Below are 55639 nucleotides of genomic sequence, written 5' to 3'. Positions count from 1 at the left end.
GCCGAAGAGCCGGCGCGTGCTGATTTTCGTGCACGGTTTCAACAATCGTTATGAGGATGCGGTCTATCGCTTCGCGCAGATCGTGCATGATTCCAAGACGGACGCCGCACCGGTGATCTTCACCTGGCCGTCGCGCGCCAGCATCTTCGATTATTCCTACGACAAGGAAAGCACGAACTATTCGCGCGATGCGCTGGAGGAATTGCTGCGGGCCGCCGTCAATTCGCCCAAGGTCGGCGAAATCACCATCATGGCCCATTCCATGGGGACGTGGCTTGCCGTCGAGACGCTGCGCCAGATGGCGATCCGCGATGGGCATGTGCCGAAGAAGATCCAGCAGGTCATCCTGGCCTCGCCGGATCTCGATGTCGACGTCTTCGGCCAGCAGCTCCGTGCACTTGGCAAGGACAAGCCGAAGTTTACCCTGTTCGTCTCGCGCGACGACCGGGCGCTGACGCTCTCGCGCCGCATCTCCGGCAATGTCGATCGGCTCGGCCAGATCAATCCGGCTGAAGAGCCCTATCGTTCGATGCTGGAAAAGCAGGGCATTACCGTGCTCGACCTGACGGCGCTGAAATCCGGCGACCGTCTCAACCATGGAAAATTTGCCGAAAGTCCCGATGTCGTGCGCCTGATCGGCAATCGCCTGATCGATGGGCAGGCGGTCTCGGACTCACAAATTGGTTTGGGCGAGCGGCTCGGTGCTGTCGCCCTCGGGACGGCCCAGACGGTGGGGAGTGCGGCGAGCATCGTGGTGTCCACGCCGATCGCGGTCTTCGATCCGGTGACGCGCAAGAACTATGATGATCAATGGCGGCGCTTCGGCAACGCGGTCGAAGATACGACGACGACCGCCGTCGGGCAGTAAAAAGGCGGCCCCTTCGGGCCGCCCTTCCGCTCAATCGTGTCAGGCGATTACCGGACCCAGATCACCTCGCGGGTGTTGCGGTCGACGAGAACCGGTCGGTCATCGACATAGATGTAGCCGTAGCTGGGGCTCTCCGGCACTTCGACGATCTGCACGGTTTCCGGGATCAGCGCACCGGCTTCGACCGGGCCTTCCAGCATGACCGGCTCAAGCCGGTTGCGTTCGACATAGGTGATGGTGGTTTCCGGGATGTCGGCAGAAATGCTCGCCGTCGTCTCGATTTCCGGCGCGTAGATCACCTGGCGGCTGTCGGTCCGCACGATGACCGGGCGGTTGTCGACATAGACATAGGCGAGGTCCGGGTGATCCGGGATCGGCGTCAGCGTGACGGTGTCGTCGAAGCGCGTGTCGGCCGTTACCTGACCCTGCAGAACGACCGGCGGCGTCGGGTTTTCCAGCACATAGACGCGGGCGTCATCCGGCACGGCTGCTTCCGCACCGATGGCGAAACCGGCTACGCCGCCGACGATCGCGCCGACCGGGCCGCCGACGACGGCGCCTACGGTCGCACCGGCTGCCCCGCCGGCAGCGCCGCCGAGAACTTCCTTATCGGCGTCGTCCGCATGGGCAACAGTCGCGCCGATGAGTGCGAGGGCCGCACCAGCCATGAGAATCTTGCGCATGTCTTTCTCCTTCGAAAGTTGGGTTTCCCACCCCTTCGGCGGAGACAACGTGACATGCTTTGCTCTGTTCCCCCGGACTAGCGGCGCGGCCTGTCACGTTGTGTAACGCGCGTTAACCGGCGCTCTCAGGCGATTTCCGCTTCGCGCCTTGCGATTTCATAATCCTCATGGTGCACCTGCAACCCTTCCTCCGTCACAACGACGATGCCATAGGCAGCCGGTTCGTCGACCGAAAGCGAGGCGTTCGGCATGTCGAAGGGCATCGGCTGCTGGTGCACCGGGCTCTTGAAGATCGAGAAGGGAATGCCGCGATGCGAGCCGCCGATCGTGCGGTGCACATGGCCGGCGAAGATGTGGCGAACATTGCCGTGTTTCAGCACGAGATCGTAGAAGGCGTCTTCGTTGCCGAGCCGGATCGCATCCATGCCGGTAAAACCCGTCTTGTGCGGCGGGTGGTGCATGAAGAGGAGGACCGGCAGGCCATTTGCGCCCGCAAGCGTGCGGTCGAGCCAGGCGAGGCGCTTTTCGCAGAGATAGCCGGCATGGCTCATCGGGTAGTCGTAGGGCGGCGCAAACAGCGTATCGAGCAGCACGACGCGGCAATCGTCAAAGTCGATCGCCTGCTGCACGAAGCTGTCCTCGTCCGGCGCCACATGCGAGAAGGTCTCGAGAAAACGGTCGCGATAGTCGTGGTTGCCGATGGTGATCGCCGCCGGTGGCACGAGCACGGAGAGCAGGTCGCGCAGGCGCTCGTAAGACTGGGTGTCGGCGCGATGCGTCAGGTCGCCGGTAAAGATCACCCGGTCGGCATCCGCATGATAGCGGTTGACGTGTTCGATGCCGGTGAGCAGCCTTTGATAGGGATCGAGGCCGATGATGGTCGAGCCCTCGGGCACCATGTGCAGATCGGTAAAGACAATGAGTTTGGTCATGGAAAGGTCTCTTGGCGGGATGATGCTCCGCGCCCCAAGGTACATTTGGGCCGGAAGCCAGTCGTAGCGCGCAATCCTGTTGCATGAAAAGCAGTTGGAACGCATGACAATCTGATATATCAGAGAGACGAAGCCAATCGATCCCCGGCACGGGCCGTGCGGGACAGAAATAGCCGGCGCGCCGGCGAAGACGGAGCACGACGACATGAGATGGAAGCGCACGATCCAGCTGCTGGACGTTCATTGCGAAGGCGAGATCGGCAAGGTGGCGATCGGCGGCGTGCCGAAGATTCCCGGCAACACGATCGCCGAGCAACTCAACCACATCAACACGGTCGATGACAGCCTGCGCCGCTTCCTCTGCCTGGAACCGCGTGCGGCGGCGACCGGTTCGGTCAACTTGCTGGTGCCGGCCAAGCGCCCGGAGGCCGATGCCGGCTTCATCATCCTCCAGGCCGACCAGGCGCATGCCTCTTCGGGCTCCAACTCGATCTGCGTCACCACGGCGCTGCTCGAATCCGGCATCGTCGAGATGAAGGAGCCGGAAACCATCGTCGTGCTCGACACGGCAGCCGGTCTCGTCAAGGCGACGGCGACCTGCCGCGACGGGCGCTGCGAAAAGGTCAAGCTCACCATGGTCCCGTCCTTCGTCGAGGCGCTCGATGTCGAAATCGACACGCCGCACTGGGGCCGCGTGCGCTTCGATATCTCCTATGGCGGCATCTTCTATGCGCTCGTAGACGTCGACCAGATCGGCACGAAGATCGAGAAGGCCAATGCGCGCGCATTGGTCGATGCCGGCATGGCGCTGAAGGACCTGATCAACAAGTCGATGAAGGTCGTGCACCCGGAAATCCCGGAAATCAACGGCGTTGCCTATGTCATGTTCCGCGATCGCGATCCGGACGGCATGGTGCGCACGGCCACAACGATGTGGCCCGGCCGCGTCGACCGTTCGCCCTGCGGCACCGGTAACTCCGCCAACCTCGCGACGCTGCATGCCCGCGGCCTTGCCAAGGTGGGCGATACGTTCCGCTCGCGCTCGATCATCGGCTCGGAATTTGAGGTCGGGCTGCAAGCCGAAACCGAGGTTGCCGGCCGCAAGGCCATCATCCCCACCATCGCCGGCCGAGGCTGGACGTTCGGCCTGCACCAGATAGCGCTCGACCCGACGGACCCGCTGGCAAACGGTTTTGCGATGACGGATACCTGGGGTCCGCAGGCCGGCGAGATCAGCTAAGGCACAAAGTTCGGCCCGGAGTGGATCACCGCTCCGGGCCTGCGATAGACTTATTTTGCGGCGTAGTGCTTCTCGATGGCGCCAAGCGTGATCGGATCGATCTCCGCATTGCCAGCCTCGTCGATCAGGTCGCGCTTGGCCAGAACCTGCTTGATGGCGAGGCGCGCATCGGCGCTCAGCTGCTCCGGCTGGTCGCGCAGGATGACTTCGAGATCGACGTCGCGCATCTCGAAGGCAGCGACGAGGCTGTTGACCGCCTGCTCGATGTTCTTGACGATGCCGGTGCCGCTCTGCTGCATCAGGCCGAATTTCAGCTTTCCGTAGCTGTCGCCCTGATCGGCGGCCTGCTTGAAGTAGCCGGCTGCGGCTGCGAGATCCTGCTCGATGCCTTCGCCGGATTCCAGCATGAGGCCAAGGTTGATCATCGCGTCGACGCTGCCGCCTTTCGCCGCAAGCGTGTAGAAGGCCACGGCCCGCGCGTTGTCCTCGCCCACGAGGCTACCGTCGTCGAGCAGTACGCCGAGATTGAAGGCCGCTGTTTCGTCGCCGGCCGCAGCCGCCTTGTCGAACCAGCGGGCCGCTTCCGCGCCGTTGATCGCCGTGCCGATGCCGTCGCGATAGGCGACGCCGAGATTGTAGGCGCCCAGCACGTCGCCCATTTCCGCAGCCTTCTTGTAGTGGCTGAATTCGGCGGCAGGGTCGCCGCGCTTGCCGAGCATCGCGCCGTAATTGACCATGGCCACGGTGTGGCCCAGCGCCGCTGCCTCCGCATAGAGCTTCATGGCGTCGAGATTCTGGCCGGCACGCTCTAGTGCCCGGGCAAGCTGGAAGGCCATGCGCGCGCCGCCGCCGGCATTGTAGGCCTCGCGGCAGGCCGAAAGGGCCGCACCGATCTGGATGTCTTCCAGCGCGACCGGCGCGAAGGCCTTGTTGCGCGTGCTGTCATACCGGCTGCCGGCACTCTGGTCGCAGCGGGCTTCGATGGAAAGCGTGTTTGCCTCAGCGCCGCTTGCGGCACCGACAAGAAGGGCCGCGAAGAAAAGGGCGCGGCCAGCCGTCTTCATACCTGTGGATCGTGTGATCATGATCCGTCTCCCTTCGTTGGATGACCGCACCTTAGACGACTGGTGGGCGGCGGCTGTTTCCACGGGAACAGAGGGAACGGGAAGAGCGGCGCATAACGGATGCAGCACAGGCGGCTTGTGCGATTGACGGGCCGGCCCTATCAGTTCAATTCCATCCGACGGCTTGTCCCGTCCGAAAGGTGTGTCATGCGAACGCTCAAGGCTTTTGAACCGATCACCCTCAGCCGCAGGCTCTTCATTGCCGGCGGCGCCCTGGCGTTGACGGGTATCGGCGTGCGCGCAACGCAAGCCAACGCGATCATCGGCAAGGCGGTGGAAATCACCGGCGACGTCACCCGCAAGCAGGAAAACCTCCTGGAGGGTCTGAAGGCCGGCGCCAGCCTGATGGACCACGATTTCGTCAAGACCGGTGCCAAGAGTTTTGCCTCGCTCGAACTCGGCGATGACACCAGCCTGCTGCTCGGCAGCGACACGGAGCTGCTGATCGATACCTTCATCGCGGGGCAGGGCGGCACAATCGAGCTCGGCACCGGGCAGATGGTCTTCGACCGGCCGGAGGGCCTTGCCAAGATCGACCTCACCATGCGCACCGCCTTCGGCATGATCGGCGTGCGCGGCACGAAATTCTTCGCCGGCCCCAGCCGCGGCGTCTTCGGCGTCTTCGTGGAGCACGGCCTCGTCGAGGTCACCGGCGGCGGCGTGACACGCCAGGTCGGCCGCGGCCAGGGCGTCGATATCGCGACGCCGGGTGCTGTTCCGAGCGACGTTGCACAATGGGGTGATGCCCGCATCCGCGAGGCCTATGCCAGCGTCGGTATCCGCTAATCGAACGTGAACAACTCTATCTGGCCGAAGCCACGGATTTCGTGGCTGCCGATGGGGCGTAGTGGCCGGGTCGTTTCGCTTGCCGCCTGGGGCCCGACGCAGATGTGGGTGCCGAGGAACTTGTTGGCATCCTGCAGGCGCGCCGCGAGGTTCATCGAATTGCCGTGCGCCGTGTAGTCGAGCTTGCCGCCGACGCCCACTTCCCCCAGCACCACCATGCCCGTTTCGATACCGATGCGCGTGCGGCCGAATTCCTGTTCGAGGAAGCCGGGGCGGCGGCGCATCTCTTCGGTCAGCGTGCGGATGTCATCGGCGCAGGCGAGTGCCTTGTCGACATGATGGTCGAGATCGTCAGGCGCGTTGAAGAGCGCGTGCACTGCGTCACCCACCACCTTGTCCACCATGCCGCCATGGCGGGCCACGAGCGCGTTCACCTCGGTGTAGTAGATGTCCAGCAGCTTGACCAAATCATGCGGGCCGAGCTTCTTGGAGAGCGAGGAAAAGCCCTCGATATCGGTAAACACCGCCGTCACCTGTCGCTCCTCGCCGGCGACGCGTCCGAGATCCGGATTGTCGATATAGCGCGAGACGACGGATTGCGGCAGGTACTGGGCAAAACGCTGGCGGGCGGTGGCTTCCGCCCGGCGCACATGGGCGAACTGCAGCAGGCCGGTGACAAGCGCCGCCGTCCCCACGATCAGCGAAACGCCGACCGCATCGGACAGAAGCGCTGTCTGCATATAGACGAGGGCTGATGCGCCGAACACGAGGCCGACAAGCCCGAGACCGGCCAATGCCGCCCAGAGTGGGCGAAGCCGCGCCGCCGCCAGCGCCGCCGCCGCACCGGCAACGAAGGCCAAGGCCGCCTCGATCGGCAAGAGGCCGATATCGCGCATCGGGATGTGATCGGTCAGGATGGAGTTTGCGACGTCCGTATGGATTTGCACGGAGGGTTCGAGCGTCATGGAGGCGCTGGTCCTGAGGCCGCCGAGATTGGGCAGGCTGCTGCCGATCAGCACGACCTTGCCGGCAATCCTTTCGGCCGGCACCAGGCCTGCCACGACATCCGCCGCGGAGAAGGTGCGTGCGCCCACCGTGTCGGCTCGGCTTGCCACAAAGCGCAGGCTGCCGTCCTCGTCGAGCCGCAGGATGCGCGAATCCTGCCGCACCCAGGCGGGGTTGCCGCCGAGCACCGGCGTGCCCGCTCCGGCCGCCAGCCGCGCCGCTTCCACGCCGAGCGACGGATAGGCCGCATTGCCGAGGATCGCATAGGCCTGCACGCGGCGTACCACCGCGTCCTCGTCGCCAACCAGGAAGGCCGCCGCCGCCGCCGCCGCCTTGTCCTGCAGGAAGGCGCAGGAGCTTTCCGTGCCGTCGATGAACCAGAGGTCCGGGATGGTGACCGGCCGTTGCAGGGCAAGCGCGGGGATCGGGTGCGGCGCGCCGTCCGTCGCCTCGCCGATGAGGAAGCCGAGAATGGTCGGCGTCTGGCCGATGGCGTTTGCCAGCGCGGCATTGGCGGGCTCTTCCGCCGCGCAATCGGTGGAGAAGATGAAGTCGAAGGCGATCGCCGCCGGCTTTGCAGCGGCAAGCCGTTCGATCAGCCCTGCCGTCTGCGTGCGCGTCCACTCCTTGTCCGGCACACTCTGGAAGGCCTTGCGGTCGATGTCGACCACGACGATCCGGTCGCTCTGGCGAGCCGGCACCGCCTGGGTCAGCGCGTCGAAATAGTATTCACGCTGCTGCTCCAGCGCCGTTTCGCCAAGCGAAAACAGCGCCAGCGCACCGGCAAGGCTGGCCACAAGGCCGGCGACGAGCGGTCTATATCTCTTGGCGAACATGATCGGCCGCTTCCGTTGAAGTGTAAGCCGCAGTCGGCCTAGTCGTCATCCGGCTCGGCAATGCCGTAGAGCCGGCCGATATGACAGTGGATGATACCATCATTGCGCCGGATGGCACCGGCCTCTTCCAGCGCGAGGATCGAGCGGTTGATCTTGGGCCGGCTGGCGCCGACGATGCTGGCGATCTCGGTCTGGCTGAGCGAGAGCTGGAGGTTTGCGCTGTCCGGCAGTTCCTCGCCGTGGATGTTGCGCAACGTCGCGAGGAAGAAGCGGGCGACGCGGGCATCGAGATCGTAGAGCGCGATGGTTTCGAGCTGTTCCGTCGTTTCGCGCAGCTTGGTGCAGAGATAGTGGATGATCGCCTGCGCCGCCGTGGGATTCCGCGTCAGGATATCGATGAAATCGCGCTTGGAAATCACGTAGCCTTCGGTCGCCGTCACGGCGGTGGCGTCCGCCGAGCGTGGCTGGCCGTCGAGCAGCGCCATTTCGCCGAGGATCGAGCCGGCTTCGAGTTGGCGCAGCGACAGTTCCTTGCCCTGCGGCGTGATCAGCGAAAGCTTGATGCGGCCGGAGACGAGCACGATGAGATAGGTGCCTTCGTCGCCGCGCTGGAAGATCACCGTGCCGGGCGACCATTTGCGCCACGTCGCGATTCCCGCGATCTCGATCAGCGTTTCCTTGTTGAATCCCTCGAAAATCGGGAAAGAGCGCCAGAACGCGGCACTCTTGTTGATCTCGTTCATATCCGGTTTCCCCCGACCGCCGCTGACGAAAACAAAACACGCGCCGCTCGCCGAAACTTTCGCCCACCCGTCGTGCGCTTGCAACAGAAAAGAACGGAGAGCTTTGGGCCGGTCTCTTCGTTACTGGCAGATCCGCACGCGCTTGTTGACCGCCTTGCCGTGCTGATCCTGCGTCTGGACGCGCTTGGTGATGCAGGTCTGCTGATAGTGGCCGTAGGTGCCGTCCACATAGGATGGGCCGGCATGGCCGTTGGCGGTGAAGGTGAGGGAGGCGGCGGCGAGCGCAAGGGCGAGAAGATAGTGGCGCATGATGGGGTCCGGGAGGGAAAGAGGAGGGCGGCGGGCTGCAATGCCCCTCTTGTCGCATGGCCTGAACTGCCCCTCTGTTCCGCGGGGAACAGGTCGTCGTTCACAAAAAGCGAACGATCTGTATTCCGATTGCCCGTCTAGTTTGACGACGGAAAGCTGATATCTCTTTGCCAACTCAAACAGCCAAGCCTCAGGAGCTTATCATGCAACAGAACGCCGTCGTCCTTCTCGGACGCATCCTTCTCGCCCTCATGTTCATCACTGCCGGTTACCCGAAGCTCATCGATCCGTCGGGCACGGCCGGCATGATCGCCGGTGCCGGCCTTCCGGCCGCGACCGCGCTTGCCTATCTTGCCGGTCTCTTCGAAGTCGTTGCCGGCCTCTTCATCCTCGTCGGCTTCCAGACGAAGATCGCTGCCTACCTTCTCGCTGCCTTCAGCGTCTTTACCGCTCTTGTTTTCCATAGCGGCGCGATCAACGTTCCGGACTTTCCGGAAGGCGCAAACGGCCTGCTGACTCTCTTCAACGGCCTGATGATGTGGAAGAACATCACGATTGCTGGTGGCTTCCTCGTGCTCGCCGCCTTCGGCCCGGGCGCCTACTCGCTCGATGCCCGCTCCGCTGCCGGCAAGGCCGTCGCCGCCTAAGCGACCCGTACTCTGATCCTCCAGAAACCCTTCCCGGCCTCCGGGAGGGTTTTTCGTTTCCGGCCTGCTGGAAAGCCGCCTCTCTTGCTGCTATGCGCACGGGTAAGACAGTGACGTGGAGAGATGCCGATGTTTTCCAATTCCTTTCCGGACCGAGACGTGATGGCGGAGCTGATGGCCCGCATGCTGTGGGAGATCAAGGCGGTGCATTTCCGCCCGGAAGAACCCTACAAGCTCGCGTCGGGCATGGCCTCTCCGGTCTATATGGATTGCCGCAAGCTGCTCTCCTATCCGCGCATCCGCTCGGCGATCATGGATTTCGCCGCCGCGACCCTCACCCGTGAGGCCGGCTTCGAGCGCTTCGACGTGATTGCCGGCGGCGAGACGGCCGGCATTCCCTTCGCCGCCCTGCTGGCTGATCGTCTTGGCCTGCCGATGATCTACGTGCGCAAGAAGCCGAAGGGCCATGGCCGCAATTCGCAGATCGAAGGCGTGATGCAGGAAGGCGCCCGGGTGCTCGTCATCGAGGACCTCGTGACGGTCGGCGGTTCCATGTTCACCTTCATCGATGCGATCCGCGCGGCCGGCGGCGTGGTCGATCACGGCATGTCGCTGTTCTACTACGGCATCTTCAAGGAAGCCGAGGCGCGCTATGCCAACGGCGGCGTGAAGCTGCACCACATCGCCACCTGGCGGAATGTTCTGGCAGTTGCGAAGGCAGAAAAACTCTTCGATGATGCGACACTCGCCTCGGTCGAATCCTTCTTCGACGCACCCCTCGTCTGGTCGGCTGCCCATGGCGGCGTTGCGGAGCTGCCGACGTCGTAAAAGGCTCTGGCGCTTTCTCGTGTGATCGTTTAAATCGATTGAAAGTCCGCTTGGGAGGAAATGCTGATGATCCTGTGTTGTGGTGAAGCCCTGATCGACATGCTGCCGCGCACGTCGACGCTTGGCGAGGATGCCTACGCCCCCTATGCCGGCGGAGCGATCTTCAACACGGCGATCGCACTCGGCCGTCTCGGCGTGCCGACCGGCTTCTTCACCGGCCTTTCCGACGATATGATGGGCGACATCCTGCGCAAGACGCTCGGCGAAAGCGGCGTTGATTACAGCTACTGCGCAACCCTCTCGCGCCCGACCACCGTTGCCTTCGTCAAGCTCGTGCACGGCCATGCGACCTATGCCTTCTATGACGAGGGCACCGCCGGTCGCATGATCACAGAAGCAGAGCTTCCGGCTTTGGGCGATGATTGCGAGGCACTGCATTTCGGCGCGATCAGCCTCATCCCCGAACCTTGCGGCTCGACCTACGAGGCGCTGCTGAAGCGCGAGCACGAAAAACGCGTCATCTCGCTCGACCCGAACATCCGCCCCGGCTTCATCAAGGACAAGGACGCCCATATGGGCCGCATCCGCCGCATGGCGGCGATGGCGGATATCGTGAAGTTCTCCGATGAGGACCTCGCCTGGTTCGGCCTTGAAGGCGACGAGGACGCGCTTGCCCGCCACTGGCTGCACCACGGCGCAAAACTTGTCGTCGTGACGCGCGGCGCGGAAGGTGCCGTCGGCTACACCGCTGACCACAAGGTCGTGGTGCCGAGCGAGCGCGTGACCGTGGTCGATACGGTCGGCGCCGGCGATACGTTCGATGCCGGCGTTCTCGCCTCGCTGAAGATGCAGAACCTGCTGACGAAGCAGCAGGTGGCGAAGCTCGACGAGGACCAGATCGCCAAGGTACTGGCACTCGGCGCCAAGGCCGCCGCCGTCACCGTCTCGCGCGCCGGCGCGAACCCACCCTGGGCGAAGGAAATCGGGCTCGCCTGAGGCCGTAGCGCTGGTATCGGGGTGTGGGGGGAGGAGACCGCAACCTCTCCTTCGTCATCCTCGGGCTTGACCCGAGGATTCACACCATTCACGCCGTCGTTGCCGCCTGGATCCTCGGGGCAAGCCCGAGGATGACGGGGAGGGTAGGAAAGCACTTTCCAAAGCGGCTGTGAAAACCGCCTTCATTCGGCTGTCATCGCCGCATGGTCAAAGGGGCCATGCTCGACCACACCGCCCCAGATTCGCTCCCCGCCGCCCGTTCCGATGGACGGGCTCCCACCATTCTTGTCGTCACGGATGCCTGGCGCCCGCAGTTGAACGGCGTCGTGCATACGCTCGAAGAGCTGGCCCGCTCGATGGCGGAGGAGGGCGTCGACGTCGTCTTCCTGACGCCGCAAGAATTTACGACGGTGCCGCTGCCGTCCTACCCGGAAATCCGTCTCGCCATCACCTCGAAGCGCCGTGTGCTGGCCGAAATCGAGAAGATCGCCCCGGATTACATCCACATCGCTACCGAGGGCCCGCTCGGCATGGCCGCACGCAGCGCCTGCCTGGAGCGCCGGTTGCCCTTTACCACGGCCTATCACACACGTTTTCCCGAATTCATCAGCGCCCGCCTGCCCATTCCGGAAAGTGTCAGCTACTGGTGGCTGCGCCGCTTCCACAATTCCGGCAACGGCATGATGGTGGCGACCAAGTCGCTTGGCGCGGAAATGGCGGCACGCGGTTTCGTTCGCATCAAGCGCTGGTCGCGCGGTGTCGATACGAAGCTGTTCGATCCGGCCAAGCGCCGCGATCTCGGCCTGCCGCGCCCGATTTTCCTGAATGTCGGCCGCGTTGCGGTGGAGAAGAACCTGCCCGCCTTCCTCGGCCTTGACCTACCGGGCAGCAAGGTCGTCGTCGGCGACGGGCCGGACCTCGCTATGCTGCGCCAACGCTACCCGGATGTGCATTTCCTGGGTCGCAAGCTCGGCGAGGAACTCGCTGCCGTCTACGCCTCGGCGGACGTCTTCGTCTTCCCGAGCCGCACGGATACGTTTGGCAATGTCATGCTGGAGGCGCTCGCCAGCGGCGTTCCGGTTGCCGCCTTTCCGGTGACTGCACCGCGGGACGTGCTCGGCGATGCCGGTGCGCTATCGGAAAACCTGCGGGACGCGGCGCTCGCCGCGCTTGATATCCCGAAGGACGTCGCGCGCGAGCGTGCCATGACCTATAGCTGGCGCGCCTGCGCGCGCGAATTCCTCGGAAACCTCACCCGCGTGCCGCGTGATGCATTCGCGGCACGTCGTCTCAGCCTGCGCTGAGCCTATTCGGCAGCCTTCAGCAGGGCGGCAACGAGACCGGCGGTCGATGAATCGTGGCCGTCGGCACTTTCCTTGCCTTCGACGACCGGCAGCAGGCCCGTCGCCAGCTCCTTGCCGAGCTCCACGCCCCACTGGTCGAACGAGTTGATGTTGAAGAGCACGCCTTCGACGAAGACGCGATGCTCGTAGAGCGCAACCAGCCGGCCAAACGAAAACGGCGTCAGGCTGTCATAGACCATGGTGATCGACGGACGATTGCCTGAGAATACGCGGTGCGGCGCGATCTTGTCGGCCTTTGCCTCGTCCATGCCCTTCGCCGTCAGCTGCGCCTTGGCTTCCGCCAGCGTGCGGCCCTTCATCAAGGCTTCCGACTGCGCTAGGCAATTGGCGATCAGCAGCTGATGCTGGTGGCGCAGCTCTTTCTCGTGGCCGTTCGCCGCGATCATGAACTCGGCTGGGATGATCGTCGTGCCCTGGTGGATGAGCTGGTAGAAGGCGTGCTGGCCGTTGGTGCCCGGCTCGCCCCAGACGACGGGGCCGGTCTGGCCTTCGACCGGCGTCGAATCCATGGTGACGGACTTGCCGTTCGATTCCATGTCGAGCTGCTGGAGATAGGCCGGGAAACGCGACAGGCGCTGGTCATAGGGCAGGATGGCGCGCGACGGGTAGCCGAGCACGTTGCGGTGATAATAGCCGATGAGCCCGAGCAGCACCGGGATGTTCTCGCGGACCGGCGCCTTGCGGAAGTGGTTGTCGATGGCGTGGCCACCGGCCAGGAATTCGGCAAAATTCTCCTTGCCGATGGCGATCATCAGCGGCAGGCCGATGGCCGACCAGATCGAATAGCGCCCGCCGACCCAATCCCAGAACCCGAAGACGCGATCAGCCCCAATGCCGAAGGCCGAGACCTTGTCGAGCGCTGTGGAGACCGCGCAGAAATGGCTGCCGACCGCCGCATCGCCCAGCGCGTCGGCGATGAATTTGCGCGCTGTCGCGGCGTTCGTCATCGTCTCGATCGTCGTAAAAGTCTTCGAGGCGACGATGAACAGCGTGGTTTCGGCGTCGAGCAGTTTCAGTGTGTCGGCAATGTGCGCGCCGTCGATGTTGGAGACGAAATGCAGCCGCGGGCCGTCATGGAACGGTGCGAGCGCCAGCGTTGCCATGACCGGGCCGAGATCCGAACCGCCGATGCCGATATTGACGACGTCGGTGATTTTCTTCCCGGTCGCGCCCTTCAAGGTGCCGGAACGGATACCGTCGGCAAACACGCCCATGGCGTCGAGCACGCCGTTGACATCAGGCATGACATCCTTGCCGTCGACCAGCACGGGCGTGTTGGCGCGGTTGCGCAGTGCCGTGTGCAGCACGGCGCGCTCTTCGGTAATGTTGATGATCGCGCCTGCGAACATCGCATCGCGTTTCGTCTCGACGCCGGCGTCCTTTGCGAGTGCTTCCAGCCCCTCGAGCACGGTGTCGTTCACCGCACATTTCGAATAGTCGAACAGGAAATCGTCGAGTTTGGCGTTGTAGCGGGAAAACCGCTTGGGGTCGGCCGCGAAGGCGGCTCTGATGTCTGTGGCGTTGGTATCGCGGGCGATGGATTTCAGCTTTTCGACAAGCGCGTTCATCGGCGTCTTCCTTGGCTTTGGACGATGCCGGCTAGCTAGTCGCTTTGGCATGTGCAAATCAAGACCGCAAACGCGACTTGTCCGAAAAAATTAAATCGGTTTAACCGGTGCAGGTGTCAGCCCCGAAGGTCCTTTCGGAGAATCTTGCCGACATTCGATTTCGGCAGTTCGGTGCGGAATTCGATGAATTTCGGCCGCTTGTAGTTGGTGAGGTTCGCCGCGCAATGCGCCTTCACATCCGCTTCGGTGAGCGCCGGATCCTTCTTCACCACGAACAGTTTTACCGCCTCGCCGGAATGTTCGTCCGGCACGCCGATTGCCGCGCATTCGAGAATGCCGGGATGCGACATCGCCACTTCCTCGATCTCGTTGGGGAAGACGTTGAAGCCGGAGACGAGGATCATGTCCTTCTTGCGGTCGACGATCTTGGTAAAGCCTTCCGACGACATGAAGCCGATATCGCCGGAGCGGAAGAAGCCGTCGGGGGTCATTACCTTGGCGGTCTCGTCCGGCCGCTGCCAGTAGCCGGCCATGACCTGCGGGCCGCGGATGCAGATCTCGCCTACTTCGCCGAGCCCCAGCGTCCTGCCGTCGTCGTCGCGGATTTCGATGTCCGTCGAGGGCAAGGGCAAGCCGATCGTGCCGGTGAATTCCGCACGGTCGAAACGGTTGGCGGTCGCGACCGGCGAGGTTTCCGACAGGCCATAGCCCTCAATGACGGCGCAACCGGTCATCTTCTGCCAGCGTTCGGCGACCGGCCGCTGCACCGCCATACCGCCGCCAAGCGTCAGCAGCAGGTCGGACAGGTCGAGCTTGGCAAAGTCCGGATTGTTCATCAGCGCGTTGAACAGCGTGTTGAGGCCCGGGAAGATGTGGACGCGGTACTTCCCGAGTTCCTTGACGAAGGCGGGGATATCGCGCGGATTGGCGATCAGCACATTGTGGCCGCCGAGCGCGATGCCCATCAGTCCATTCACGGTCAGGGCGAAGATGTGATAGAGCGGCAGCGCGCAAATGAAGACGAGTTGGTCCGGCCGCTTCTTCAGATGGAAGATCGGCTCGATCCACAGCTTGATCTGCTCCATGTTGGAGAGCAGGTTGGCATGGGTCAGCGTCGCGCCCTTCGAGACGCCCGTCGTGCCGCCGGTATATTGCAGGAAGGCGGTATCATCCGGCGCAATGCTGACGGGCTTCAACGTGCCGTGCGCGCCTTCCGCCATCACCTGCTTGAAGGGAATATGGCCCGGCAGCGACCAGGCGGGCACCAGCTTCTTCACCTTGCGTACGACGAGATTGACGATCAGGCCCTTGAGGCCGAGCATGTCGCCCATCGTGGTGACGACCACATGCTTGACGGCCGTGCGCGAGACGACCTGCGCGACGGTGCTGGCAAAATTCTCCAGAACGAACAGCGCCTTGGCGCCGGCATCCTTCAACTGGTGTTCGAGTTCGCGCGGCGTATAGAGCGGGTTGACGTTCACCACGACGAGACCGGCACGCAGGATGCCGAAGATGATCACCGGGTTCTGCAAAATGTTCGGCATCATCACCGCGACGCGGTCGCCCTTTTCAAGGCCGCGCGCCTGGAGCCAGGCGGCGATGCTGCGCGATGCGGCCTCGAAGTCCCGGAAGGTCAGCGTCTTGCCCATGCTGGTGAAGGCGGGGCGATCGGCAAACTGGGCGCAGCAGCTTTCAACCAGCGCGCCGATGGACGGATAACCGAGCGGCGCGATATCACCGGCCATGCCCTCGGGATACGAGGCAAGCCAGAAGCGGCCGGACGGCTGCGTGGAAGGGTCCTGAACTGTGGCCGACATGCGTGCTCCTCCTCGTTGGGCGCGGGCATCGTCCGTCCCGCCGGCACCGAAGGTCCTCCAACCGTTCGATGCGGACAAGATGATGCTTTTAGCGGGCGCCATCAAGAGTCATCGCTATATTACATTGACGTAAACGTCAACAATTCACCGGCTTGTCCAACATAGCTTTTCTGTAAGTCGCGGCAATCGCTGGCCCTGCGGCGTCTCATCGCGCTTTGGCCTAAAATATCACGTATATGTTTAACAATCTTGGGGTACAGCTTATCTAGGCAGTCTGGCCTGGACGACGCCGCATTGGAGTGAACGCGCTTGCTGCATTCGGAACATCGCAGAAATGAGCCCCGGTTTCTCGGCGCTGCCCGCCCGAGCAGCGTCGCGCTCATATCGCCCATCTCGGCGGCGCGCTGGCTCCTTGTCCTTGTCGCCTTCGCCGGCATCTATTTCTTCCATGGCTTCGTCGTGCCGGTGCTTGCGGCCCTCGTCATCGCATTTGCCAGTTGGCCGCTCTATGCGCGCCTGCTGGCGCAGGTGAACGGCAACCGCACACTCGCGGCCTCCATCGCCATTCTCCTCATCCTGGCCTTCATCATCGGCCCGATCATGATTGCCTCGACCTATGCCTTTCACGAAATCCGTGAGTGGATCGGTTGGGCGGTGGAGACCAATCGCACCGGGGCCGTGACGCCGGACTGGATTCGTGCGCTGCCGATCATCGGCGGTTGGCTCGACATGCAGTGGACACGCTTCATCGATCATCCGGGCGCCATCGGCGAACTGACGCAGATCGTCAGCGGCGCCAATATCGGCAATATCTATCGTGTCGCACTCGCAGCCGGCGGCAAGGCCTTCGGCCTGCTGCTCGCTATGCTCTTCATGCTGATCGCGCTGTTCTTCATCTACCGCGACGGTCAGTCCTTCGCCGGCCAGGTCGATCGCCTCGGCGAACGCATCCTGCCGATGCGTTGGGAGCGCATTTCCCGCATCGTGCCGGCAACGATCAGTTCCACCGTCACGGGCATGACGCTGATCGCCATCGGCGAAGGCATCGTGCTCGGCGTTGCCTACTGGGTTGCCGGCGTGCCGTCTGCCGTCACGCTCGGCGTGCTGACCGGCATCATGGCGCTCTTCCCCGGCGGCGCGCCGCTGTCCTTCTCGCTCGTCTCGATCTATCTCGTTTCCAGCGGCTCGCCGGTCGCCGGCCTCGCGCTCTTCATCTGGGGCTCGGTCGAACTCTTCATCGTCGACAAGACGCTGCGCCCGCGCCTCGTCGGCGGCCCGATCAAGCTGCCGTTCCTGCCCACCTTCTTCGGCCTCATCGGCGGCGTGAAGACCATGGGTTTCCTCGGTCTCTTCATCGGCCCTGTGCTGATGGCGCTCCTCGTTGCCATCTGGCGTGAATGGATCCGCGAAGTCGACACGGCGGAATCGCCCTCGCCGGTCATTCTCGATCCCCATTCGGCACCGCCAAGCCAGGCCGACCAGGAGCGCAACGTCGGCTGAGCCGGCGCCCCTCGACTCGGGGCTTTGGATGAGCGATTGTCTCAGATAAGGGGACAGTCAATGCGCATTTTCGGCGTTATCGCGGCAATATCCACGCTCGCCATGGCCACGCAGGTCGAGGCGCAGGAGTTCGATGCCAGCGGGCCGACCGGGCCACGCGTCAGCCAGAATGAGGCGCAGGCTGAAATCGACCGCCTCAAGGCCGTTATCCGCGAACTGGAACGCGAGATTTCCCGGCTTCGCGAAAATGCATCCCCGGTGGAGAACGAGCCTCAGAAGGGTAGCCTCATTGGCACTTGGCTCGGCGGAGTTTCCTGCGGCCGCCGGCAGTTCTCGGTCACCTTGTCGGTCGGCGAGCAGTTCGGCAGGGTGGCCAAAGGCTCGTTTGCCTTCAGCGGTGCGGGAACGGGAACCGACGAGGCGCAGATAAGCCCCATGCCGACGGAGGATGCGCCCGATTCCTACATCATCGTCACCGCGAAGGCGGATACGTACGATTATGTCGTTAAAATCGACGCGAACAGGATGTCGGGCAAATCCACCAGCAGAAACTGCACGATCCAGCTGGAGCGCGATTAGCCGCGTTCACCGGCGGCTCATGCCCACGGCCAGAAGTAAAACCGTCCGAGAACGCCGCCAGAGAACGCCGCCAGAGTTGGCCGCGCGGGATTGCCGCCGCTACTTGCTAAAATTAGTATGCGTGCCATAGGTTGCCCCGCGCATTTGCGCACTTTTTGGGGGACTAAACATGACGACGACTATGCGGACGGGGCTTGCTGCCCTCGTTCTTGCCACCGCTTTCACCGCATCCACCACTTCGGCGCTGGCCTGGGGCTGCATCGCAGTCTCCGAGGAGGGCAGCTACGGCTACAGCTACAGCTATGACGACGAGGGCGATGCACGCGAAAAGGCGCTGACCGAATGCGCAAACCGCACCACGGAAGAATCCGTGTGCGAGATCACCGAGTGCGACGAAAACGACTAAGAAAATTTGCGCCTGGAAAGCCTGCCGAACCAGCGGGCTTTACCACCGCTGAGCCCAGCGGCGTGGGTTAGAACCGACCCCGAACACCAAACTGCAAGGACATCGTCTTGAAGGATGCGCCGGCAGCATTCCTGTAGAGCGTCGCGGCGCCGGTCGATGTGTCCGTCGAGTTCAGGTCGCCCTTTCTGTGGAAGACATTCTCGAAGTTGCCGGCGAGATAGATCGATGCCGTCTCTGTCAGTTGATAGTCGACGGCTGCATTGAGCATAAGGACAGGGGCCGCGTTCATGTCACCGAAAGACCGGGTGGCGGTGAGCCAGTGGTCGTCGGTATCATCGATTCCGACAGTCATGCCGCCCTTGACGCCGCCGGACAGGGTCAGGCGGTCGAAGCTGGTCGACCCATCGAAGCCGACGAAGAGCGTGGGTATGTTCTGCTGGTAGGTGATGCCGCGCAGACCATCCGGGATCTCGCCAATGTCGTTGCGGATGCCCCCCTCGCTGTAGATGTACGAACCGCCGAAGGCGTCCCAGCGCACCTGGGTATATTTCACCCCGCCGCCAACGCTGACAGTGCTGCGTTCGTCAGCGAAGACGTTTTTGCCGATCTCAAACGTGCTGCTGAAATAGTAGTCGAGGCGCGTATCGGGATGGATGGAGCGATCGCTCCAGCCGTCCATGCTCTGGTCGATGGCAAAACCCGGCACCCAGTCATAATCGACCATGTGGCCATCGCCGCCAAAGCCGAAGTCGAACTTGCCTTTGACGTGCCAGTCGCTGCCGAGGTCAGCGCCTGCCGCTACTGTGTAGAGGGTGACCCCGTCGGTGTCCCAGTCGAGCTGGCTCGCTTTGTCGTTGCCCAGATAGACATATTCGTGGGCTTCGATGTTCATGAGGCCGACGCCGCCGGACAACCATAAACTGCCGTCAGCAGATCGCGCAGTCATATCGCCTGCATGCGCCATGGGCGTACCAAGCGCCAATGCCGCCAGTGCAGATCGAAGCATTAGAGATCTCATATATGACAATCCCGGAGCAAGAACAGGCCTGTTTTCCGGCATGTTCGGAGTGACGCGTAACCGTGCGACCTATCTCGACTTGATAATACAGAGGGTCGTAGCAAATCTGCACTAGTGGTGCTGCGCACGCCGAGGACAAAAAAGGGTTGAACTCCGTCGTCCACCCTTTTCTCTGAAACCGGCAGCCGCAATTCCGACCAAAAAACCTGTTCGATCCCGACCGCATGTCGGGGACCGGTGCCGAGATTGCGACGCTGAAGGGCGTGCCGGTTTCCGACGACTGCAAACTTGACTATGAGACGCACCATCCACTGATCACCGGCTCCACCCTCGTCGGCGGCATTTGGCGAACGCGATCAGCCAACCAACCATGCTTTCGGCACGGAGCTGCTGCAGGACGACATGACAAAAACAATAGAACGACGCGTTGTGGTGCATTTTCCAGGGTTCGAGCCAATGACTGCTTCGGCGCACCACGGCCGCTTCAAGCGCTCCGCCCAATTCTCATCCAAGGTCTGGGACTACTCCGCAATCGTATCTCCGCTCGCCGACGAGGACGTCGGCCCGAATTTCACGGTCTCGAGCGACGTCGCGGGCTGGAATACATCCACGACCGTACACCTGTGCGATCACAACGGATTGCTCGAAAAGCTGACTGAAAAGCAGATCCTGCACCGTATTGTGGCGGGCTTTTTCAGCGCCGCGCAGGTCGTGTATTATGGTGCGGCGGCCGGCTACTTCCGGCACGCATGGCGGTTCGGGCTGTTTTTCGTCTTTCCATACCTGTTGATGAGCTTGGTGCTCGGGGCCTGCCTTTTTGTGGCTGCGACCCCTTTCTGGCTGGATTTGCGCCCTTGGCACTATATCTGGAGTGTTCCGCTCGCCTGGTTTGGCTTTCAATACGTGCTTTTTCCGCTTACCGAGCGTTTTCTCACCCTCCATCTTTTTGCCGACTGGCAACTGGCGGTGTCAGCCGCCCGCCTCGACGATCCGAACCTGATCAAATGGTTGGAGCAATGCGCCGCGCGGCTCGCCAAAGCGCTCGATGAGCCCGCCGACGAATATGTCATCAGCTCCCACAGCATGGGCTCGACGCTTGCAGCCCATGTCCTCGGAATGGTGCTGGAAAACAATCCTGCGGCACTGGTTGGAAAAAAGGTCGTCTTCCTCACCCTCGGAGGGGCGATTCTGCAATGCGCTCTTCTCCGGCCGGCCGCCAAGTTGCGCGACAGAGTGGGGGCGATAGCGCGCGTGCCCGAAGTGTCCTTCGTCGAGGTACACTGCCTGACCGACGTGATCCATTTCTACAAATGCCCCGTCGTCTCGCTGTGCGGGCACCCGGACGCCCCCCAGGCGGAGCAAATGTACATCCGCGTGAAGAAACTGCTCGAACCCGAGCGCTACAAGCGAATCAAACGCGATTTTCTCCGCGTCCATCGCCAATACGTGCTTCACGGCGACAAGCGCGGCACCTTCGACTTTAGCCTTCTAACCGTCAGCCCCTTTCCGGCGCATCGAACGGACGACGTTTCGAAGAGGGACTTTAAGGCGCTTGATGAGGGCTGATGGCGCTCGTGCTCGATGCGCGAGTCATCAATACACGGCTTGTCGGCTGCATCGGTTTCTATGAAGGCGCAAGCAAGCCGCAAAACAGCTCGCGTTCTCATCACTTCAAATTTTCAGGAGAAATGGTGCCGCTTAGCAGACTCGAACTGCTGACCCCGTCATTACGAATGACGTGCTCTACCAACTGAGCTAAAGCGGCCTTCAAACGATCCCGAAGCGTGTCGGGACCGGAATTGGTGCGCTGATAACCGCAATGGGGAGAGATTTCAAGCGGGGAGTTTCAACTTCCGCATATTTCTCTGTGCGATTTTCCAGCGCGCCGCGGTCAGGCGGCGCAAATGCGGTGCTTTGCGGCGATGTATTCGCGCTCCAGCCGGGCGACGAGATTTTCGACGGGGGCGATTTCCTTGATGGCGCCGATGCCCTGGCCGCAGCCCCAGATGTCTTTCCAGGCTTTGGCGCCGGTCGTTGCCGCTTCGAAGTCCATCTTCGTCGGGTCGGCTTCCGGCAGATGGTCCGGATCAATGCCAGCGGCAGCGATTGAGGGTTTCAGGTAGTTGCCGTGGATGCCCGTGAAGTAGTTGGAGTAGACGATGTCTGCGGCGGCGCTATCGACGATCATCTGCTTGTAGGCGTCGCTTGCGCGCGCCTCCGTCGTGGCGATGAAGGGCGAGCCGATATAGGCCATGTCGGCACCCATCGCCTGGGCGGCGAGGATTGCGCCGCCCGTCGCGATCGCGCCGGAGAGGAGGAGGGGGCCGTCGAACCATTCGCGGATCTCCTGGATCAGCGCGAAGGGCGAGAGCGGGCCGGCATGGCCGCCGGCGCCGGCCGCAACGGCGATCAAGCCGTCCGCGCCCTTGCGGATCGCCGAATTGGCATGTCGGTTGTTGATCACGTCGTGCAGCACGATGCCGCCATAGGAGTGGATCGCGGCATTCACCTCCGGCACGGCGCCGAGCGACGAGATCACCACGGGCACCTTGTATTTCACGCACCTCATCAGATCGTGCTCCAGCCGCTTGTTGGAGCGGTGGACGATCTGGTTGACGGCGAAGGGGGCAGAGGGGCGGTCGGGATTTTGCGCGTCGTGCGCGGCAAGGCCTTCGGTGATTTCCGCCAGCCACTCGTCGAGTTGCGATTCCGGGCGCGCATTCAGTGCCGGGAAGGCGCCGATGACGCCGGCCTTGCACTGTGCGAGGGTCAATGCGGGATGCGAGACGATAAAGAGCGGCGCGCCAACGACGGGCAGGCGCAGCTTGTCCTTGAGGATCGCGGGCAGGGCCATGGTGGAAGTCCAGTCCAGTTTTGACGTTTACGAAAACGTCAAAACCATAGCAGCGGGATTTCTTTCTGAAAAGGGGTGGTGCGGTGAAGGCAGGAGCATGTGGTCGTGGGCCGGGAGATTGCGATCAAGGCTGGAGGTTATGGCGTAAGGGGACGGAACTGGGCTGTGTGAGACGAAAGATCCCGGTGCTAAACGCAGGCCTGGAAACGCCGGATGGGTCGATGCGGCGGCGCGTTTTGATGCCATGTTGCGGAAAAAACCTGCTGACGCCTCGAAATCCGGCCGGACGCTTTCCCGATGGAGCACGGGATCAGTCGCCCTTCCGCAACGCTTATCCCCGGCGGCACTGGGGCAGTTTCGGCCGGAAGACTTGCGCAAAGCCCCGGCAAACGTTACGCAAAAGCTAACAAAGACTGGAACGTAGGGCTCTTTCTACAGATGTATCGTGACGGCCGCGTCAGGCGGCTCCCGCAAAAGGGGTGGATGTGAGCGGACTGGAAACGGCAATCAGAAACGCGCTGGCGCGCTCCGAACGTGCCAATGCCGAAGTTCGGGCGCGCATCTACCAGTCGGCGCGCAATGCGCTGGAAGCCGGCCTGCGCAAGCAGGAGATCAACGATCCCGAGACGATTGCCACGCAGCGCCATCGACTGGAAGCGACGATTCACGAGATCGAGGCGGAAGAACGGGCGCAACTCGCGACAGCACCCGCACACGACGTTCGTGTAGAACCCGTCATCGAGACGCGGGCGGAACCGGCGCTGCGTGCCGAGCGCGAGGTGCGCCCCGAACCGAAGCTCGACGCCGAGCCGCGTGTCGATGCGCGCCAGCCGGCAGCAGCAGGCGATTTCGGCGCCATTCGCCCCGAGCGCGCGGACGGCTTTGCCAAAAGCACCAAGACGACGGCATCCGCGAGTGCTGCCGCAACAAGCGAAGCATCCGATTTCCGCCCGGAACGGGTCGCCAAGGCGCGCAAGCGTCGCGGCCGCGTGTTTTCCTTCCTGCTCGTCGTCGCAACGCTGATTGCGGCTTTCGGCGCGCTGGCCTGGTGGGTGCAGACGAGCGGGCTTCTCGACGACTTGCAGAATGGCGCTGATGGCTCGACGCCGCCGGCCACCGTTTCCGGCGAGGATTTTTCCGGCGAAGACCCGATCAAGAAGGCACTCGATACGCAGAGCCGCTTCTCTTCCGACTGGCGGAACGTCTTTTCGCCGGCGGAGACCGCCAAGCTTTCCGCAGGCGCGGCCGGCCGTTTCGAGGCTGTCAGTACCAATGACGGTCCGGCGGTGCGCGTCACCTCCACCAATCCCGAGCGCGACGGTTCGGTGCAGATCGAGGTGTCCCCCGACGTTCTGGGCGAAATGGGCGGCAAGACCTCGACGGTCGCCCTCACGCTGCAATCCGTCAACGGCAAGCCGATCCAGGTCTCGGTCGAATGCGACTTCGCGACGATGGGCGGCTGCGGCCGCCATCGCTTCACGGTGTCGGAGCGCGCCGATATCCTGTTCCAGGTGGAATTCGACCGCTCGCTCTCGCCGAGCGGCGCGGGGCATCTGGTGCTGAACAGCGACATGACCGGCGGGGATGCGGCGGTGAACCTCTACGCCGTCCGCATCCTGCCGGGGGAGTGAGCCGTCAGGCCCCTATTTGACGAAGCCCGGGCCGGAGCCGACGATCTTGTTGTCGATCTCGCCGATAGCCTTTTCGTCCTTGCCCTCGTAGTCGAGCGTCGTCAGGATGTGGCGGATCAGGTTGATGCGCGCGCGGCGCTTGTCGTTGGCGCGGATCACCGTCCACGGCGCCCGGTCCGTATGGGTCGCCTTCAGCATGCGATCGCGCTTTTCCGTGTAGTCGTCCCACTTGTCGAGTGCGGCGATGTCCATCGATGAGAGCTTCCAGACCTTCAGGGGATCGTGCCGGCGATCGTGGAAGCGCTTGAGCTGCATCTCGCGGCCGATATTCAGCCAGAACTTGAAGAAATGGATACCTTCGGAGGCGATCATCTTCTCGATGCGCGGCGTCTCCTTCAGGAATTTCTCGTGCTCCTCCGGCGTGCAGAAGCCCATGACCGGCTCGACGCCGGCGCGGTTGTACCACGAGCGGTCGAACAGCACGAATTCGCCTGATGTCGGGAAGGTCGCGACATAGCGCTGGAAATACCATTGGCCGCGTTCCGTCTCGGTCGGCTTGGTCAACGCGACGATGCGGGCGGAGCGCGGGTTCATGTTGGACATGGTGGCATGGATGGCGCCGCCCTTGCCGGCGGCGTCGCGCCCCTCGAAGATCGCCATGATGCGCTTGCCGGTCTTCTGCTGCCAGAACTGCACCTTGACCAGCTCGACCTGCAGACGTTCGAGCGTCTCTTCATACTCGTCTTCATCGAGCTTCTTGTCATAGGGGTAGTCGTCCGATTGGTACGCCTTCTTGTCGATCCAGTCGGGAAGTTTTGGATCGTCGATATCGAACACCCGTTTCTTGCCGTCGATATCCAGCTCCACAGCCCGGCTTTCGACCTTTTCCGCCATCGTTCACTCCTTCAGAAACAGCTGCGGCGCATACCGCGACGCTGAGAGGTGGCCACAACCGGATTGCGAATTCAAGCGCACCGTGAAAAACATGTCATGAAGCTGCGCTATCCATGGAGAATCGATGGAGGTGCGGAGGATACTATGCTTGCAAGGGAATGGGTGGCGGTGACGGATCAGCGGACGGGCCTCGGCTGGCTGGCGGCGCAACTGTGGGGCGAGCGTGTTCTCATTGCGTCGGCCGTTTTCGTCGGCTTCATGATGTGGCTGGCCGGGCTTCATCTCGGCTGGGTGTCGTTCGCCGTCCTCCTGCTCGTCATCGCGGGCCTTCTGCGCTTGGAGCGCCGTGCGGCTGAGGCCGGCAGCACGGCCATGGCTGGGGCCGCCGCACCCGTTTCCATACAGCCGGCCGTCGAGCCTGCTCCGGTTGCCGACGACCTCACGGCGATAGCGGCCGTTCTTGGCGCGCTCGATGCACCGGCGCTTCTTCTGTCGGCGCGTGAAACGGTAAAGCTCCAGAACCGTGCGGCAGAAGCCATCTTCGGTCCGATCCCGCAAGGCAGTGACTTTGCCGGCCGGATCCGCGCGCCCGGCATTCTCGACATGGTGCGGGATGCCATCGGTTCGGGACAGCCACGCGAAACCGAGCACGCCGAGCGCCTGCCGTCCGAGACGGTCTATGTCGTGCGCATTGCCCCGCTCGCCGGTCCGACGACGGAACCGCTCTGGCTGCTGACATTCCGGGACATATCCCAGGCCCGTCGTATCGACCGCATGCGCTCGGATTTCATTGCCAATGCCAGCCATGAACTGCGCACGCCGCTCGCGTCGCTGCGCGGCTTTATCGAGACCCTCCAGGGCCCGGCCAAGAACGATGCCAAGGCGCATGAACGGTTCCTTGTCATCATGCATGAGCAGGCGACGCGCATGAGCCGCCTTGTTGATGACCTGCTCTCGCTCTCCCGCCTCGAACTGCGCTCGAACCTCACGCCGGACCAGACCGTCGATCTGGTGCCGCTGCTCGGCCATGTGCGAGACAGCCTGCAGCCGCTGGCATCGGATCTTGGTGTCGAAATCAAGCTCGATCTGCCCAAACATCCCGTGTCCGTTCCGGGTGACCGCGATGAATTGGTCGAAGTTTTCGAAAACCTCATCGAAAACGCCTGCAAATATGGCCAGGAGGGCAAGCGGGTGGACGTCGTGCTGTCCGGCGGCGGCGACACGCCCGTCGAACTCAGCGTCACCGACTACGGTCCTGGCATCCCGCCGGAGCACGTGCCGCGGATAACCGAACGTTTCTATCGGGTTAACGTGGAGGCGAGCCGTTCCAAGAAAGGCACAGGTCTCGGTCTTGCCATCGTCAAGCACATCCTGACCCGCCACCGGGCGCGCCTTGTGGTGAAGTCCGAAGTGGGCAAGGGAACGGTGTTTACCGTCAAGTTCTGACATAAAAAGTCGTACTAGTTTGGCGTAAATTAAAATTACTAAATAATTTCATGTATTTAACGTGTCACAAATGTTTCGTCAAACTGACATAAAAGAGAGGGCGATCGGGGTTTAGAGAAGAGCCGCCGGTCAACGGCAGAGAGCGCAAGAACAGCGCTTCCCACATATGTCCTCTTCGGGAGAACCCAGATGAAATCTCTTAAGCTCACTGTTGCGGCGCTCGTTGCTTCCGCCGCTTTCGCAGGCGTTGCCGTTGCGCGCGACCAGGTCCAGATCGCAGGCTCCTCCACCGTTCTTCCCTACGCCAAGATCGTCGCTGAGACGTTCGGCGAGACCTTCCCGGACTTCAAGACCCCGATCGTCGAGTCCGGCGGTTCGTCGGGCGGCCTGAAGGAATTCTGCAAGGGCGTCGGCCCGGAAACCATTGACATTGCCAACTCCTCGCGTCCGATCAAGGACAGCGAAGTTGAAGCCTGCAAGGCTGCCGGCGTAACGGAAATCCAGGAAGTCAAGATCGGCTACGACGGCATCGTCTTCGCAACCGACGCCGGCAATGCCGACCTGAAGCTCGAGCCGAAGGACCTCTACCTGGCGCTCGCCGCTGAAGTCGTCGTCGACGGCAAGCTCGTCGCCAACCCCTACAAGAAGTGGTCGGAAGTCAACAAGGACCTGCCGGACGCCGAAATCGCCGCCTACATCCCGGGCGAAAAGCACGGCACGCGCGAAGTCTTCGAAGAGAAGATCCTTGCTCACGGCTGCAAGGACTCGGGCGCTCAGGACGTCATCAAGGCTGCTATTGCCGACGCCAAGGAGCAGCTCTCCAAGTGCGTAGCCGTTCGTAAGGACGGTCTGGCTGTCGACATCGACGGCGACTACACCGAAACGCTCGCCCGCATCGCCGCCAACAAGTCCGGCGTCGGCGTGTTCGGCCTCTCCTTCTACGAAAACAACGCCGACAAGCTGAAGGTCGCCACCGTCAACGGTATCGTTCCGTCGACCGAAACGATCGCTTCCGGCGAGTACCCGGTTTCCCGCCCGCTGTTCTTCTATGTCAAGAAGGCACATCTCGGCGTCATCCCGGGCCTGAAGGAATATGTCGAGTTCTTCACGAGCGACGACATGATCGGTGCAGACTCCCCGCTGGCTGAATACGGGCTGGTCGCTGCTCCGGATGCAGAGCGCGAAGAGATCCGCAAGGCCTTCGCTGACGGCAAGATCATGTAATTGACTTGGGCCGGTGCGGCGCTCCTCGAGGAGCGCCGCACCGGCCGCTCCCTTTCGGGCAGTTTTCGCCCACGTCATGTTCTTCGGCCGGGAATGGGACGCCTTGTCGAACGGTCGGGGCGGGCGATTGGGCACGCTCGGAGCAACACCAGCAAAAGTGCATGAGCGGTTTTGCGTCTGGGGTTGCGACAAACAAAATGACAGCGCGGATGATCTCGCCGGGAGAGTTTCCTAAATGAGTATTTCCTTTCTTCTGCTCATCATCGCCGTCATCGGCGTGGCGGGCTATTTGGTCGGCAGCTGGCGCGCCAACGCGCTCTCCGGCGGTAAACTTTCCAACCTGCATTCCCGGCCGGGTTACTATGGCTCCTTCGTTGCCATCTGGGCCATGCTTCCGGCGATCGCCGTGCTCCTCGTCTGGATCATCGCGAGCCCGTTCTATATCAGCTCTACCGTGCGCGCCGGCTTCCCTGATGAGGTGAAGGCCGAACCGCAGGCGACGCAGAACCTCAATTACAACATGATCGGCGCCATCGCCCGCGGCCTGCGGCTGCTCTCGCCCGAAGAGCGGGCTGGGGTGTTTGCGGATGGCGCCACCGCGCGCACCGTTCTGGCCGGCAAGGGTGTACCGCTGGCAGCCGATCCGGCGCCCTACATGCTGACCTCTGCGGACGATTATAACCGCATGACGGGCACGAGCAGCATGATGCTGTCGATCCTTGTCGTCCTCGCGGCAGTCGGTGGTTCCCTCTTTGCCTATCGGTCGATCGCGCCAAGGTTCCGCGCCCGCAACCGCGTCGAAGGGGTGATGCTGGTCGGCCTTATCGCGGCCTCCTCGATCGCCATTCTGACGACGATCGGCATCGTTGCTTCCATGGCGACGGAAGCCATCCACTTCTTCAACATGGTGCCTGCCTGGGAATTCTTCTTCGGCACGACGTGGGATCCGCGCTTTGCCGCCGCCGGTGCGACGGACTCGTCCGGTCAGTTCGGCCTGATCCCGCTGCTCGCTGGCACGCTCTATATCGGCTTCGTCGCTATGCTGGTTGCCGTGCCCGTCGGCCTCTTCGCGGCGATCTACATGTCCGAATACGCCTCGCGCACGGTCCGTTCGGTTGCCAAGCCCTTGCTTGAAGTGCTCGCCGGCATTCCGACGATCGTCTACGGCTTCTTTGCCCTGGTGACGGTCGGCCCGTTCCTGCGCGACATCTCCGCCCAGCTGAACGGTCTCGTCACCGGCAACTATTCGAACTTCATCCAGGCACAGAGCGTTCTGACCGCCGGTTTCGTTATGGGTATCATGCTGATCCCCTACGTCTCCTCGCTGTCGGACGACATCATCACCGCCGTGCCGCGGGCGCTACGTGACGGCTCGCTCGGCCTCGGTGCCACCCGCTCGGAAACCATCAAGCGCGTCATCCTGCCGGCGGCACTGCCCGGCATCGTCGGCGCACTCCTGATGACCGCATCGCGCGCCGTCGGCGAAACCATGATCGTGGTGCTGGCCGCCGGTGTTGCCGCCCGCATGCAGCTCAACCCGTTCGAGCCGATGACGACGGTGACGGTCAAGATCGTCAACCAGCTGACGGGGGACCTCGAGTTCACCTCGCCTCAGACGCTGGTGGCCTTCGCGCTTGGCATCACGCTGTTTGTCATCACGCTTTGCCTTAACATCTACGCCCTCTATATCGTGCGCAAATACCGGGAGCAGTACGAATGAGCCAGGTCTCTACGAGCCCCTCGATGGCCGCCCTAGGTGCTGCCGCCAAGCCTCAACGCCGCGATATCGGTCTGCGTGGCCGCTACGCCGCCGAACGGCGCTTCCGTCTCTACGGCATGGCCGCAATCAGCTTTGGCCTACTGTTCCTGTTCCTCCTGCTGTTTTCGGTTGTCTCCAAGGGCTATACCGCCTTCCAGCAGTCGATGATCACCATTCCGGTCGAATTCTCGGAACAGATCATCGACAAGAACAATGAGCGCGCCACCAATCCGCAGAAGCTGGTCTCGGCCAACTATCCGGTCGTTGCCCGCAACGCACTTGCCAAGGTGCTCGGCGTCAGCGAAGACGACCGCGCCGGCCTCAAGGCGGTCAACGGCATGATCTCGGACAGCGTCCGCGTTCAGCTGCGTGACCTCATCACGGCCAATCCGGCACTCATCGGCACCACGCAGACGGTCACCTTCCTCGCCCACGGCGATCTCGACTCAGCGTTCAAGGGGCAGATCGATCTCTCCGTCGCGGAGAGCAACCGCAAGATCTCCGACAAGCAGCTCGGCTGGATGAACCAGCTTGCTGAAACCGGCGCGCTCGCCAAGCATTTCAATACCGGTATCTTCATCAACGGCGCATCGAGCCGTCCGGAAGCCGCCGGCGTCGGCGTCGCGGCCGTCGGCTCGCTCTTCATGATGCTGATCGTGCTCGCGCTGTCGCTGCCGATCGGTGTGGCCGCCTCGATCTATCTCGAGGAGTTCGCCCCGAAGAACCGCTTCACCGACCTCATCGAAGTCAACATCAACAATCTCGCCGCGGTGCCGTCGATCGTCTACGGTCTGCTCGGCCTCGCCGTCTTCGTCAACTTCGCGGGTTTCCCGCGCTCGGCAGCCCTCGTCGGCGGCCTGGTGCTGACCCTGATGACGCTGCCGACCATCATCATCGCGACCCGCGCCGCTCTCAAGGCCGTGCCGCCGTCGATCCGTGCAGCGGCCCTCGGCCTCGGCGCCTCGAAGATGCAGACCGTGTTCCACCACGTCCTGCCGCTCGCCATGCCGGGCATCCTGACGGGCACGATCATCGGCCTGGCGCATGCGCTCGGCGAAACCGCACCGCTGCTCTTGATCGGCATGGTCGCCTTCGTCGCGGACATTCCGTCAACGCCGCTTGAGCCCGCAACGGCCCTTCCGGTGCAGATCTACATGTGGGCGAACGAGGCGGAACGCGCCTTCGTGGAGCGCACGTCGGGAGCGATCATCATCCTCCTCATCTTCCTCATCCTCATGAATGTGGGTGCAATCCTGTTGCGCCGCCGTTTTGAACGGCGCTGGTAGAAGGTTATAGACAGATGAACATCATGTCAGAAGCAGCAGTCGAGAAAGCGCTGGACAAGAAAATGAACGACATTTCCATCAAGATGATCGGCAAGGACGTTTCGGTCTACTACAGCGACAAGCGCGCCCTCTACGACGTCAACCTGAACGTCCGCGAAAACACCGTGACTGCGCTCATCGGCCCGTCGGGCTGCGGCAAGTCGACGTTCCTGCGCACGCTGAACCGCATGAACGACACGATCGAAGGCTGCCGCGTCACCGGCCGGATCACGCTCGATACGGATGACATCTACGATCCGAGCATCGACGTCGTGGAACTGCGCGCCCGCGTCGGCATGGTGTTCCAGAAGCCGAACCCCTTCCCGAAGTCGATCTATGAAAACGTCGCCTACGGCCCGCGCATCCACGGCCTCGCCAAGACGAAGGCGGACATGGATGCCATCGTCGAAAAGAGCCTGCAGAAGGCCGGCCTCTGGAACGAGGTGAAGGACCGTCTGCAGGAAGGCGGCACCGGTCTCTCCGGCGGCCAGCAGCAGCGCCTCTGCATCGCGCGCGCCGTCGCCGTCAGCCCGGAAGTCATCCTGATGGATGAGCCGTGCTCGGCGCTCGACCCGATCGCGACCGCCAAGGTCGAGGAACTGATCCACGAGCTGCGCGCCAACTTCACGATCGTCATCGTGACGCACTCGATGCAGCAGGCGGCCCGCGTCTCGCAGCGCACCGCCATGTTCCACCTCGGCAATCTCGTCGAGGAGAACGACACCGACAAGATGTTCACCAACCCGGACGACCAGCGCACGCAGGACTACATCATGGGCCGCTTCGGCTGACGCGATCGTCGCCAAAGCCCTGAAAACCCGAGCGCATTAAGGACAGAACCATGTCATCGACCCATATCGTCTCGATTTACGACGAAGAACTGAAGTACCTCTCCCGCCGCATCTCCGAGATGGGCGGCACGGCCGAGCAGATGGTTGCGGATGCCGTCCGCGCCCTGGTCGCGACCGATGGCGCTCTGGCGCAGAAGGTCATTTCCGAGGACGTCATCCTCGACACTGCCGAGCGCCAGATCAACGAGAAGGCGATCGTCACGATCGCCAAGCGCCAGCCGATGGCGGCGGACCTGCGCGAAATCATGGGCGCCATCCGCATCGCGGCCGAACTGGAGCGCGTCGGTGACCTTGGCAAGAACACCGCCAAGCGCGTCATCGCGGTGCAGAGCTCGGGCATGCCGCGCAAGCTCACCCGCGGTCTCGAGCATCTCGCGGAACTCGCACTGATGCAGCTGAAAGAAGTCCTCGACGTCTACGCGACCCGCTCGATCGAGAAGGCCAAGGCCATCCGCGAGCGCGACGACGAGATCGACGCGATCTACACGTCGCTGTTCCGCGAACTCCTGACCTACATGATGGAAGATCCGCGCAACATCACGCCCTGCACGCATCTCCTGTTCTGCGCCAAGAACATCGAGCGCATCGGCGACCACGCGACCAACATTGCGGAAACCATCTACTACATGGCGACCGGCTCGCAGCCCGAGGGTGAACGCCCGAAGGACGACACCACGACGTCGGTGGTCACTGCCGACGTTACCGACGCCTCCGAGTAAGGAGTTTCACCTCCATGGTGCCCAGAATTGCCGTCGTCGAAGACGAGGAGGCGCTCAGCGTCCTCCTGCGCTACAATCTCGAGGCCGAAGGTTTTGAGGTCGATACGATCCTGAACGGTGACGAGGCCGAGATGCGCCTGCAGGAGCGCCTGCCGGACCTTCTCATCCTCGACTGGATGCTGCCGGGCGTTTCGGGCATCGAGCTGTGCCGGCGGCTGCGCCAGCGTCCGGAAACCGAGCGCCTGCCGATCATCATGCTGACGGCACGCGGCGAGGAAAGCGAGCGCGTGCGCGGGCTAGCGACCGGCGCCGACGACTATGTCGTCAAGCCGTTCTCGACGCCGGAGCTCGTCGCGCGCGTTCGCGCCATGCTGCGCCGTGCAAAACCCGAGGTCGTCTCGACGGTGCTGCGCTGCGGCGATATCGAACTCGACCGCGAGACGCATCGCGTGCACCGTCGCACCCGCGAGGTCCGCCTCGGCCCGACGGAGTTCCGCCTCCTGGAGTTCCTGATGACCTCGCCAGGCCGCGTCTTCTCGCGCTCGCAGCTTCTCGATGGCGTCTGGGGCCATGACATCTATGTCGACGAGCGCACCGTCGACGTGCATGTCGGGCGCCTGCGCAAGGCGCTCAACTTCGCCAACATGCAGGACGTCATCCGCACCGTTCGCGGCGCTGGCTACTCGCTGGAAACCTGAGCCAAGCGTTTCCTCCCAAGGACGGAAATGGGCCCTTCGGGGCCTGTTTGCGTTTTTGGGGCTGCGCGTCTCTCGCCAGCACAAAAGAAAAGGGCCCTTCCGGGCCCTCATCGCATTCAGCTCTTCGTTTCTGCTAGCGCATCCGGCGCCGTTCAGCCGATGGCTGGTAGGCGAGGCGCTGGTGGTAGGTGCAGTAGGGTGAGTTGTCCGGGGACTCGTTGCCGCAGAAGTGGAAGTCGTCGTTCAGCGGGTCGCCGATCGGCCACTTGCAGGTGCGCTCGGTCAGCTCGGTCAGTTCCAGCTTCCGCGACATCGGCACAACCACTTTGTTGCCGTTGGCGGGAACCGGAAGCTGCTCCGTCTGTGCGTCGAAATCGGCGTCGATGTCTTCCTTGGCGAGGATCGCGCCGGTCGGGCGCGCCGCCACGCGAGCGGGGACCGGACGGGCCGCGAAGTTCGACGGCCGCGGCGTTGCAACGGCCGGACGCTTCGGGCGGGCGGCGGTCGGCGTGCCGCCGGCTTTCGCGCGGCCCGGCAGGTTCAGGCGGTGCACCTTGCCGATGACGGCGTTACGGCTGACGCCGCCGAGCTGCGCTGCGATCTGGCTCGCGCTCAGACCTTCGCTCCAGAGCTTCTTGAGTTTCTCGACCCGCTCGTCTGTCCAGTTCATCTTCTCGTCTCCGTTCGACGCTCGCGATGCGGGAATCCCTCATCGCGTTCCGGATGGGTCCGGAACTTGAACGCCCTAACTCTTTTGGTGACTAGTTCCGCCGCTTGCAGTCTAGTAATTGGTCTTTAACCTAGAGTTCGGGGGACTCTGTGACAAGAGTCGCGGGAATCGGTGCGAATCGATTTCGGAGTTTTCCCCAACTTGCTGCCCTGGTGTGACTCAAGAGCGACACCTTGCGCGCGTATCGTGAATCCTCACGTTGCGGTAGGTTCAGCGGCATTTTAGACGTGCATTTCATTGACATTGCAGGGAGAAATGCTGATAGTGCCGCATGCCGCCGAAAGGCGGTTTTTGATTTTTCTAAAGCCTGGAAAAGTCAAGCCGTAAACGAATCTTTCCGCATCTCTTTTCGGGGGACCTGCGCCATGGCCGATGCCGCGCCGCTCTATGAAACCTATATGCGTGCACCGCTCCGGTTCACGCGCGGGGAGGGCGTCTGGCTGATCGCCGAAAATGGCGAGCGATATCTCGATTTCGCCGCTGGCGTCGCCGTCAATTCGCTGGGCCATGCGCATCCCCATCTCGTCGCCGCGCTGAAGGATCAGGCCGAGAAGGTCTGGCACCTGTCCAACCTCTATGAGGTTCCGGGCCAGGAAAGCCTTGGCCGCCGGCTGACGGAGGCGACCTTCGCCGACAAGGTGTTTTTCACCAATTCCGGGGCGGAAGCGCTGGAATGCGCGATCAAGACGGCGCGGCGCTATCATTTCGCCAAGGGCCACCCCGGCAAGTTTCACATCATCACCTTCGACGGCGCCTTCCACGGCCGCACGATCGCCACCATCGCGGCCGGCGGACAGGAAAAGTACATCGAAGGTTTCGGCCCCAAGGCGCCGGGCTTCCTCAAGGTCCCCTTCGGCGACATCACAGCCGTCAAGGATTCGATCACCGAGGAAACGGCGGCCATCCTGATCGAGCCGGTGCAGGGCGAGGGCGGCATCCGCCCCGTTCCGAAGGAATTCATGCAGGAGCTTCGCCAGCTCTGCGACGAGTACGGCCTGCTGCTCATCCTCGACGAGGTGCAGTCCGGCGTCGGCCGCACCGGGCGCCTCTTCGCCTATGAATGGTCCGGTATTGCGCCGGATATCATGGCGGTTGCCAAGGGCATCGGCGGCGGCTTCCCGCTTGGCGCCTGCCTTGCCACGAACGAAGCGGCTGCCGGCATGGTCGCCGGCACACATGGCTCGACCTATGGCGGCAACCCGCTCGCCATGGCTGTCGGCAATGCGGTGCTCGACGTCGTGCTGGAAGACGGGTTCCTTGATCATGTCCGCGACGTCGCCCTCGTCTTCCGCCAGGGCCTTGCGGCCCTCAAGGACCGTTTCCCGGAGATCATCGAGGATGTCCGCGGCGAAGGCCTGATGCTCGGCATCAAGGCAAAGATTCCGGTCGCCGACCTTCTGAAGGCCGTGCGTGCGGAAAAGCTGCTCGGCGTGCCCGCCGGCGACAACGTGCTGCGGCTTCTGCCGCCGCTTACCGTCACGGCGGAAGAGGCGCGCGAGGGGCTCGCCCGCATCGAGCGCGCAGCCGAAAAGCTGACGGCGGCGAAAGCCGCATAAGCAGGACCGAGACAGACAGGACACATCATGGCCAAGCATTTTCTCGACCTTTCCGCCGTTTCGGAAAGCGATCTCCGCGTCATCATGGACGATGCGCACACGCGCAAGGCCGCTCGCAAGGCCGGCACGGAAGAAAAGCCGCTCGCCGGCAAGATGCTCGCGATGATCTTCGAGAAGCCGTCCACCCGAACCCGCGTCTCCTTCGATGTCGGCATGCGCCAGCTCGGCGGCGAGACGCTGTTCCTGTCCGGCACCGAGATGCAGCTTGGCCGCGCCGAGACGATCGGCGACACCGCCAAGGTCCTGTCGCGCTACGTCGATGCCATCATGATCCGCACGACGGACCATAACCGTCTGCTGGAGCTTGCCGAACATGCCACCGTGCCTGTCATCAACGCGCTGACGGACCTGACGCATCCCTGCCAGATCATGGCCGACATCATGACCTTCGAGGAGCATCGCGGCTCGACGAAGGGCAAGACCTTTGCCTGGACGGGCGACGGCAACAATGTGCTGCATTCCTTCGTCGAGGGCTCGGCCCGCTTCGGCTACACGATGAGGATGGCCGTGCCGATGGGCTCCGAGCCGGACGACAAGATCCTGAATTGGGCGCGCGACAATGGCGGCAATATCCTGCTCGGCCATGATCCCGAGGCGATCATCGACGGCGTCGATCTGGTCGTCACCGACTGCTGGGTCTCGATGAACCAGGAACACCGCGCCCGCGGCCACAACATCTTCCAGCCCTATCAGGTCAACAAGCAGCTGATGGCGCGGGCGAACGACGATGCGCTCTTCATGCATTGCCTGCCGGCGCATCGCGGCGAGGAGGTCACCGACGAGGTGATCGACGGCCCGCAGTCGGTGGTCTTCGACGAGGCGGAAAACCGCCTGCATGCGCAGAAGTCGATCCTCGCCTGGTGCCTCGGCGCCGTCTGACGCGCGTCTTGAAAAACACGCCGGCCGATACGATCTAGGGGCCATCACAGGGCGCTGGAAGGCGCTCTCTCTGGCGCATGCCCGTCCGGTATGGAATGATCCGGGTGATAGCGCGCTGAATCACGGTAGAATGCCGGTCGCAAGCAGCCGGGCCCATGGCCCGGTGGCTTCCCGGTGTGCAAGGAGCAGAATGATGATGGCTGACAATGCCTTGAAACTCGGTGAGCTCGGTTATTCCGGCGACGACCATATCCTGCCGTTTCAGGTGGAAGGGCTCGACGTGCGCGGTCGTGCCGTGCAGCTGGGTCCCATGCTCGATACCATTCTGGGCCGGCACAATTATCCTGCCCCCGTCGCTCGGCTGCTCGCCGAGGCGATAACGCTTACCGTGCTGCTCGGCACCTCGCTGAAGTTCGAAGGCAAGCTGATCGTCCAGACCAAGGGCGACGGCCCGGTCGACCTGCTCGTTGCCGATTTCTCCGCACCGGAGAATGTGCGCGCCTATGCCCGCTTCGATCAGGCAGCCCTTGATGCTGCCATCGCCGCCGGCACGACGGAGCCGCATGAGTTGCTCGGCAAGGGCATTCTGGCCTTCACGATCGATCAGGGCACACACACGCAGCGCTACCAGGGCATCGTTCCGCTCGACGGCGAGACGCTGGAGGAGATTGCCGGCGTCTATTTCCGCCAGTCGGAGCAGATTCCAACCAGGGTGCGCCTCGGCGTTGCCGAGCTCTTCGATCGTGACGAGGCCGGCAAGGTGCGCCACCGCTGGCGGGCCGGCGGCATGGTCGCACAGTTCCTGCCGCAGGCGCCGGAACGCATGCGCCAGCCGGATTTGCCCGGCGGCGATGGCGACGATGTCGGCCACAAGATCGATGACGACGACAACTGGGCCGAAGCCAAGGCGATGGTCGAGACGATCGACGCCGATGAGCTGACGGACCCGACTGTCGGCACCGAACGGCTGCTGTTCCGCCTGTTCCACGAGCGCGGCGTACGCGTCTACCAGCCGCAGCAGGTCTTTGACCGCTGCTCGTGCTCGCGCGAGAAGCTGAAGGGCGTGCTGGTCGGCTTCAGCGCCGACGATATCGCGCACACGGCGGACGACAAGGGCGATATCTCGGTCACTTGCGAGTTCTGCTCGACGACCTACCGCTTCGACGCGACGGAAGTCCTGCCGCAATAGGCCCCCAAGCGCATCCTCAGTTGAGGGTGCGCGGTTGTCCTGGTGTATCCAGCGAGAAGGCAGGAATGGCGACGTCGAAGGCTTCGCCGTTCTCCGCCTCCATGCGGTAGCGGCCGAACATGATGCCGGACGGTGTTTCGAGCGGGCAGCCTGAAGAGTACTCGTAGGTATCGCCGGGGCGCAGCGTCGGTTGTTCACCGATGACGCCGGGACCGTTGACCTCGTCGACCTGGCCGTTCTGGTCGGTGATGTGCCAGTAGCGTGTCATCAGCCGCACGGCGACGTCGGAATGGTTGGATATGACGACGCGGTAACCCCAGACATAGCGGCTATCATCGGGGTCGGACTGGTCGGCCAGATAGTACGGCTCTACGGTCACTTCGATGTCGCGGGTTAGCGCACGATACATGGGCAAGCCTTGAACTGATTAGCTCCTGCTATTCTACAGGAATGTGGTTTCGTCAAGGATAAGCAAAGAGGCACCGGCCGCATCGGCCGGTGCCTCCGTATTTGTCCATCTGTCGCTGAAGGTCAGGCTTTGACCTTGGAGAGCGCGCGGGCAAAATCTTCGAGCAGGTCTTCGCTGTCCTCGATGCCGGCGGAAAAACGGACCGTGCCGGCCGACATGCCGAGTTCGGCACGCGCCTCGTCCGTCAGGTTCTTGTGCGTCGTCGTCGCCGGATGGGTGATCAGGCTCTTGGCGTCGCCGAGATTGTTGGAGATCTTCGCGACTTGCAGCGCATCCTGCAGCGCGAAGGCCGCTTCCTTGCCGCCCTTCAGCTCGAAGCAGACGAGCGTCGAGCCGCCCGTCATCTGCTTGGCGATGATGTCGGCCTGCGGGTGGTCCTTGCGGCCCGGATAGATCACGCTGGCAACCTGGCTTTGCTCGGCGAGGAAATCGGCGATGCGGCTGGCATTTTCCGTCTGCTGCTTGACGCGAAGCGGCAACGTCTCGATGCCCTTCAGCAGTGTCCAGGCGTTGAACGGCGACATGGCCGGGCCGGTGTGGCGGAAATAGTCGTGCAGATGCTCGTTGATCCATTCCTTGTCGGACAGCACGACGCCGCCGAGGCAGCGGCCCTGGCCGTCGATATGCTTGGTCGCGGAATAGACGACGACATGCGCGCCGAGTTCCAGCGGCTTCTGGAAGAGCGGCGTTGCAAACACGTTGTCGACGACGACCTTGGCGCCGATCTGGTTGGCAAGCTTGGCAACGCCGGCAATGTCGATGACTTCCAGCGTCGGATTGGTCGGGCTTTCCAGGAAGAACACTTTCGTGTTTTTCTGAATGGCCTTTTCCCAGTTGGAAAGGTCGCGTCCATCGACCAGCGTGCATTCGATGCCGTATTTCGGCGCGAGCGTCTCGACGACCCAGCGGCACGAACCGAACAGCGCGCGGGCGGCGACGATATGGTCGCCGGCCTTCAGCTGGCAGAGGATCGCAGCCGTCACGGCTGCCATGCCGGACGCGGTGGCGCGTGCATCTTCGGCGCCTTCCAGCAGGCACATGCGCTTTTCGAACATGTCGTTGGTCGGGCTGCCGTAGCGGGCGTAAATGAAGCCATCCGTCTCGCCCTTGAAGCGGGCTTCGGCCGCAGCCGACGTGTCATAGACGAAACCCTGCGTGAGGAAGATTGCTTCTGCGGTTTCGCCGTGCTGGGAGCGGGTGGTTCCGCCGTGAACGAGTTGGGTGGCCGGGCGCCAGGACTTGCTCATGTGATCGTCGCCTTCAAACAAAAAAACCGGCCGCAAAAGCAGGCCGGTTTTAAACCCGGCCTTTTTAGCTACTTGTTTTACGTGGCTGCAAGCCGGCCGGCCAAATCACCACGGGATAACCTTGCTAATACTGCTTGGCCGCGCTTGCGTCAATTGCCGGCATTTGGTTTTGTGCGGACCTTCTGATGGGACGATACGATGATGGCTTCTGCGGTGCGCAGCACGGGCATTCTGGCGGACAACGCCATTCGCGGCTTGTTCGACAGCGGACGGCTGACGAGTGAAACGCCCCTCGACGACGACCAGATCCAGCCGGCGAGCCTGGACCTGCGCCTCGGCGCGATCGCCTTTCGCGTGCGCGCCAGCTTCCTGCCCGGCCCGTCCCATCTCGTTGCCGACAAGCTTGACCGGCTGAAGCTGCACGTCATCGATCTGTCCGAGGGCGCGGTGCTGGAGACCGGCTGCGTCTATATCGTGCCGCTGATGGAAAGCCTCGACCTGCCGGCGGAACTCGCCGCCTCGGCGAACCCGAAAAGCTCCACCGGCCGCCTCGATATCTTCACCCGCGTCATCACCGATCGTGCCCAGGAATTCGATAAGATCCCGGCCGGCTATTCCGGCCCGCTCTATCTCGAAATCTCGCCGCGCACCTTCCCGATCGTCGTGCGTCGTGGCTCGCGCCTGTCGCAGATCCGCTTCCGCAAGGGCAAGGCCCTGCTCGGCGAGAGCGAACTGCTGGCGCTGCACGTGAGCGATACGCTGGTCGCCAGCGAAACGCCGAACGTTTCCGGCGGCGGCATCGCGCTGTCGATCGACCTCAAGGGCACCGGCCCGGAAGGCCTGATCGGCTACCGCGGCAAGCACCACACCTCCGTCGTCGATGTCGATCGCAAGAACCAGCACGATATCTTCGATTTCTGGGAGCCGCTGTTCAGCCGCGGCCGCAACGAACTGATCCTCGATCCGGATGAGTTCTACATTCTTGTCTCGCGCGAAGCCGTGCACGTCCCGCCGCTCTACGCCGCCGAGATGACGCCCTTCGATCCGCTCGTCGGCGAATTTCGCGTGCACTATGCCGGCTTCTTCGATCCGGGCTTCGGCCACGCCCCGGCCGGCGGCTCCGGCAGCCGCGCGGTGCTCGAAGTGCGCAGCCACGAAGTGCCCTTCATCCTAGAACACGGCCAGATCGTCGGCCGCCTCGTCTACGAGCACATGCTGGATACGCCGGAAGGCCTCTACGGCTCCGGTCTCGGATCGAACTATCAGGCACAGGGACTAAAACTCTCCAAGCATTTCCGCGTCGGATAAAGCTGCTCGCGAAGACGAGGTCACCGTTGTGTTGCGCTTGTGGTCCACAATGTTTGCAGCGGTGGCATCCTCTGTTATCAAACAAAACTCGCACGATGGTTGGTTTGATAACTGGTGCTCACGAACACGGTGCGGTGGCGCCGTCTTATAGAGGCACTGCCATTCGACTTTTGTCTCGGGCTTACACGGTATAGGCGAACAGGCTTGGCTGAGCGGATGGTGAATCACCCTTGGAACCAGTGCGCCTGCAGCATGCGCACTGAGTATTCATGTAATCGTGCGCTCGGCCCAAAAGAACGAGGCATGATGGGGCCAAGCTCTGGAGAGCAGTCATCAACTGTACCACGAGCATGAAAATGTCGCGTGAATGCACGGCATTTTTGCTCGGACGAGGCGCTAGTTAGTCATCGAACTATACCTTGATGAATTCTGGCTTCTCTGCTGGGGGTGGTGGGCGGGATTCTATGTATAGCATGCCCTCTTGTGCGGCTTGAGGTGTGCGCTGATTACGTTTACTGTTGAAGTATAGATGGCTTGAATTTTCTAGGAGGGTTTTCTTCCCCTCCCGTATAGTCAAAATTCTCCTCCTCAACGCCTATCGTAAACTCAACGATACTGCGAACGCCATTGGCGACCACGAATTTTGCCGAGGTAATCGTAAAACCGGTTGTTCCCCACACATAAGCACGCTGCGCGAAGTCATTCGAAAATATATCCAACCCATATTGCTGAATTTGAAGGGTCAAGCTCGACGGCGCTGGAAGTTTCATCGCCGCATATAGATCGGCGACGCTATCATATTCATCATCTGGAATGAAAATACTTGTATCAAAGAATTTCTGTACCACAGCAAAATTCGCTGGGCTAACATATCGACCAGGGCCATCAGTCATAAAGGAGTTCAGATCGACCGTAATCTGCTGCCCGCCTTCCGACTTCTCACGAAGCCTTTCCTCAAAATCCGATGGCGGCTGAAATGTCCCATACAGAAACGCAAGGGTTGCGTTCTCAACTGATACGGCACTCCAATGCTCAGTGTGAGTCATTGCCGTCTCCTTCTATGCTAGCGGGTGATTTTGCGATGGTGGAGCTTCCTCTACCCCCATTTCCGGAGATTTCGACAACAGAGGAAGAGGTTTCACCGGGGAAAGTGACAAATACAACGTAGTATTCTAAACCAGTCAAAGAAAACAACTTGTCATTCACGACGCTAAAAATACTTCTATTATCGAGTTCGCTTGGGGTAACGTAACTCTCAGCTTGCCCATCGTAATACTGAGATACAGAGCAGCATCTTGGGTTTTTCTTTATGAATTCGCTTGGGGTGGAGTCCGAAAATTCCCGTTTTTGGAGAACGTATTCAACCCCAATTTTTAATGCAGCTTCACTCTTTGCGCGCAGAAAAAAATTCTCGCGATCGTAATAGGAATATATAAAAAACAAAATGATAACCGCGAGAAAAGCAAATAATGAACCACGTATTTTTCTGAAGAAAATTATATATATTAGAACGACAACAATAGAAGCTATCAATTTGCTACTCTTATATTTTGATTGCGTTTCAACAAGAAATTCATTGTCGCCGTTGCGCTAGGGCAGTTAAATCGCTTGCCATTCTCGTCACGCTATCACGACCTTTTTTGACTTCATCCTGCGTCTATGGGTAACGGACAAAGTTAGGTTCACTTTTGATTGATTATCATCGATTCCAAACACAACCTAGGCTGTGCATCTTGATTGTGTCAACCAGACCGGCACACGCAGATCGATCAAAAAAACGTCAAGAAATCATGATATTGTATTGCCCGCGCCCTTGGGCGCGTCAGGCTCTACTCCGTCCGTCCGTCCGTCCGTCCGCTCCGTTGTCGCGGTGTCGCCAAACCCGCCGTCGCGGTTTCGGCCCATGCGGATGACGATCCCAGGCAGGATTTGAGCGGCTGCGTCTGCTCCTCAGCCGCCACTTTATTTTGTAGCGCTGTCGCACGTGCTGGCATTCGTCCCGTCGCGGGATGCGTCAGTCACCAGCAGATTGTGACTTGTGGGGCAAGCGGAAACCGGACTGAGGAATTACTGTTCAACTCCTGCAACTCATAGCCCCGGTGTCTAACCGTGAAGAGGCCGATGGAAGTGTTGAATTGGACGGTTGTGCGTCTGCTACTTTGATCAGGAGAATCTACCGGGAACCCATGATGTTTGGCGGACTAATTATAATGCGAAGATCAATCCTCCCGCACTGCGAGCTCTCCAAACTCCTCGCCTTGACACGCCCGGCGAACTGTTGAATGACTGCGCCGTCGCGCTGCCTTGCGGGTATGATGTAATGGTAGCCTGTCAGCTTCCCAAGCTGAACGCGCGGGTTCGATTCCCGCTACCCGCTCCAGCCCGATTTGTCAGGGCCTTGTGCGACATCCAAGCCAATCGTTTTTCGGACGGTTTTCGGTGTGTTTTACACCTGCCGTTCGCGATCCTGTCTGCATTATCAAACGGTTTCGGGTGCAGGTGGGCGCTCCGGCACCGTTTGCGTGGGGCGGTGGGCCGTCTTGTTCCAGAAGAAGGGGTTGCTGCGCAATTCGCCAACGGCGCGCCAGGCTGCCCGGGAGACGAGCAGCCAGTAGACGGGTGTCATCGTCCAGCGCCAGCCGACTGCAGCCCGTTGCTGCGGCGTCATGCCTTTGCGGCCGAGCGCGATGAAGACGGCGTAACTTCCGAAAATGTTGACGATGTCGATCGCAAAGAGGGTCAGGTGAAGCGGCCCGACAGTGTAGGCCTGCTGGAAGGCAAGCTGCCAGGCGATGAGGCCGAGATAGCCGACGATGAGCGGGTGGGCCAGCGACGACAGAATAAGCCCGCCGATCAGCACCTGGAAGACGAGGCTCGGCCCGAGCCCCATGTCCTGCACCAGCTGCGCAGGTTGGCGCATCAGTACCAGCCAGGTTTGTAGCCAGCCCTTGAACCAGCGCGTGCGCTGGCCAAGCCAGGCCTGCATCGTGGTCGGGGCCTCCTCATAGGTCGGCCTGGTGATCGTGCCGCACCGATATCCCAGCCGATAGAGCCGCAGGCCCAGATCGGCATCCTCCGTGACATTGTAGGGATCCCACCCGCGGACCTGCTTTAGAACGCGGGTGCGAAAGTGGTTCGACGTGCCGCCAAGCGGCATGGGCAGGCGGGCGGCGGCCAGGCGCGGCAGTAGCACGCGGAACAGGCCGGCATATTCCAGGGCGAAGAGCGCGCTCAGCCAACTCTCGCGCGCATTGGTGATGACGAGGGGCGCCTGAAGACAGACGACATCCGGCGAGCCCGCCTCGAATGTGCGCCAGGCTTCTTCGAGTTGCAGGGGATCGATCCGATCCTCCGCATCGTAGATCACCAGGTATTCGCCGCGCGCCGCGCCAAGCGCATAGGACAGCGCTTTCGGCTTGGTGCGGGGCTGACCGGGCGGGACCTTGACCACTTCGTATTGCCGGCCGAGGCGGACGGCGGCAAGCGCATCGAGCGTTTCCTCGTCGTCGGCCTCGCAGATCAGTTTGATGTCGAGGCAAGTGACGGGCCATTCCAGCCGGTTCAGCGTGTCGATGAGTTGCGGGACAACGGCCGCTTCCCGATAGAGCGCGATGAAGACGGAGTAGACGGGGCGCCGAACCGCCGGGGGGCGGGGCAGCGGCCGGCTTCCGGCGCGTTCACCGGTGCGCATTGCCGCAAGGCGTATGGAAAACGAGGCGAAGAAGAAGCAGCTCAGCACGATATGCAGCAGGAGCAGCGTGATCTCCGGCGCGGCGATGGTTAGCACGGCCATGATCGATACCGCCGCTCCGGTATAAAAACCCTGCTGTCCCCACAATGTAATGCGGGCGCTGGCCTCGGGCATGCCGCGAAAAAGCTGGTCGACCGTTTCGCGAAGGCGCCGCGAACCGCCGGCCTCCCACAAGGCTGCACGAAGGGCGGTGGGCGTGGTGGCAGCCAGCATCGTGCGAAGGGCGGGAGAGAAATGCAAGCTTTCGCCCAGATAAGCGAGCCTTTCGGCGCTCGGCACGATCACCGTGAGGGGAGCCTGGGTAGGATGGCGGATCCTGATGATCGTCGGCTCGATCAACTGCGTGTCGGCGTCGGGGATATCCTCGATCTGCTCTGGGTCCAGTTGCGGCAGGAAGGGCAGGCCCAGGATTTCGGCAAGGGCTTCATAATATGTCGCCTCGCAAACCACACCGCTCGCGAGAAACTCTGCCTCGAGGGTCGTGCCATGCCGGCCCGCCTGAACCAGCATCGTCGAGATCAAGGTTTTGGAGAGGCCCAGCCTGCGGAAAAGACGGGCTTCCGACATCAGGCAAGCGGGAACGTGCAACTCGGCCTGCGGCGCCGGGCATGCCGGCGCAATGCCGATTGCAGTGGCGAAAGCGACGTCATCGGGATATTCTGCCAGTCGCATGCAGCCCCCGGTGCCGTTTGAACGGCAGCGCCCCATTGAAACCCCAAGTTGATTGTAATGGTGTATAGCGGAATTTCATCCTTTAAATTTCACTGGCTTGTTGCGCTTTGCCTGTTGATTGCGGTGGCCCCGCCTGGCGCTGCCGCGCAGGAACGGCCGTCGGTTGATCTGCCGATCCTCTTCGACACGCGCGAGCGCATTGCCCGCCCGGACCTTTCGGGGATCGTCCGCCTGCGCTTTTTGACCACCGTGGATTTCCCGCCCTTCAATTTCATCGACCAGACAGGCAAGCTCGCCGGCTTTCACGTCGATCTCATTCGCGAAATCTGCCGCGAACTTGCCCTGACGGACAAATGCCAGGTTCAGGCCGTGACCTTTCCGGAACTGGAGAAGGCGCTGGTGGACGGCAATGGCGAGGCGGTTGCTGCGGGCGTGGCCGTTACGGCAGAACTGCGCGAGCGTTTTGTCTTCTCCCGGCCGTTCATGCGCCTGCCCGCGCGCTTCGCCGTGGCAAGGAAAACGGCGCCAGCCGGGGAGAGCGCTGCGGCGTTGTATGGCAAGCGGGTGGGTGTCATCGCAGGCAGCGCGCACCAGGCGATGCTGGGCACGTTCTTCCCGCGCATCCAGCCGGAGGCGTTTCCCGACCGTGCGGCGCTGCTTGCGGCCTTGAAGGACGGCAAGGTGGATGGGGTGTTCGGCGATGGCCTGCAACTGGCCTTCTGGACGAACGGGACGGATTCCGCCGGCTGCTGCCGCCTCTTCGACGGTCCCTATCTGTCCGAGCTGTTTCTTGGCGAAGGGTTGGCCATCATGGTCCGCAAGGAGGACGCCGTGCTGGCCGAGGCGATTGATCACGCCCTGCTGGCTTTGTCGCGCAACGGCCGTTTGCAGGAAATCTATTTGCGGTATTTCCCGATCAACCTCTACGGCGGCTGAGTTGGAGCATTTCCAGCCTGTTACTGGCTCGCCCAGATGATACGGGCGATCCAGTCCACATCGTCCATATCGAAGTTGCGGTTGGGATGGTCCGGGTTCAGCGAGACGAGTTCGATGGTGCGCGGGCTTTGGCGGTGCAGCACCTTGGCCATGACCTCGCCCTCCCGGGTCTTCACCACGACGCGGTCGCCGCGTCGCACCTGCGCGCCGGGCTCGACGATCAAGACGTCGCCGTCGCGATAGAGCGGCATCATGCTGTCGCCCTGCACCTCAAGCGCATAGACACCCGCCTTGTGGGCCGGCGAGGCGGGAAACTCCACCACGTCCCAGCCCTGGCCGGCCGGAAAGCCGCCATCGTCGAAAAAGCCGCCGGCGCCTGCCTGGGCGAAGCCGAGCAGGGGAATGGTGCCGATCTGGGGAGGAAAACTGTCCTGCTGCAGGACGGCCTCGCGCACGGCATCGGTATAGGTGAAGAACTCGTCGATGGAGGCGCCCGTCGCGTCGAGCACCTTGGCGATCGATTCCGTCGAGGGCCAGCGCTGGCGGCCGTCCGCGCCCTGCCGCTTCGATTTGTTGAAGGATGTCGGATCAAGCCCGGCACGACGGGCAAGCCCGGACGGGGAGAGCCGGTTGCGTTCGGCAAGGGCGTCGATCGCGGCCCAGATCCGGTCATGGGAGAACATGTTGTGTAACCCTGCCAAGGCGGCGGACCGGCCAGTGCCGGTCCGATTGATCGGAAGCATAGCCAAGGACGGTTTGCGAGTAAAGAAAAAGGATTATTTTCCTGTGTCGTTTTTCGCCTGATTTTCGGCTGCGCGCCGCCGCGCCACGATGCTTTCGCGCCAGATGGTGAAGATGCCGGCGGCGACGACGATGGCGGAGCCCACAACCATGTTGATGTTCAGCGTTTCGCCGAAGATGCTGACGCCGATGATCGCCGCCAGCACGACCTGGAGATAGGTCAGCGGCTGGACGGCCGCCGCGTCGAGCAGGTCGTAGGCCCGGATCAGGAAATAGTGGCTCGACATGCCGGTGATGCAGAGCAGCCCCATCCAGAGCCAGTCGACAGGGGCAAGATTGGTCCAGAAGAAAGGTCCGACGAGGGAGATCGCCGCGGCACCCGCCACGCCGGTGTAGAAGAAGCTTGTTGAGGCCGTATCATCCCGGCTCACAAGGCGCGTTGCGATTACATAAAGCGCAAATATCAACGCGGATGCGAGCGGCAGCAGCACGGAGAGGTCGAAGTCGGTGCCGGCTGGGTTGAGGATGACCAGCACGCCACACAGGCCGACACCGATCGCCGTCCAGCGGCGCCAGCCGACGCGCTCGCCGAGCAGCGGCATTGACAGCAGCGCGACGAAGATCGGGCCCGATGCCAGGAGCGCCTGCGAATGGGCGAGGCCAACGGTGGTGAAGGCGGTGATGGTGATGACGATCTGGACGGCGAGAAGAATGCCTCGCAGGATTTGCAGGATCGGCCGCTTCGTCGCCGCCACGACTTTCAAACCACCCGGACTGCGTGCGCCCAACGCCACGGCGAAGGCGGCAAAAGCCCAGAAGCGCAGCATCGCGATAAAGACAGGCGGATAGGCACTGCCGAGATGTTTCGAAATGGCGTCCTGCAGGCTGAAGATCAGGATCGCAAGCAGGGTGAAGGCGTAGCCGAGTCGTTTGGAATCCATGGTCCGCGCATATACCCGTCCCGCCGTGCTTGCACGTGTAAACTTGCACGTCACCGGACTTTTCGTGGTGGTTTACGAGGCGTGACGCCGTGGGTGGGAAAAATTTCCTCCCCGTGATTTCCTACCACTTTCGCGGCGTCGAGCGGCGCGCTATCAAGGGTGAGGCGCGCCTTTGCCGCGCCGTCGAGGTTCATCCCGTGCAAAAGACTGTTTCTTCCGGCATTCTACTGACGTCGTTTGCCTATTTCCTGTTTTCCGTGCAGGACGCTTCCGTGAAATGGCTCGTGGTGGCCCTGCCGGTCTGGCAGATCCTTTTCGTGCGCAGCGTCACGATCTTTGCGCTCTGTTTCGCCTTTGGCGGGCGCCCGATTCTCACGGCTGCGCGCCACTCGCCCGTGCTGAAACCGCTTTTCCTGCGCAATCTCCTGCTGCTGGCGGCCTGGCTTTCCTACTATACGGCGGCGCGCGATCTCGGGCTCGCCGAGTTGACGACGCTCTACTATGCCTCGCCGATCGTCATGACGATCCTTTCCGTGCCGATCCTCGGCGAGAAGGTGCCGGGCTACCGCTGGCTTGCCGTCGCGACCGGCTTCGTCGGCGTCGTGGTCGCCTGCGGGGTCGCGGTGAAGGGGCTCGAACTGTCGCTGCCCGTCTATCTCGCCTTGCAGGCCGCCATCTTCTGGGCGATCGCGACGGTGCTTCTGCGCAAGACGGCCCTGCAGGAGCGCACGCAAGTGCAGATGACCATATCGAGCGGCCTGTTCGTCCTCTACACCGCCCTGGTCGTGCCCTTCGTCTGGCAGCCGATGTCCGGCCTTGACCTCGTGCTGATGGCTGGAACGGGCGTACTTGCCGGCATCGGCCAGTTTGCACTGTTCGAGGGCATGCGCCGCGCGCCGGTTTCCGTGCTGGCGCCCTTTGAGTACACCTCGCTCGTCTGGGCTTTCGCGCTCGGCTATCTCATCTGGAGCGACGTACCCGGCTCGAACGTCTTCGCCGGTGCGGTGCTGATCTTTTCCGCCGGTTTGATCATCATTGCCACTGAGCGGTTCGCGGGGCGTTTACGGGTTCGCACATGAGCGTTAAGGGGTGAAACAACCAAAAGATTCCCTGCTTTTCCGGCTTCGTCGGTTGCAAGCGGGCACTGTAACGATATTGTCGCCGTCCTGTAGACGGCGCTAACCGGGGGGTGGAATGCCGATATCGAACGCCGCATTCGTGCGCTCGACTATCATCCTGTTGATTGCAGGCATGATCTCGTTGCTCGGCATTGTCGGCACGTCGCTTTGGCTCGTCAGCAAGGTGCAGACCTATTTTGCCGAACTGATCGAGGTGCGCGAGGTTCGCAGCGCCGCGGCCGACCTGCTTTCGACCATCAAGGACGCCGAAACCGGCCAGCGCGGCTTCGTGATCACCGGCGAGGCGAATTTCCGAAAGCCTTACGATGATGCGCTGAAGGCCGTTACGGAGCGGCAGAGGTCGCTTGAAGAAAAAGCGTCGCGCTTCCCCCATTATGCCGAGCGCACGCCTGACATAAGGCGTCTCGTCTCGGAAAAGCTCGTCGAACTCGCCGAGACGGTCGAGGCGGTCGCGCAAGGCAACACGGCCGAAGCCGTGGCGCAGGTCAAGACGGACCGCGGCCGCCTTATCATGGATGAGCTGCGCACGCAGCTGGGTGACATCATGGCCGATGCGGACAGGCGCTTGCAGGAGGGCGTCATCGATACGCTGTGGTCCGCAGGCGCGCTGCAATGGACGACGGTCATCGGCGCCATTGCCATCATCGGCGTACTGGGTGGCGCTGCCGTCATTGTCGCCCAGTATACGCGCGACATCGTCGTCGCCCGCCGTGAAGTCGAGACGCTGAACGCCACGCTGGAAAAGCGCGTCGATGAGCGGACGGAGGAGCTGATCCGCGCCAACCAGGAAGTCCAGCGCTTCGCCTATATCGTCACCCACGACCTGCGCGCGCCCCTCGTCAACATCATGGGCTTTACCAGCGAGCTGCAAGCCTCGCTCTCTGCCATCCAGGGCTACGTGCTGGCCGACGAAAAGCCACCAAGCGTGGACGATATCCTCGAGGCGCGCCGGGCCGTTTCCGAGGATCTGCCGGAGGCGATCGGCTTCATCCGCTCCTCCACCAAGAAGATGGACGGGCTGATCAATGCCATCCTGAAGATTTCGCGTGACGGGCGACGCGAACTCAAGATCGAGCGCGTGGACATCAAGGCGCTCGTCGAGACGGGGGCTGCAGCGCTCACCCATCAGGTCAGCGAATCCGATGGCGAGATCACCATCGACGAAAAACTGCCAACCGTCATTTCCGACCGGCTGTCGCTCGAGCAGGTGTTCGGCAACCTGTTCGACAATGCCATCAAGTATCAAGCGCCGGATCGGCCGCTGCGCATTTCCGTCAAGGCGCGCAATGCGGGCCGGGCCGGCTTCTATATCGAGTTCACCGACAATGGCCGCGGCATCGCGCCGGAAGATCACGAGCGGGTCTTCGAACTGTTCCGCCGCTCCGGCACGCAGGACAGGCCCGGCGAAGGTATCGGCCTGGCGCATGTGCGTTCACTGATGCGCAATCTTGGCGGTGATATTGTCGTTAGATCCGAACTCGGGCAGGGGACGACCTTCGTGCTTCGTCTGCCGCCCGACCTCAGCAAAGTTGTCAGGAGTATGCAGGCATGAACGGACTGGGCAAGGAAGTCACAATCGTCATGATCGAGGACGATGAGGGCCATGCGCGCCTCATCGAGAAGAACATTCGCCGCGCCGGCGTGCACAACGAGGTCGTGCCCTTCACCAACGGCACCGAAGCGCTCGATTTCGTGCTCGGCAAGGATCGCTCGGGTCTTGCCAGTGCCGGCAGGTTCCTGCTGATCCTGCTCGATCTCAACCTGCCGGACATGTCGGGCATCGACATCCTGCAGAAGATCAAGACCAACACCCACACCAAGCGCCTGCCGGTCGTCATCCTGACGACGACGGACGACGAGCGGGAAATTCAGCGCTGCTACGATCTCGGCGCCAATGTCTACATCACCAAGCCGGTCGAATACGAAAGCTTTGCGCATGCGATCCGCCAGCTCGGCCTGTTCTTCTCCGTGATCCAGATTCCCGAGACGCAGTAAATGAAGGAAGGCCCCGTCCGCATCCTCTATATCGACGACGACCCGATTCTTGCCCGGCTCGCGGAGCGTGCGCTCGGCCGCCTCGGCTATGAGGTGTCGCATGCGGAGGATGTGGAACGCGGCCGCGCGCTTTTTGCCGAGGGCGGTTTCGACACGGTCGTGCTCGACCATTTCCTGAAATCCGGTACAGGCCTTGCCTTTCTTCGGGAGCTTGCCGATGCGCCGGGTGCCGTTCCGGTCGTCTATGTAACGGGCTCGAGCGATGCGCAGGTCGCCGTGGAGGCCCTGAAGGCCGGTGCGGCGGATTATGTCATCAAGTCCGTCGGCGACGACTTCATGCCGCTGCTCGCCAACGCGCTTGGCCAGGCGCTGGAGAATGCGGAACTGAAGCGTGCGAAGCTGAGGGCCGAGCAGGAAATCCGCACCGCCAAGGAGCGGGCCGAGGTGCTACTCGCCGAAGTGAACCACCGCGTCGGCAATTCGCTGGCGCTCGTCGCGGCCCTGATCCGGCTGCAGATGTCGAGCGCGTCCGACGAGGCGGTGAAGGAGGCGCTTGCCGAAACGCAGGCCCGCATCACCGCCATCGCCGGCATTCACCGCCGGCTCTACACGTCTGAGGATGTGCGCAATGTCGACATGGGCGCCTACCTCTCGACGCTGCTGTCCGAACTCGACACCTCGATGAAGAGCCAGGGCCGCAACGTGCGTCTCAACCGCATGCTGGAGCCGTTACATATTTCGACCGACCGCGCCGTCTCGCTGGGCGTGATCGTCACCGAGCTCGTCACCAATGCTTTCAAATATGCCTATGGCGAAACGGGTGGCGAGGTGCGCGTCGGCTTCACCCGGCTCGATGCGCAAAACGCGCTGCTCTTCGTCGAGGATGATGGCATCGGCTGGCGCGGCGAGGGGCCTGTGCGCGGCACCGGCCTTGGCACCAAGATCATCGGTGCGATGGCGGGCAGCCTCGGCGCAAAGCTGGAATATGCCAATCGCCCTGCCGGCACACGGGCGGAATTGCTGGTCCGCATGGGAGAGCCTTCCCGCGCGGCGTGAGTTTGTTTGCCCTGCAAGCAAAAGACCCGGATGCAGGGGACATCCGGGCCTTTGGGGAGGTCAGCGAACCGTCAGCTTACTTGCAGACCTTGATCCGCTTGATGATGACGTTGCCGTAGTAGTCGTAGGACTTCACCTTCTTGATGAAGCAGTAGGGCTCGTAGCCATAGCTGTAATAGCCGGCCTGCGAGGGCGCTGCGAAGGAAACCGCGGCGACGAGGGCAACGGTGGCGGAAACGATGAACTTGCGCATGGGGTCTCTCCTGATCTCTGGTTGGGGATGAGCCTCTCTCATCCAGTGACCGGACTTTCCCACATCGCCCCGCACCGCGTTGTTCCGCATGGAACAGGCACCGTTGACGCCCGGCGCGGCTGACCTAGCTAGAAGGCTTTAATCTTCAAGGGAGCGTCAGGCATGGAAACGCGGGAACTCCATCGCGGCCGCCTTATCGACCACATCCAACTCGTCGTGCACAATCTGGCCGCCAGCCGCCGCTTTTACGAAGCGGTCTTCGACGCGCTGAAAATTCCAATCGGCGGCACGGGCGAGGACTACTTCTGGGCGGACGAGCTGTTCATCTCCAGCATCGACAGCGAGGCGGCCGCCGGCAAGCTGACCGGGCGGCATCACCTGGCCTTTCAGGCAGGAGATCAAGCCATGGTGAAGGCGTTTTACGAGGCCGGCCTCTCCGCCGGCGGCAAGGACAATGGCGGACCGGGCGAGCGGCCATACCATCCAGGCTATTTCGCCGCCTTTCTGCTTGATCCCGACGGCAACAATATCGAGGCGGTCTATCACGGCGAGGCCAAACGCAGCGCGCCGTCCGTGAAGATCACTTTCTAGGCGTCGTCGAGCGCAACGGTTTTCAGCGGCTTGCCGCCATCGATGAAGAGCTGTCCGCCGGCCACCAGGGCTTTTGCGATCCGAGCCCGGGCACGCCGACCGGCCTCGGGATGGCGCCCGTCAAGCGCACCGACGCGGATGGCAACGGCAAGATCGAACGGCATCTCGCCGGGTTCGAGCACGAAATCCTCGGCGACGATACAGCGAAAAGCGAGGCGGCCGGAGGCGATTTCGGCGGACGATCTGGCAACGGCCTGCCGGATGGCTGTTTCGGAACGGTCGATCGCCAGGACGTGGCCGTCGCCGATGCGATGGGCGATCTCGTGGGCCATGGCGCCCGGGCCGCAGCCGATTTCGAGGATGCGCTGCCCCGGTTCAAGGGGCAGCGCATCGACGATGTCCAGGAGCCGCGGCGAGAGGTCCCGCGTCATGGTGTCGGGAAGGCGGCTCAGGCCGCCTTCTTCTCCTGCGGGGCGAAGCGGCCGTAGAAGGTCTCGCCCTTGGCGGCCATGTCCTTGAGCAGCGGCGTCGGCTGGAAGTGGCTGCCGTATTTGGCGGCGAGCTTTTCGCACAGCGCAACGAAGGTTTTGACACCCATCCCGTCGATATAGGACAGCGTGCCTCCGGTGTAGGGCGCGAAGCCGAAGCCGAGGATGGAGCCGACATCGGCCTCACGCGGATCGGTGACGATGCCCTCTTCCATGGTGCGGGCGGCTTCCAGCGCGATGGTGACGAGCAGGCGCTCCTTGATCACCTTGATGTCGACATCGTCAGCCTTCTGCTGCGGGTAGAGGTCCTTCAGGCCCGGCCACAGCTTCTTCTTGGCGGGCTTCGGCGGGTAGTCGTAAAAACCCTTGCCGGCCTTGCGGCCAAGGCGACCTTCGCCTTCCACCAGCTTGGTCACGAGCTCCATATGACGCGGATCGACGGAGTCCGGACCGAGGTCCGCTATGGAGGCCTTGAAGATCTTGTAGGACAGATCGACGGCGACCTCGTCGTTGAGCGACAGCGGCCCGACCGGCATGCCGGCCATCTTGGCGGCATTCTCGATCATTGCCGGCGGCACGCCCTCGATCAGCATGTCATAGGCTTCGGCCATGTAGCGGAAGACGCAGCGGTTGACGTAGAAGCCGCGCGTGTCGTTGACGACGATCGGCGTCTTCTTGATGGCGGCGACATAGTCGAGCGCGGTGGCAAGAGCCTTGTCGCCCGTCTCCTTGCCGAGAATGACTTCCACCAGCATCATTTTGTCGACCGGCGAGAAGAAGTGGATGCCGATAAACTGGTTCGGACGCTTGGAGTTTTTCGCAAGGCCGGTGATCGGCAGCGTTGAGGTGTTGGAGGCGAAGATGGCGTCTTCGCGCAGCACGGCCTCGATCTTCTCGGTGACCTCCTTCTTGACATTGCGGTCTTCGAAGACGGCCTCGATGACCAGGTCGGCATCGGCGAGGTTGGCATAATCCGGCGTCGGCGTGATCAGGGAGAGCAGTTTCTCGCCGTCCTCCTTCGACAGGCGGCCCTTGCCGATGGCGCCGGTGACGAGGCCCTCGGAATGGGCCTTGCCCTTGTCGGCCGCCTCCTGGTCGCGGTCGATGAGCACGACCGGAATGCCGGCAGCGGCGGTGACGTAGGCGATGGAAGCGCCCATGAAGCCGGCGCCGACAACGGCGACCTTCTTGATCTCCGACTTCGGCACACCGGCCGGGCGGCGCGCACCCTTGCCGAGCTCCTGCATGGAGATGAACAGTGACCGGATCATCGAGAAGGCTTCGGTCGTCTGGAGGATGTGCGTGAAGTAGCGCTGCTCGATCTTCAGGCCCGTCTCGAAGGGCACCTGAAGGCCTTCATAGACGCATTTGAGGATGGCGAGCGCGCCCGGATAATTGCCGGCGGTTTCGCGGCGCAGGATGGCGGGGGCAGCCGGCCAGAGCTGGGCGGAAGCGGGCGTCCAGATGCCGCCGCCGGGGGCCTTGAAACCCTTTTCGTCCCACGGCTGGACGGGCTTCAGGCCGTCCTTGATGAGCTGCTTGGCAGCCGGGATGAGCTGGTCGGGCTCGACCACCTGATGCAGGAGGTTCATTGCCTTGGCGCGCGCGGCCGTCAGCGACGAGCCGGTCGTCATCATCTGGAGGGCGTCCTGCGCATTGGCAAGGCGCGGCACGCGCTGGGTGCCGCCGGCGCCCGGGAAGATGCCGACCTTGACTTCCGGAAGCGCGATCTTGACGGACTTGGCATTCGAAGCGACGCGGCCGTGGCAGGCGAGCGACATTTCGAAGGCGCCGCCCATGCAGGTGCCGTTGATGGCGGAAACCCACGGCTTGCCGCAGGTTTCGAGCTTGCGGAACAGCCAGGTCATGCGGCCGGTGGCTTCAAACAGCTTTTCGACGGCGGTGGCCGGATCGGTCGCCTTCGCGTCCTTCAGGAGGTCGAAGCTCGCCTTGATCATGGAGAGATCGGCGCCGCCGGAGAAGGAGGATTTTCCAGACGTGATGACCACGCCCTTGACGGCGGCGTCTGCCACCACCTGGTCGATGATCTTGTACAGTTCGTCCATCACCTCGATGGTGAAGACGTTCATCGACTTGTCGGGCATGTCCCAGGTGACCAGCGCAATGCCGTCGGCGTCGGTCTCGATGGTGAAATTCTTGTATGCGCTCATGGTTTTCTCCCCCTCGGTAGAGAATGGGCTCAGTAGAGAATGGGTTCAATGTGCAGCGAGGCTTTGCCTCTGCCGCCGTACGCCTGTTTCGTCGTGTTGATCGCAATGAGCCGGCCGTCGCGCTCGAGGCGGATGGTGAAGCCCGGTGCGACCGCCTTGCGGAGCGCCGAGCGCTTCACCCGCATCGAAAAGCGGATGGAATGCCGGTTGCCCTTGCTGATGACCGTGGTCTGGGCGATGCGCCGTGCGGCAACATCCATGATGCCCTGCTCCTCCAGCCGGATCGTCAGCCGGCCGACCGGAACGGGACCGCTCGCCACATTGGTGACAGTGCCCGACAGGACGAAGCTGTCACCTGCCTCGGCGGAGGAGGCGATGAGGCCTGCCCCGATGAGGGTGAGGAAGCTGCGGCGGGTCGGGTTCGTCATGCTCAGGTCCTTTCGGTGATGAAGTTCTTGTCGCTCACGATGGGCTCCTCTTCCCAGAAAGTTTTCCTACCAGAGGTAGGCGATTGCGAGGCCGGATATGCCGATGAACAGGATGGTGAAGAGAAACGTGCCGCGGAGTTCTGCGCGCTGAATACGCATCTCTTCCTTGGTCTTGACCTTGGTAAAGGCCTCGTAGTCGTCCCTCATGTCCTTGTCGCGATAGTGATGTGCAAGTTCTTGCTGCACCCCAGGTCGCTCGGCCCTGTAAAGTTCCCGGTCCGGCCGCGCATCGCCCATCTCAGACCCGTTCGATGATCGTCGCTGTGCCCATGCCGGCGCCGATGCAGAGCGTGACGACGGCGGTGTTGAGGTCGCGGCGTTCCAGTTCG

Annotated in this window: 55 protein-coding genes, 2 tRNA genes and 1 riboswitch (2 of these 58 cut by a window edge); of the genes, 30 read left to right on the top strand and 27 right to left on the bottom strand. The window is 62.4% G+C overall.

Translation table 11 applies throughout. From position 1 onward, the window contains the following. Positions 1 to 868: the 3' portion of an alpha/beta hydrolase gene (locus tag BSY16_RS13595; protein WP_069060152.1), read on the top strand. It extends 380 nt beyond the left edge of the window; 868 of the gene's 1248 nt are visible here — the last part of the coding sequence; the start codon falls outside the window, past its left edge; it ends in the stop codon at positions 866 to 868. Between the two features lie 47 nt (positions 869 to 915). Here BSY16_RS13595 and BSY16_RS13590 read toward each other — a convergent pair whose 3' ends face one another. Together BSY16_RS13590 and spdA are read right to left on the bottom strand one after the other, a co-directional pair. Beyond that, positions 916 to 1551: a DUF1236 domain-containing protein gene (locus tag BSY16_RS13590; protein WP_083242912.1), complete on the bottom strand. Its 636-nt coding sequence runs from the start codon at positions 1549 to 1551 to the stop codon at positions 916 to 918. Positions 1552 to 1676: 125 nt separating this feature from the next. Further along, positions 1677 to 2483: a 2', 3'cyclic nucleotide phosphodiesterase SpdA gene (spdA, locus tag BSY16_RS13585; protein WP_069060151.1), complete on the bottom strand. Its 807-nt coding sequence runs from the start codon at positions 2481 to 2483 to the stop codon at positions 1677 to 1679. Positions 2484 to 2688: 205 nt separating this feature from the next. On the opposite strand from spdA, the gene BSY16_RS13580 reads away from it, so the two are divergent. After that, the gene (locus BSY16_RS13580) at positions 2689 to 3723 is read left to right on the top strand and encodes a proline racemase family protein (protein ID WP_069060150.1); all 1035 of its coding nucleotides are present in this window, start codon (positions 2689 to 2691) and stop codon (positions 3721 to 3723) included. A 50-nt stretch (positions 3724 to 3773) separates the two neighbouring features. Here the strand turns inward: BSY16_RS13580 and BSY16_RS13575 are convergent, their stop codons facing one another. Next, a complete protein-coding gene (locus tag BSY16_RS13575; RefSeq protein WP_083242911.1) occupies positions 3774 to 4808 on the bottom strand; it encodes a tetratricopeptide repeat protein in 1035 nt (344 codons plus the stop codon). A gap of 186 nt (positions 4809 to 4994) precedes the next feature. Here BSY16_RS13575 and BSY16_RS13570 point away from each other — a divergent pair, with 186 nt between their 5' ends. Then, positions 4995 to 5633 carry a FecR family protein gene (locus BSY16_RS13570; protein WP_069060148.1) on the top strand — a complete coding sequence of 213 codons (639 nt, stop codon included), beginning with the start codon at positions 4995 to 4997 and terminating at the stop codon, positions 5631 to 5633. Here BSY16_RS13570 and BSY16_RS13565 read toward each other — a convergent pair. From BSY16_RS13565 to BSY16_RS13555, 3 genes are all read right to left on the bottom strand, one after another. Further along, positions 5630 to 7474 (bottom strand): CHASE2 domain-containing protein, encoded by a 1845-nt coding sequence (locus BSY16_RS13565; RefSeq protein ID WP_069060147.1) that lies wholly within the window; start codon positions 7472 to 7474, stop codon positions 5630 to 5632. The genes BSY16_RS13570 and BSY16_RS13565 overlap by 4 nt on opposite strands. Positions 7475 to 7512: 38 nt before the next feature. Next, entirely contained in the window at positions 7513 to 8217 is a 705-nt protein-coding gene (locus tag BSY16_RS13560) for a Crp/Fnr family transcriptional regulator (RefSeq protein ID WP_069060146.1), read from the bottom strand. A gap of 120 nt (positions 8218 to 8337) precedes the next feature. After that, positions 8338 to 8526, bottom strand: coding sequence for a hypothetical protein (locus tag BSY16_RS13555; protein WP_069060145.1), 189 nt, complete (start codon positions 8524 to 8526; stop codon positions 8338 to 8340). A 203-nt stretch (positions 8527 to 8729) separates the two neighbouring features. On the opposite strand from BSY16_RS13555, the gene BSY16_RS13550 reads away from it, so the two are divergent. The 4 genes from BSY16_RS13550 to BSY16_RS13535 all read left to right on the top strand — a co-directional run bounded on the left by BSY16_RS13550 (position 8730) and on the right by BSY16_RS13535 (position 12301). After that, positions 8730 to 9173 (top strand): DoxX family protein, encoded by a 444-nt coding sequence (locus BSY16_RS13550; protein WP_069060144.1) that lies wholly within the window; start codon positions 8730 to 8732, stop codon positions 9171 to 9173. Between the two features lie 129 nt (positions 9174 to 9302). Continuing rightward, a complete protein-coding gene (locus BSY16_RS13545; protein ID WP_069060143.1) occupies positions 9303 to 10001 on the top strand; it encodes an orotate phosphoribosyltransferase in 699 nt (232 codons plus the stop codon). A gap of 66 nt (positions 10002 to 10067) precedes the next feature. Further along, positions 10068 to 10997, top strand: a complete 930-nt coding sequence (locus BSY16_RS13540; protein WP_069061539.1) for a carbohydrate kinase family protein — start codon at positions 10068 to 10070, stop codon at positions 10995 to 10997. Positions 10998 to 11215: 218 nt separating this feature from the next. Next, positions 11216 to 12301 (top strand): glycosyltransferase family 4 protein, encoded by a 1086-nt coding sequence (locus BSY16_RS13535; protein WP_083243003.1) that lies wholly within the window; start codon positions 11216 to 11218, stop codon positions 12299 to 12301. Positions 12302 to 12303: 2 nt separating this feature from the next. Here the strand turns inward: BSY16_RS13535 and pgi are convergent, their stop codons facing one another. Next, the gene (gene pgi, locus BSY16_RS13530) at positions 12304 to 13929 is read right to left on the bottom strand and encodes a glucose-6-phosphate isomerase (RefSeq protein ID WP_069060142.1); all 1626 of its coding nucleotides are present in this window, start codon (positions 13927 to 13929) and stop codon (positions 12304 to 12306) included. Positions 13930 to 14045: 116 nt separating this feature from the next. Continuing rightward, complete coding sequence (locus BSY16_RS13525) at positions 14046 to 15746, bottom strand: long-chain-fatty-acid--CoA ligase (RefSeq protein WP_069060141.1); 1701 nt, start codon at positions 15744 to 15746, stop codon at positions 14046 to 14048. Between the two features lie 309 nt (positions 15747 to 16055). Between BSY16_RS13525 and BSY16_RS13520 the strand changes: the two genes are divergently transcribed. From BSY16_RS13520 to BSY16_RS13510, 3 genes are all read left to right on the top strand, one after another. Then, the gene (locus BSY16_RS13520; RefSeq protein ID WP_069060140.1) at positions 16056 to 17246 is read left to right on the top strand and encodes an AI-2E family transporter; all 1191 of its coding nucleotides are present in this window, start codon (positions 16056 to 16058) and stop codon (positions 17244 to 17246) included. 60 nt (positions 17247 to 17306) lie between these two features. Beyond that, on the top strand, positions 17307 to 17825 hold the full coding sequence (locus BSY16_RS13515; RefSeq protein ID WP_069060139.1) for a hypothetical protein: 519 nt from the start codon (positions 17307 to 17309) through the stop codon (positions 17823 to 17825). Between the two features lie 169 nt (positions 17826 to 17994). After that, complete coding sequence (locus BSY16_RS13510) at positions 17995 to 18231, top strand: DUF4189 domain-containing protein (protein WP_150129962.1); 237 nt, start codon at positions 17995 to 17997, stop codon at positions 18229 to 18231. A gap of 67 nt (positions 18232 to 18298) precedes the next feature. Here the strand turns inward: BSY16_RS13510 and BSY16_RS13505 are convergent, their stop codons facing one another. Beyond that, a complete protein-coding gene (locus BSY16_RS13505) occupies positions 18299 to 19237 on the bottom strand; it encodes an omptin family outer membrane protease (protein ID WP_171902417.1) in 939 nt (312 codons plus the stop codon). Between the two features lie 414 nt (positions 19238 to 19651). Between BSY16_RS13505 and BSY16_RS13500 the strand changes: the two genes are divergently transcribed. Next, on the top strand, positions 19652 to 20815 hold the full coding sequence (locus tag BSY16_RS13500; RefSeq protein ID WP_069060137.1) for a hypothetical protein: 1164 nt from the start codon (positions 19652 to 19654) through the stop codon (positions 20813 to 20815). Positions 20816 to 20938: 123 nt separating this feature from the next. On the opposite strand, the gene BSY16_RS13495 is transcribed toward BSY16_RS13500, so the two are convergent. Both BSY16_RS13495 and BSY16_RS13490 read right to left on the bottom strand, forming a co-directional pair. Beyond that, positions 20939 to 21014 (bottom strand) — tRNA-Thr (locus tag BSY16_RS13495). Positions 21015 to 21140: 126 nt separating this feature from the next. After that, positions 21141 to 22103: an NAD(P)H-dependent flavin oxidoreductase gene (locus BSY16_RS13490; protein ID WP_069060136.1), complete on the bottom strand. Its 963-nt coding sequence runs from the start codon at positions 22101 to 22103 to the stop codon at positions 21141 to 21143. A 485-nt stretch (positions 22104 to 22588) separates the two neighbouring features. On the opposite strand from BSY16_RS13490, the gene BSY16_RS13485 reads away from it, so the two are divergent. Further along, the gene (locus BSY16_RS13485; RefSeq protein WP_069061536.1) at positions 22589 to 23734 is read left to right on the top strand and encodes a hypothetical protein; all 1146 of its coding nucleotides are present in this window, start codon (positions 22589 to 22591) and stop codon (positions 23732 to 23734) included. Positions 23735 to 23746: 12 nt separating this feature from the next. Here BSY16_RS13485 and ppk2 read toward each other — a convergent pair whose 3' ends face one another. Beyond that, on the bottom strand, positions 23747 to 24628 hold the full coding sequence (ppk2, locus tag BSY16_RS13480; RefSeq protein WP_069060135.1) for a polyphosphate kinase 2: 882 nt from the start codon (positions 24626 to 24628) through the stop codon (positions 23747 to 23749). A gap of 144 nt (positions 24629 to 24772) precedes the next feature. On the opposite strand from ppk2, the gene phoR reads away from it, so the two are divergent. From phoR to phoB, 7 genes are all read left to right on the top strand, one after another. Next, the gene (gene phoR / locus BSY16_RS13475) at positions 24773 to 26074 is read left to right on the top strand and encodes a phosphate regulon sensor histidine kinase PhoR (protein WP_150129961.1); all 1302 of its coding nucleotides are present in this window, start codon (positions 24773 to 24775) and stop codon (positions 26072 to 26074) included. 189 nt (positions 26075 to 26263) lie between these two features. Beyond that, the gene (locus tag BSY16_RS13470) at positions 26264 to 27298 is read left to right on the top strand and encodes a substrate-binding domain-containing protein (RefSeq protein WP_069060134.1); all 1035 of its coding nucleotides are present in this window, start codon (positions 26264 to 26266) and stop codon (positions 27296 to 27298) included. 235 nt (positions 27299 to 27533) lie between these two features. Next, entirely contained in the window at positions 27534 to 29018 is a 1485-nt protein-coding gene (gene pstC / locus BSY16_RS13465; RefSeq protein ID WP_069060133.1) for a phosphate ABC transporter permease subunit PstC, read from the top strand. After that, positions 29015 to 30343, top strand: a complete 1329-nt coding sequence (pstA, locus tag BSY16_RS13460) for a phosphate ABC transporter permease PstA (protein ID WP_069060132.1) — start codon at positions 29015 to 29017, stop codon at positions 30341 to 30343. The genes pstC and pstA overlap by 4 nt, the downstream gene beginning before the upstream one ends. A 14-nt stretch (positions 30344 to 30357) precedes the next feature. Then, the gene (gene pstB, locus BSY16_RS13455; RefSeq protein WP_069060131.1) at positions 30358 to 31173 is read left to right on the top strand and encodes a phosphate ABC transporter ATP-binding protein PstB; all 816 of its coding nucleotides are present in this window, start codon (positions 30358 to 30360) and stop codon (positions 31171 to 31173) included. 50 nt (positions 31174 to 31223) lie between these two features. Beyond that, positions 31224 to 31952 (top strand): phosphate signaling complex protein PhoU, encoded by a 729-nt coding sequence (phoU, locus tag BSY16_RS13450; RefSeq protein ID WP_069060130.1) that lies wholly within the window; start codon positions 31224 to 31226, stop codon positions 31950 to 31952. A gap of 14 nt (positions 31953 to 31966) precedes the next feature. Continuing rightward, positions 31967 to 32650, top strand: coding sequence for a phosphate regulon transcriptional regulator PhoB (gene phoB / locus BSY16_RS13445; RefSeq protein ID WP_069060129.1), 684 nt, complete (start codon positions 31967 to 31969; stop codon positions 32648 to 32650). A 133-nt stretch (positions 32651 to 32783) separates the two neighbouring features. Here phoB and BSY16_RS13440 read toward each other — a convergent pair whose 3' ends face one another. After that, positions 32784 to 33320 carry a GcrA family cell cycle regulator gene (locus tag BSY16_RS13440; protein ID WP_069060128.1) on the bottom strand — a complete coding sequence of 179 codons (537 nt, stop codon included), beginning with the start codon at positions 33318 to 33320 and terminating at the stop codon, positions 32784 to 32786. 425 nt (positions 33321 to 33745) lie between these two features. Here BSY16_RS13440 and BSY16_RS13435 point away from each other — a divergent pair, with 425 nt between their 5' ends. From BSY16_RS13435 to BSY16_RS13425, 3 genes are all read left to right on the top strand, one after another. After that, entirely contained in the window at positions 33746 to 34936 is a 1191-nt protein-coding gene (locus tag BSY16_RS13435; protein WP_069060127.1) for an aspartate aminotransferase family protein, read from the top strand. A gap of 27 nt (positions 34937 to 34963) precedes the next feature. Then, on the top strand, positions 34964 to 35875 hold the full coding sequence (gene argF, locus BSY16_RS13430; RefSeq protein ID WP_069060126.1) for an ornithine carbamoyltransferase: 912 nt from the start codon (positions 34964 to 34966) through the stop codon (positions 35873 to 35875). Positions 35876 to 36071: 196 nt separating this feature from the next. Then, on the top strand, positions 36072 to 37064 hold the full coding sequence (locus BSY16_RS13425) for an Hsp33 family molecular chaperone (RefSeq protein ID WP_069061534.1): 993 nt from the start codon (positions 36072 to 36074) through the stop codon (positions 37062 to 37064). Positions 37065 to 37080: 16 nt separating this feature from the next. Here the strand turns inward: BSY16_RS13425 and apaG are convergent, their stop codons facing one another. Next, positions 37081 to 37473, bottom strand: coding sequence for a Co2+/Mg2+ efflux facilitator ApaG/CorD (gene apaG, locus BSY16_RS13420; protein ID WP_069060125.1), 393 nt, complete (start codon positions 37471 to 37473; stop codon positions 37081 to 37083). A 122-nt stretch (positions 37474 to 37595) separates the two neighbouring features. Next, positions 37596 to 38780: an O-succinylhomoserine sulfhydrylase gene (locus BSY16_RS13415; protein WP_069060124.1), complete on the bottom strand. Its 1185-nt coding sequence runs from the start codon at positions 38778 to 38780 to the stop codon at positions 37596 to 37598. 43 nt (positions 38781 to 38823) lie between these two features. After that, positions 38824 to 38902: riboswitch (SAM riboswitch) on the bottom strand. 79 nt (positions 38903 to 38981) lie between these two features. On the opposite strand from BSY16_RS13415, the gene BSY16_RS13410 reads away from it, so the two are divergent. Then, on the top strand, positions 38982 to 40088 hold the full coding sequence (locus BSY16_RS13410; protein ID WP_150130051.1) for a 2'-deoxycytidine 5'-triphosphate deaminase: 1107 nt from the start codon (positions 38982 to 38984) through the stop codon (positions 40086 to 40088). A gap of 512 nt (positions 40089 to 40600) precedes the next feature. Here the strand turns inward: BSY16_RS13410 and BSY16_RS13405 are convergent. Next, positions 40601 to 41134, bottom strand: coding sequence for a hypothetical protein (locus BSY16_RS13405; RefSeq protein ID WP_069060122.1), 534 nt, complete (start codon positions 41132 to 41134; stop codon positions 40601 to 40603). Further along, positions 41121 to 41621, bottom strand: a complete 501-nt coding sequence (locus BSY16_RS31950) for a hypothetical protein (protein ID WP_150129960.1) — start codon at positions 41619 to 41621, stop codon at positions 41121 to 41123. The genes BSY16_RS13405 and BSY16_RS31950 overlap by 14 nt, the downstream gene beginning before the upstream one ends. A 773-nt stretch (positions 41622 to 42394) precedes the next feature. Here BSY16_RS31950 and BSY16_RS13400 point away from each other — a divergent pair. Further along, positions 42395 to 42468 (top strand) — tRNA-Gly (locus tag BSY16_RS13400). A gap of 99 nt (positions 42469 to 42567) precedes the next feature. Here BSY16_RS13400 and BSY16_RS13395 read toward each other — a convergent pair. Together BSY16_RS13395 and BSY16_RS32740 are read right to left on the bottom strand one after the other, a co-directional pair. Then, entirely contained in the window at positions 42568 to 44511 is a 1944-nt protein-coding gene (locus tag BSY16_RS13395; RefSeq protein ID WP_069060121.1) for a glycosyltransferase family 2 protein, read from the bottom strand. Positions 44512 to 44586: 75 nt separating this feature from the next. Then, positions 44587 to 44817: a hypothetical protein gene (locus BSY16_RS32740; protein ID WP_286157241.1), complete on the bottom strand. Its 231-nt coding sequence runs from the start codon at positions 44815 to 44817 to the stop codon at positions 44587 to 44589. On the opposite strand from BSY16_RS32740, the gene BSY16_RS13390 reads away from it, so the two are divergent. Continuing rightward, entirely contained in the window at positions 44710 to 45447 is a 738-nt protein-coding gene (locus BSY16_RS13390) for a transporter substrate-binding domain-containing protein (RefSeq protein WP_286157223.1), read from the top strand. The two genes, BSY16_RS32740 and BSY16_RS13390, sit on opposite strands and share 108 nt — an antisense overlap. A gap of 20 nt (positions 45448 to 45467) precedes the next feature. Here BSY16_RS13390 and BSY16_RS13385 read toward each other — a convergent pair whose 3' ends face one another. Then, positions 45468 to 46130 carry a S24 family peptidase gene (locus tag BSY16_RS13385; protein WP_069060119.1) on the bottom strand — a complete coding sequence of 221 codons (663 nt, stop codon included), beginning with the start codon at positions 46128 to 46130 and terminating at the stop codon, positions 45468 to 45470. Positions 46131 to 46223: 93 nt separating this feature from the next. Next, positions 46224 to 47129 carry a DMT family transporter gene (locus tag BSY16_RS13380; protein WP_069060118.1) on the bottom strand — a complete coding sequence of 302 codons (906 nt, stop codon included), beginning with the start codon at positions 47127 to 47129 and terminating at the stop codon, positions 46224 to 46226. A 113-nt stretch (positions 47130 to 47242) separates the two neighbouring features. Between BSY16_RS13380 and BSY16_RS13375 the strand changes: the two genes are divergently transcribed. From BSY16_RS13375 to BSY16_RS13360, 4 genes are all read left to right on the top strand, one after another. Continuing rightward, positions 47243 to 48208, top strand: coding sequence for a DMT family transporter (locus tag BSY16_RS13375; protein WP_353652366.1), 966 nt, complete (start codon positions 47243 to 47245; stop codon positions 48206 to 48208). Between the two features lie 115 nt (positions 48209 to 48323). Continuing rightward, a complete protein-coding gene (locus BSY16_RS13370; protein ID WP_069060117.1) occupies positions 48324 to 49820 on the top strand; it encodes a sensor histidine kinase in 1497 nt (498 codons plus the stop codon). After that, on the top strand, positions 49817 to 50263 hold the full coding sequence (locus BSY16_RS13365; RefSeq protein WP_069060116.1) for a response regulator: 447 nt from the start codon (positions 49817 to 49819) through the stop codon (positions 50261 to 50263). The genes BSY16_RS13370 and BSY16_RS13365 overlap by 4 nt, the downstream gene beginning before the upstream one ends. Beyond that, positions 50264 to 51319 (top strand): sensor histidine kinase, encoded by a 1056-nt coding sequence (locus BSY16_RS13360; protein ID WP_069060115.1) that lies wholly within the window; start codon positions 50264 to 50266, stop codon positions 51317 to 51319. A 76-nt stretch (positions 51320 to 51395) separates the two neighbouring features. Here BSY16_RS13360 and BSY16_RS32440 read toward each other — a convergent pair whose 3' ends face one another. After that, a complete protein-coding gene (locus BSY16_RS32440; protein WP_171902416.1) occupies positions 51396 to 51572 on the bottom strand; it encodes a hypothetical protein in 177 nt (58 codons plus the stop codon). Positions 51573 to 51734: 162 nt separating this feature from the next. Between BSY16_RS32440 and BSY16_RS13355 the strand changes: the two genes are divergently transcribed. After that, positions 51735 to 52163 carry a VOC family protein gene (locus tag BSY16_RS13355; RefSeq protein ID WP_069060114.1) on the top strand — a complete coding sequence of 143 codons (429 nt, stop codon included), beginning with the start codon at positions 51735 to 51737 and terminating at the stop codon, positions 52161 to 52163. Here BSY16_RS13355 and BSY16_RS13350 read toward each other — a convergent pair. The 5 genes from BSY16_RS13350 to BSY16_RS13330 all read right to left on the bottom strand — a co-directional run. Further along, the gene (locus BSY16_RS13350; protein WP_069060113.1) at positions 52160 to 52594 is read right to left on the bottom strand and encodes an SAM-dependent methyltransferase; all 435 of its coding nucleotides are present in this window, start codon (positions 52592 to 52594) and stop codon (positions 52160 to 52162) included. The genes BSY16_RS13355 and BSY16_RS13350 overlap by 4 nt on opposite strands. 17 nt (positions 52595 to 52611) lie before the next feature. Beyond that, entirely contained in the window at positions 52612 to 54822 is a 2211-nt protein-coding gene (locus BSY16_RS13345; RefSeq protein ID WP_069060112.1) for an FAD-dependent oxidoreductase, read from the bottom strand. A gap of 29 nt (positions 54823 to 54851) precedes the next feature. After that, the gene (locus BSY16_RS13340; protein ID WP_069060111.1) at positions 54852 to 55250 is read right to left on the bottom strand and encodes a YbaY family lipoprotein; all 399 of its coding nucleotides are present in this window, start codon (positions 55248 to 55250) and stop codon (positions 54852 to 54854) included. A gap of 66 nt (positions 55251 to 55316) precedes the next feature. Next, positions 55317 to 55496, bottom strand: a complete 180-nt coding sequence (locus BSY16_RS13335) for a hypothetical protein (RefSeq protein ID WP_150129959.1) — start codon at positions 55494 to 55496, stop codon at positions 55317 to 55319. A 52-nt stretch (positions 55497 to 55548) separates the two neighbouring features. Continuing rightward, on the bottom strand, positions 55549 to 55639 hold the 3' end of the coding sequence (locus BSY16_RS13330) for an acetyl-CoA C-acetyltransferase (protein ID WP_069060109.1). 1118 nt of this gene lie beyond the right edge of the window; the window shows 91 of its 1209 coding nt (coding positions 1119-1209); its start codon lies off the right edge, out of view; the stop codon is at positions 55549 to 55551.

It is taken from the genome of Sinorhizobium sp. RAC02 (assembly GCF_001713395.1).
Lineage (GTDB): Bacteria > Pseudomonadota > Alphaproteobacteria > Rhizobiales > Rhizobiaceae > Shinella.
The sequence above is the reverse complement of the archived record's forward strand: the minus strand, read 5'-3'. Positions and strand labels throughout refer to the sequence as shown.

Excerpts from the sequence above, each read along its gene's own strand:
- BSY16_RS13590 (WP_083242912.1), bottom strand. The coding sequence starts at position 1,551 with ATGCGCAAGATTCTCATGGCTGGTGCGGCCCTCGCACTCATCGGCGCG.
- spdA (WP_069060151.1), bottom strand. The coding sequence starts at position 2,483 with ATGACCAAACTCATTGTCTTTACCGATCTGCACATGGTGCCCGAGGGC.
- BSY16_RS13580 (WP_069060150.1), top strand. The coding sequence starts at position 2,689 with ATGAGATGGAAGCGCACGATCCAGCTGCTGGACGTTCATTGCGAAGGC.
- BSY16_RS13575 (WP_083242911.1), bottom strand. The coding sequence starts at position 4,808 with ATGATCACACGATCCACAGGTATGAAGACGGCTGGCCGCGCCCTTTTC.
- BSY16_RS13570 (WP_069060148.1), top strand. The coding sequence starts at position 4,995 with ATGCGAACGCTCAAGGCTTTTGAACCGATCACCCTCAGCCGCAGGCTC.
- BSY16_RS13565 (WP_069060147.1), bottom strand. The coding sequence starts at position 7,474 with ATGTTCGCCAAGAGATATAGACCGCTCGTCGCCGGCCTTGTGGCCAGC.
- BSY16_RS13560 (WP_069060146.1), bottom strand. The coding sequence starts at position 8,217 with ATGAACGAGATCAACAAGAGTGCCGCGTTCTGGCGCTCTTTCCCGATT.
- BSY16_RS13555 (WP_069060145.1), bottom strand. The coding sequence starts at position 8,526 with ATGCGCCACTATCTTCTCGCCCTTGCGCTCGCCGCCGCCTCCCTCACC.
- BSY16_RS13550 (WP_069060144.1), top strand. The coding sequence starts at position 8,730 with ATGCAACAGAACGCCGTCGTCCTTCTCGGACGCATCCTTCTCGCCCTC.
- BSY16_RS13545 (WP_069060143.1), top strand. The coding sequence starts at position 9,303 with ATGTTTTCCAATTCCTTTCCGGACCGAGACGTGATGGCGGAGCTGATG.
- BSY16_RS13540 (WP_069061539.1), top strand. The coding sequence starts at position 10,068 with ATGATCCTGTGTTGTGGTGAAGCCCTGATCGACATGCTGCCGCGCACG.
- BSY16_RS13535 (WP_083243003.1), top strand. The coding sequence starts at position 11,216 with ATGCTCGACCACACCGCCCCAGATTCGCTCCCCGCCGCCCGTTCCGAT.
- pgi (WP_069060142.1), bottom strand. The coding sequence starts at position 13,929 with ATGAACGCGCTTGTCGAAAAGCTGAAATCCATCGCCCGCGATACCAAC.
- BSY16_RS13525 (WP_069060141.1), bottom strand. The coding sequence starts at position 15,746 with ATGTCGGCCACAGTTCAGGACCCTTCCACGCAGCCGTCCGGCCGCTTC.
- BSY16_RS13515 (WP_069060139.1), top strand. The coding sequence starts at position 17,307 with ATGCGCATTTTCGGCGTTATCGCGGCAATATCCACGCTCGCCATGGCC.
- BSY16_RS13510 (WP_150129962.1), top strand. The coding sequence starts at position 17,995 with ATGACGACGACTATGCGGACGGGGCTTGCTGCCCTCGTTCTTGCCACC.
- BSY16_RS13505 (WP_171902417.1), bottom strand. The coding sequence starts at position 19,237 with ATGCTTCGATCTGCACTGGCGGCATTGGCGCTTGGTACGCCCATGGCG.
- BSY16_RS13500 (WP_069060137.1), top strand. The coding sequence starts at position 19,652 with ATGACAAAAACAATAGAACGACGCGTTGTGGTGCATTTTCCAGGGTTC.
- BSY16_RS13490 (WP_069060136.1), bottom strand. The coding sequence starts at position 22,103 with ATGGCCCTGCCCGCGATCCTCAAGGACAAGCTGCGCCTGCCCGTCGTT.
- ppk2 (WP_069060135.1), bottom strand. The coding sequence starts at position 24,628 with ATGGCGGAAAAGGTCGAAAGCCGGGCTGTGGAGCTGGATATCGACGGC.
- phoR (WP_150129961.1), top strand. The coding sequence starts at position 24,773 with ATGCTTGCAAGGGAATGGGTGGCGGTGACGGATCAGCGGACGGGCCTC.
- BSY16_RS13470 (WP_069060134.1), top strand. The coding sequence starts at position 26,264 with ATGAAATCTCTTAAGCTCACTGTTGCGGCGCTCGTTGCTTCCGCCGCT.
- pstC (WP_069060133.1), top strand. The coding sequence starts at position 27,534 with ATGAGTATTTCCTTTCTTCTGCTCATCATCGCCGTCATCGGCGTGGCG.
- pstA (WP_069060132.1), top strand. The coding sequence starts at position 29,015 with ATGAGCCAGGTCTCTACGAGCCCCTCGATGGCCGCCCTAGGTGCTGCC.
- pstB (WP_069060131.1), top strand. The coding sequence starts at position 30,358 with ATGAACATCATGTCAGAAGCAGCAGTCGAGAAAGCGCTGGACAAGAAA.
- phoU (WP_069060130.1), top strand. The coding sequence starts at position 31,224 with ATGTCATCGACCCATATCGTCTCGATTTACGACGAAGAACTGAAGTAC.
- phoB (WP_069060129.1), top strand. The coding sequence starts at position 31,967 with ATGGTGCCCAGAATTGCCGTCGTCGAAGACGAGGAGGCGCTCAGCGTC.
- BSY16_RS13440 (WP_069060128.1), bottom strand. The coding sequence starts at position 33,320 with ATGAACTGGACAGACGAGCGGGTCGAGAAACTCAAGAAGCTCTGGAGC.
- BSY16_RS13435 (WP_069060127.1), top strand. The coding sequence starts at position 33,746 with ATGGCCGATGCCGCGCCGCTCTATGAAACCTATATGCGTGCACCGCTC.
- argF (WP_069060126.1), top strand. The coding sequence starts at position 34,964 with ATGGCCAAGCATTTTCTCGACCTTTCCGCCGTTTCGGAAAGCGATCTC.
- BSY16_RS13425 (WP_069061534.1), top strand. The coding sequence starts at position 36,072 with ATGGCTGACAATGCCTTGAAACTCGGTGAGCTCGGTTATTCCGGCGAC.
- apaG (WP_069060125.1), bottom strand. The coding sequence starts at position 37,473 with ATGTATCGTGCGCTAACCCGCGACATCGAAGTGACCGTAGAGCCGTAC.
- BSY16_RS13415 (WP_069060124.1), bottom strand. The coding sequence starts at position 38,780 with ATGAGCAAGTCCTGGCGCCCGGCCACCCAACTCGTTCACGGCGGAACC.
- BSY16_RS13410 (WP_150130051.1), top strand. The coding sequence starts at position 38,982 with ATGGCTTCTGCGGTGCGCAGCACGGGCATTCTGGCGGACAACGCCATT.
- BSY16_RS13405 (WP_069060122.1), bottom strand. The coding sequence starts at position 41,134 with ATGACTCACACTGAGCATTGGAGTGCCGTATCAGTTGAGAACGCAACC.
- BSY16_RS13395 (WP_069060121.1), bottom strand. The coding sequence starts at position 44,511 with ATGCGACTGGCAGAATATCCCGATGACGTCGCTTTCGCCACTGCAATC.
- BSY16_RS13385 (WP_069060119.1), bottom strand. The coding sequence starts at position 46,130 with ATGTTCTCCCATGACCGGATCTGGGCCGCGATCGACGCCCTTGCCGAA.
- BSY16_RS13380 (WP_069060118.1), bottom strand. The coding sequence starts at position 47,129 with ATGGATTCCAAACGACTCGGCTACGCCTTCACCCTGCTTGCGATCCTG.
- BSY16_RS13370 (WP_069060117.1), top strand. The coding sequence starts at position 48,324 with ATGCCGATATCGAACGCCGCATTCGTGCGCTCGACTATCATCCTGTTG.
- BSY16_RS13365 (WP_069060116.1), top strand. The coding sequence starts at position 49,817 with ATGAACGGACTGGGCAAGGAAGTCACAATCGTCATGATCGAGGACGAT.
- BSY16_RS13360 (WP_069060115.1), top strand. The coding sequence starts at position 50,264 with ATGAAGGAAGGCCCCGTCCGCATCCTCTATATCGACGACGACCCGATT.
- BSY16_RS32440 (WP_171902416.1), bottom strand. The coding sequence starts at position 51,572 with ATGCGCAAGTTCATCGTTTCCGCCACCGTTGCCCTCGTCGCCGCGGTT.
- BSY16_RS13355 (WP_069060114.1), top strand. The coding sequence starts at position 51,735 with ATGGAAACGCGGGAACTCCATCGCGGCCGCCTTATCGACCACATCCAA.
- BSY16_RS13350 (WP_069060113.1), bottom strand. The coding sequence starts at position 52,594 with ATGACGCGGGACCTCTCGCCGCGGCTCCTGGACATCGTCGATGCGCTG.
- BSY16_RS13345 (WP_069060112.1), bottom strand. The coding sequence starts at position 54,822 with ATGAGCGCATACAAGAATTTCACCATCGAGACCGACGCCGACGGCATT.
- BSY16_RS13340 (WP_069060111.1), bottom strand. The coding sequence starts at position 55,250 with ATGACGAACCCGACCCGCCGCAGCTTCCTCACCCTCATCGGGGCAGGC.